General features: G+C 37.8%; 60 protein-coding genes (1 of these 60 running past the window's edge). 41 read left to right on the forward strand and 19 right to left on the reverse strand.

What is annotated here, in order from left to right; all coding sequences use genetic code 11:
• The first annotated feature begins 22 nt into the window (after positions 1–22).
• From CKJ95_RS21165 to CKJ95_RS21200, 8 genes are all read left to right on the forward strand, one after another.
• Positions 23–370, forward strand: a complete 348-nt coding sequence (locus CKJ95_RS21165; RefSeq protein ID WP_099355526.1) for a lmo0954 family membrane protein — start codon at positions 23–25, stop codon at positions 368–370.
• Between the two features lie 43 nt (positions 371–413).
• A complete protein-coding gene (locus CKJ95_RS21170; RefSeq protein ID WP_099355450.1) occupies positions 414–1,061 on the forward strand; it encodes a PspA/IM30 family protein in 648 nt (215 codons plus the stop codon).
• Positions 1,062–1,169: 108 nt separating this feature from the next.
• The gene (liaF, locus tag CKJ95_RS21175) at positions 1,170–1,904 is read left to right on the forward strand and encodes a cell wall-active antibiotics response protein LiaF (RefSeq protein ID WP_099355451.1); all 735 of its coding nucleotides are present in this window, start codon (positions 1,170–1,172) and stop codon (positions 1,902–1,904) included.
• On the forward strand, positions 1,901–2,941 hold the full coding sequence (locus tag CKJ95_RS21180) for a sensor histidine kinase (RefSeq protein ID WP_099355452.1): 1,041 nt from the start codon (positions 1,901–1,903) through the stop codon (positions 2,939–2,941). Before liaF ends, CKJ95_RS21180 begins: the two co-directional genes overlap by 4 nt.
• Positions 2,934–3,566, forward strand: coding sequence for a response regulator (locus CKJ95_RS21185; protein WP_099355453.1), 633 nt, complete (start codon positions 2,934–2,936; stop codon positions 3,564–3,566). The genes CKJ95_RS21180 and CKJ95_RS21185 overlap by 8 nt, the downstream gene beginning before the upstream one ends.
• 292 nt (positions 3,567–3,858) lie before the next feature.
• Positions 3,859–5,004: an HD-GYP domain-containing protein gene (locus tag CKJ95_RS21190; RefSeq protein ID WP_099355454.1), complete on the forward strand. Its 1,146-nt coding sequence runs from the start codon at positions 3,859–3,861 to the stop codon at positions 5,002–5,004.
• 172 nt (positions 5,005–5,176) lie between these two features.
• Entirely contained in the window at positions 5,177–6,379 is a 1,203-nt protein-coding gene (locus CKJ95_RS21195; protein ID WP_099355455.1) for a hypothetical protein, read from the forward strand.
• A 37-nt stretch (positions 6,380–6,416) separates the two neighbouring features.
• Entirely contained in the window at positions 6,417–7,646 is a 1,230-nt protein-coding gene (locus CKJ95_RS21200; protein WP_099355456.1) for an ATP-binding protein, read from the forward strand.
• Between the two features lie 63 nt (positions 7,647–7,709).
• On the opposite strand, the gene CKJ95_RS21205 is transcribed toward CKJ95_RS21200, so the two are convergent.
• Positions 7,710–9,038 carry a hypothetical protein gene (locus CKJ95_RS21205; protein ID WP_099355457.1) on the reverse strand — a complete coding sequence of 443 codons (1,329 nt, stop codon included), beginning with the start codon at positions 9,036–9,038 and terminating at the stop codon, positions 7,710–7,712.
• Between the two features lie 169 nt (positions 9,039–9,207).
• Between CKJ95_RS21205 and CKJ95_RS21210 the strand changes: the two genes are divergently transcribed.
• The 3 genes from CKJ95_RS21210 (at position 9,208) to CKJ95_RS21220 (ending at position 13,608) form a co-directional block, all read left to right on the forward strand.
• The gene (locus CKJ95_RS21210) at positions 9,208–10,749 is read left to right on the forward strand and encodes an AbgT family transporter (RefSeq protein ID WP_099355458.1); all 1,542 of its coding nucleotides are present in this window, start codon (positions 9,208–9,210) and stop codon (positions 10,747–10,749) included.
• Positions 10,750–10,844: 95 nt separating this feature from the next.
• Positions 10,845–12,158 (forward strand): amidohydrolase, encoded by a 1,314-nt coding sequence (locus CKJ95_RS21215; RefSeq protein ID WP_099355459.1) that lies wholly within the window; start codon positions 10,845–10,847, stop codon positions 12,156–12,158.
• Positions 12,159–12,165: 7 nt separating this feature from the next.
• Positions 12,166–13,608, forward strand: coding sequence for a M20 family metallopeptidase (locus CKJ95_RS21220; protein ID WP_099355460.1), 1,443 nt, complete (start codon positions 12,166–12,168; stop codon positions 13,606–13,608).
• A 59-nt stretch (positions 13,609–13,667) separates the two neighbouring features.
• Here CKJ95_RS21220 and CKJ95_RS21225 read toward each other — a convergent pair whose 3' ends face one another.
• Positions 13,668–13,892, reverse strand: a complete 225-nt coding sequence (locus CKJ95_RS21225; RefSeq protein WP_099355461.1) for a hypothetical protein — start codon at positions 13,890–13,892, stop codon at positions 13,668–13,670.
• A 345-nt stretch (positions 13,893–14,237) separates the two neighbouring features.
• Between CKJ95_RS21225 and helD the strand changes: the two genes are divergently transcribed.
• Positions 14,238–16,523 (forward strand): RNA polymerase recycling motor HelD, encoded by a 2,286-nt coding sequence (helD, locus tag CKJ95_RS21230; protein ID WP_306475374.1) that lies wholly within the window; start codon positions 14,238–14,240, stop codon positions 16,521–16,523.
• A 164-nt stretch (positions 16,524–16,687) separates the two neighbouring features.
• Here helD and CKJ95_RS23965 read toward each other — a convergent pair whose 3' ends face one another.
• From CKJ95_RS23965 to CKJ95_RS21245, 4 genes are all read right to left on the reverse strand, one after another.
• Positions 16,688–16,819: a hypothetical protein gene (locus CKJ95_RS23965; RefSeq protein ID WP_257215884.1), complete on the reverse strand. Its 132-nt coding sequence runs from the start codon at positions 16,817–16,819 to the stop codon at positions 16,688–16,690.
• A gap of 56 nt (positions 16,820–16,875) precedes the next feature.
• Positions 16,876–17,742: a permease gene (locus CKJ95_RS21235; protein WP_099355528.1), complete on the reverse strand. Its 867-nt coding sequence runs from the start codon at positions 17,740–17,742 to the stop codon at positions 16,876–16,878.
• Positions 17,743–17,798: 56 nt separating this feature from the next.
• Positions 17,799–18,254 carry a MarR family winged helix-turn-helix transcriptional regulator gene (locus CKJ95_RS21240; protein WP_099355462.1) on the reverse strand — a complete coding sequence of 152 codons (456 nt, stop codon included), beginning with the start codon at positions 18,252–18,254 and terminating at the stop codon, positions 17,799–17,801.
• A 226-nt stretch (positions 18,255–18,480) separates the two neighbouring features.
• Entirely contained in the window at positions 18,481–20,037 is a 1,557-nt protein-coding gene (locus tag CKJ95_RS21245; protein WP_099355463.1) for an ABC-F family ATP-binding cassette domain-containing protein, read from the reverse strand.
• Between the two features lie 262 nt (positions 20,038–20,299).
• Between CKJ95_RS21245 and CKJ95_RS21250 the strand changes: the two genes are divergently transcribed.
• The 4 genes from CKJ95_RS21250 (at position 20,300) to CKJ95_RS21265 (ending at position 24,703) form a co-directional block, all read left to right on the forward strand.
• The gene (locus tag CKJ95_RS21250) at positions 20,300–21,628 is read left to right on the forward strand and encodes a polysaccharide biosynthesis protein (RefSeq protein ID WP_099355464.1); all 1,329 of its coding nucleotides are present in this window, start codon (positions 20,300–20,302) and stop codon (positions 21,626–21,628) included.
• A gap of 235 nt (positions 21,629–21,863) precedes the next feature.
• Positions 21,864–22,553 (forward strand): Na-translocating system protein MpsC family protein, encoded by a 690-nt coding sequence (locus CKJ95_RS21255; protein ID WP_099355465.1) that lies wholly within the window; start codon positions 21,864–21,866, stop codon positions 22,551–22,553.
• A 141-nt stretch (positions 22,554–22,694) separates the two neighbouring features.
• Positions 22,695–23,375 (forward strand): Na-translocating system protein MpsC family protein, encoded by a 681-nt coding sequence (locus CKJ95_RS21260; protein ID WP_099355466.1) that lies wholly within the window; start codon positions 22,695–22,697, stop codon positions 23,373–23,375.
• Positions 23,376–23,494: 119 nt separating this feature from the next.
• Positions 23,495–24,703, forward strand: coding sequence for an ATP-binding protein (locus CKJ95_RS21265; RefSeq protein ID WP_099355467.1), 1,209 nt, complete (start codon positions 23,495–23,497; stop codon positions 24,701–24,703).
• A 482-nt stretch (positions 24,704–25,185) separates the two neighbouring features.
• On the opposite strand, the gene CKJ95_RS21270 is transcribed toward CKJ95_RS21265, so the two are convergent.
• Together CKJ95_RS21270 and CKJ95_RS21275 are read right to left on the reverse strand one after the other, a co-directional pair.
• Entirely contained in the window at positions 25,186–25,557 is a 372-nt protein-coding gene (locus CKJ95_RS21270) for an ArsR/SmtB family transcription factor (RefSeq protein ID WP_099355468.1), read from the reverse strand.
• Positions 25,557–25,973, reverse strand: coding sequence for an SRPBCC family protein (locus CKJ95_RS21275; RefSeq protein ID WP_099355469.1), 417 nt, complete (start codon positions 25,971–25,973; stop codon positions 25,557–25,559). Before CKJ95_RS21275 ends, CKJ95_RS21270 begins: the two co-directional genes overlap by 1 nt.
• A gap of 248 nt (positions 25,974–26,221) precedes the next feature.
• On the opposite strand from CKJ95_RS21275, the gene CKJ95_RS21280 reads away from it, so the two are divergent.
• Positions 26,222–26,938 (forward strand): TerC family protein, encoded by a 717-nt coding sequence (locus CKJ95_RS21280; RefSeq protein ID WP_099355470.1) that lies wholly within the window; start codon positions 26,222–26,224, stop codon positions 26,936–26,938.
• Between the two features lie 124 nt (positions 26,939–27,062).
• Here CKJ95_RS21280 and mreBH read toward each other — a convergent pair whose 3' ends face one another.
• Positions 27,063–28,070, reverse strand: coding sequence for a rod-share determining protein MreBH (gene mreBH / locus CKJ95_RS21285; protein ID WP_099355471.1), 1,008 nt, complete (start codon positions 28,068–28,070; stop codon positions 27,063–27,065).
• 271 nt (positions 28,071–28,341) lie between these two features.
• Here mreBH and CKJ95_RS21290 point away from each other — a divergent pair, with 271 nt between their 5' ends.
• The 3 genes from CKJ95_RS21290 to treC all read left to right on the forward strand — a co-directional run bounded on the left by CKJ95_RS21290 (position 28,342) and on the right by treC (position 31,119).
• Positions 28,342–28,713, forward strand: a complete 372-nt coding sequence (locus CKJ95_RS21290) for a DnaJ family domain-containing protein (RefSeq protein ID WP_099355472.1) — start codon at positions 28,342–28,344, stop codon at positions 28,711–28,713.
• Positions 28,714–28,766: 53 nt separating this feature from the next.
• Positions 28,767–29,141: a DUF488 domain-containing protein gene (locus CKJ95_RS21295; RefSeq protein ID WP_099355473.1), complete on the forward strand. Its 375-nt coding sequence runs from the start codon at positions 28,767–28,769 to the stop codon at positions 29,139–29,141.
• 292 nt (positions 29,142–29,433) lie between these two features.
• Positions 29,434–31,119, forward strand: a complete 1,686-nt coding sequence (gene treC, locus CKJ95_RS21300; RefSeq protein WP_099355474.1) for an alpha,alpha-phosphotrehalase — start codon at positions 29,434–29,436, stop codon at positions 31,117–31,119.
• Positions 31,120–31,161: 42 nt separating this feature from the next.
• On the opposite strand, the gene CKJ95_RS23610 is transcribed toward treC, so the two are convergent.
• Together CKJ95_RS23610 and CKJ95_RS21305 are read right to left on the reverse strand one after the other, a co-directional pair.
• A complete protein-coding gene (locus CKJ95_RS23610; protein WP_180271635.1) occupies positions 31,162–31,302 on the reverse strand; it encodes a hypothetical protein in 141 nt (46 codons plus the stop codon).
• A 161-nt stretch (positions 31,303–31,463) separates the two neighbouring features.
• A complete protein-coding gene (locus CKJ95_RS21305; RefSeq protein WP_099355475.1) occupies positions 31,464–31,691 on the reverse strand; it encodes a DUF1128 domain-containing protein in 228 nt (75 codons plus the stop codon).
• Between the two features lie 106 nt (positions 31,692–31,797).
• Between CKJ95_RS21305 and CKJ95_RS21310 the strand changes: the two genes are divergently transcribed.
• From CKJ95_RS21310 to CKJ95_RS21320, 3 genes are read left to right on the forward strand one after another with little or no spacing between them, the layout of a single operon-like run.
• Positions 31,798–32,277, forward strand: a complete 480-nt coding sequence (locus tag CKJ95_RS21310; RefSeq protein WP_099355476.1) for a low molecular weight protein-tyrosine-phosphatase — start codon at positions 31,798–31,800, stop codon at positions 32,275–32,277.
• Positions 32,278–32,282: 5 nt separating this feature from the next.
• Entirely contained in the window at positions 32,283–32,636 is a 354-nt protein-coding gene (locus CKJ95_RS21315) for a YtxH domain-containing protein (protein WP_099355477.1), read from the forward strand.
• 4 nt (positions 32,637–32,640) lie between these two features.
• On the forward strand, positions 32,641–33,480 hold the full coding sequence (locus CKJ95_RS21320) for a YihY/virulence factor BrkB family protein (RefSeq protein WP_099355478.1): 840 nt from the start codon (positions 32,641–32,643) through the stop codon (positions 33,478–33,480).
• Positions 33,481–33,752: 272 nt separating this feature from the next.
• Here CKJ95_RS21320 and CKJ95_RS21325 read toward each other — a convergent pair whose 3' ends face one another.
• The 3 genes from CKJ95_RS21325 to CKJ95_RS21335 all read right to left on the reverse strand — a co-directional run bounded on the left by CKJ95_RS21325 (position 33,753) and on the right by CKJ95_RS21335 (position 37,582).
• Positions 33,753–35,687, reverse strand: coding sequence for a heavy metal translocating P-type ATPase (locus CKJ95_RS21325; protein ID WP_099355479.1), 1,935 nt, complete (start codon positions 35,685–35,687; stop codon positions 33,753–33,755).
• Between the two features lie 300 nt (positions 35,688–35,987).
• Entirely contained in the window at positions 35,988–36,134 is a 147-nt protein-coding gene (locus CKJ95_RS21330) for a BH0509 family protein (protein WP_099355480.1), read from the reverse strand.
• A 284-nt stretch (positions 36,135–36,418) separates the two neighbouring features.
• Positions 36,419–37,582 carry an MFS transporter gene (locus tag CKJ95_RS21335; RefSeq protein ID WP_099355481.1) on the reverse strand — a complete coding sequence of 388 codons (1,164 nt, stop codon included), beginning with the start codon at positions 37,580–37,582 and terminating at the stop codon, positions 36,419–36,421.
• A 148-nt stretch (positions 37,583–37,730) separates the two neighbouring features.
• On the opposite strand from CKJ95_RS21335, the gene CKJ95_RS21340 reads away from it, so the two are divergent.
• From CKJ95_RS21340 to CKJ95_RS21355, 4 genes are all read left to right on the forward strand, one after another.
• Positions 37,731–38,117 carry an OsmC family protein gene (locus tag CKJ95_RS21340; RefSeq protein ID WP_099355482.1) on the forward strand — a complete coding sequence of 129 codons (387 nt, stop codon included), beginning with the start codon at positions 37,731–37,733 and terminating at the stop codon, positions 38,115–38,117.
• A 108-nt stretch (positions 38,118–38,225) separates the two neighbouring features.
• Positions 38,226–39,290: a calcium/proton exchanger gene (gene cax, locus CKJ95_RS21345; protein ID WP_099355483.1), complete on the forward strand. Its 1,065-nt coding sequence runs from the start codon at positions 38,226–38,228 to the stop codon at positions 39,288–39,290.
• 332 nt (positions 39,291–39,622) lie between these two features.
• Positions 39,623–40,252 (forward strand): YczE/YyaS/YitT family protein, encoded by a 630-nt coding sequence (locus CKJ95_RS21350; RefSeq protein WP_099355484.1) that lies wholly within the window; start codon positions 39,623–39,625, stop codon positions 40,250–40,252.
• Between the two features lie 325 nt (positions 40,253–40,577).
• Positions 40,578–41,396, forward strand: coding sequence for a YfkD famly protein (locus tag CKJ95_RS21355; RefSeq protein ID WP_099355485.1), 819 nt, complete (start codon positions 40,578–40,580; stop codon positions 41,394–41,396).
• Positions 41,397–41,448: 52 nt separating this feature from the next.
• Here the strand turns inward: CKJ95_RS21355 and yfkAB are convergent, their stop codons facing one another.
• A complete protein-coding gene (gene yfkAB, locus CKJ95_RS21360) occupies positions 41,449–42,570 on the reverse strand; it encodes a radical SAM/CxCxxxxC motif protein YfkAB (RefSeq protein ID WP_099355486.1) in 1,122 nt (373 codons plus the stop codon).
• 133 nt (positions 42,571–42,703) lie between these two features.
• Between yfkAB and CKJ95_RS21365 the strand changes: the two genes are divergently transcribed.
• The gene (locus tag CKJ95_RS21365) at positions 42,704–42,892 is read left to right on the forward strand and encodes an SE1561 family protein (RefSeq protein WP_099355487.1); all 189 of its coding nucleotides are present in this window, start codon (positions 42,704–42,706) and stop codon (positions 42,890–42,892) included.
• A 128-nt stretch (positions 42,893–43,020) separates the two neighbouring features.
• Here the strand turns inward: CKJ95_RS21365 and CKJ95_RS21370 are convergent, their stop codons facing one another.
• Positions 43,021–44,229: a DUF4317 domain-containing protein gene (locus tag CKJ95_RS21370; protein WP_099355488.1), complete on the reverse strand. Its 1,209-nt coding sequence runs from the start codon at positions 44,227–44,229 to the stop codon at positions 43,021–43,023.
• A 136-nt stretch (positions 44,230–44,365) separates the two neighbouring features.
• Here CKJ95_RS21370 and CKJ95_RS21375 point away from each other — a divergent pair, with 136 nt between their 5' ends.
• From CKJ95_RS21375 to pdaA, 3 genes are all read left to right on the forward strand, one after another.
• Positions 44,366–45,595, forward strand: coding sequence for an MFS transporter (locus tag CKJ95_RS21375; protein ID WP_099355489.1), 1,230 nt, complete (start codon positions 44,366–44,368; stop codon positions 45,593–45,595).
• A gap of 242 nt (positions 45,596–45,837) precedes the next feature.
• The gene (locus CKJ95_RS21380; RefSeq protein WP_142353968.1) at positions 45,838–47,373 is read left to right on the forward strand and encodes a fumarate hydratase; all 1,536 of its coding nucleotides are present in this window, start codon (positions 45,838–45,840) and stop codon (positions 47,371–47,373) included.
• Positions 47,374–48,140: 767 nt separating this feature from the next.
• Complete coding sequence (pdaA, locus tag CKJ95_RS21390; protein WP_373604866.1) at positions 48,141–48,902, forward strand: delta-lactam-biosynthetic de-N-acetylase; 762 nt, start codon at positions 48,141–48,143, stop codon at positions 48,900–48,902.
• 38 nt (positions 48,903–48,940) lie between these two features.
• On the opposite strand, the gene CKJ95_RS21395 is transcribed toward pdaA, so the two are convergent.
• Positions 48,941–49,534 carry a lysozyme inhibitor LprI family protein gene (locus CKJ95_RS21395; RefSeq protein WP_099355492.1) on the reverse strand — a complete coding sequence of 198 codons (594 nt, stop codon included), beginning with the start codon at positions 49,532–49,534 and terminating at the stop codon, positions 48,941–48,943.
• Between the two features lie 101 nt (positions 49,535–49,635).
• Complete coding sequence (locus CKJ95_RS21400; protein ID WP_099355493.1) at positions 49,636–50,148, reverse strand: DUF2269 domain-containing protein; 513 nt, start codon at positions 50,146–50,148, stop codon at positions 49,636–49,638.
• Positions 50,149–50,319: 171 nt separating this feature from the next.
• Between CKJ95_RS21400 and CKJ95_RS21405 the strand changes: the two genes are divergently transcribed.
• The 5 genes from CKJ95_RS21405 to rlmD all read left to right on the forward strand — a co-directional run bounded on the left by CKJ95_RS21405 (position 50,320) and on the right by rlmD (position 53,726).
• A complete protein-coding gene (locus tag CKJ95_RS21405; protein WP_099355494.1) occupies positions 50,320–50,643 on the forward strand; it encodes a DMT family transporter in 324 nt (107 codons plus the stop codon).
• On the forward strand, positions 50,644–50,997 hold the full coding sequence (locus CKJ95_RS21410) for a DMT family transporter (protein WP_099355495.1): 354 nt from the start codon (positions 50,644–50,646) through the stop codon (positions 50,995–50,997). It abuts the gene before it with no gap.
• Positions 50,998–51,054: 57 nt separating this feature from the next.
• Entirely contained in the window at positions 51,055–51,366 is a 312-nt protein-coding gene (locus CKJ95_RS21415; protein ID WP_099355496.1) for a cupin domain-containing protein, read from the forward strand.
• 88 nt (positions 51,367–51,454) lie between these two features.
• On the forward strand, positions 51,455–52,321 hold the full coding sequence (locus tag CKJ95_RS21420) for a DNA-3-methyladenine glycosylase family protein (protein WP_099355497.1): 867 nt from the start codon (positions 51,455–51,457) through the stop codon (positions 52,319–52,321).
• 13 nt (positions 52,322–52,334) lie between these two features.
• Positions 52,335–53,726, forward strand: a complete 1,392-nt coding sequence (gene rlmD / locus CKJ95_RS21425) for a 23S rRNA (uracil(1939)-C(5))-methyltransferase RlmD (protein ID WP_099355498.1) — start codon at positions 52,335–52,337, stop codon at positions 53,724–53,726.
• A 76-nt stretch (positions 53,727–53,802) separates the two neighbouring features.
• Here rlmD and CKJ95_RS21430 read toward each other — a convergent pair whose 3' ends face one another.
• Entirely contained in the window at positions 53,803–54,408 is a 606-nt protein-coding gene (locus CKJ95_RS21430; protein ID WP_099355499.1) for a restriction endonuclease, read from the reverse strand.
• A 297-nt stretch (positions 54,409–54,705) separates the two neighbouring features.
• Between CKJ95_RS21430 and CKJ95_RS23615 the strand changes: the two genes are divergently transcribed.
• The 5 genes from CKJ95_RS23615 to CKJ95_RS21450 all read left to right on the forward strand — a co-directional run.
• Entirely contained in the window at positions 54,706–54,861 is a 156-nt protein-coding gene (locus CKJ95_RS23615) for a hypothetical protein (protein WP_180271637.1), read from the forward strand.
• 5 nt (positions 54,862–54,866) lie between these two features.
• Complete coding sequence (locus CKJ95_RS21435; RefSeq protein WP_099355500.1) at positions 54,867–55,214, forward strand: hypothetical protein; 348 nt, start codon at positions 54,867–54,869, stop codon at positions 55,212–55,214.
• Between the two features lie 326 nt (positions 55,215–55,540).
• Entirely contained in the window at positions 55,541–56,350 is an 810-nt protein-coding gene (locus CKJ95_RS21440; RefSeq protein ID WP_099355501.1) for a hypothetical protein, read from the forward strand.
• A 21-nt stretch (positions 56,351–56,371) separates the two neighbouring features.
• Entirely contained in the window at positions 56,372–57,358 is a 987-nt protein-coding gene (locus CKJ95_RS21445) for a toll/interleukin-1 receptor domain-containing protein (RefSeq protein WP_099355502.1), read from the forward strand.
• 81 nt (positions 57,359–57,439) lie between these two features.
• Positions 57,440–57,671 carry the 5' portion of a DUF3908 family protein gene (locus CKJ95_RS21450; RefSeq protein WP_099355503.1) on the forward strand. Its footprint extends 188 nt past the window's final position, so 232 of the gene's 420 nt are visible here — the first part of the coding sequence; it begins with the start codon at positions 57,440–57,442; its stop codon lies beyond the right edge, outside the window.

Here is a 57,671-nt window from a genome sequence, read left to right on the forward strand (position 1 = left end):
AGCGAAAGGAATGAATATAAACATGAAAAAATTCGGATTGTTTATTCTTGGAGGTATTGCAGCAATTGTGCTTTTATCGCAGGTTGGACCACTGATTGGTTTAGCGATTAGCTTGGCCATTCTGTATTTTGCATTTAAACAGTTTATGAAGACTGACTCAACATTTGGTAAGGTACTATGGGCAGTTGTTGGGGTTATCGCTCTTATTGCGTCAGCTTCAAATGCACCTGCAATTCTAGGCGTCGTTGCAGCATACATTCTTTATGTTGTTATTAGAAACTGGAAAAAAGAAAAAAAAGAAGTCGTATCTGAATCAACTGACCCATTCACTAACTTTGAAAGACAATGGGCTGAATTGAACAAACGTTAATTTTTCGAAATAAGATTATTCATTAAAAAGGAGAATGATACAAATGGCAAACCTATTAACTCGTATAAAGGACACAATTTTAGCAGATTTTCATGGCGTGTTAGATGAAAAAGAAAAGAAAAACCCAATCGCGTTGCTTAACCAGTATCTACGTCAATGTGAGGCAGAGGTTGAGAAGGTCCGCAAGCTTGTTGAGCGTCAACACTCTCTAAAGGATCAATTTGCAAGAGAACATCGCGAAGCAGAGGATCTTGCTGAAAAGCGTAAACACCAAGCGGGTGTAGCGCACAAAGCTGGAGAAACAGAATTATATGAGTTTGCAGTTCAAGAACAAGTGTCATATGAAGAACGTGCGGCTAAGTTACAGGAAGCGTTAAAAAATACGGCTACAGAACTTATCGGACTTGAGAAAAAGTATGAGGAAATGAAGCATAAGCTTAAAGATATGCATATTAAGCGTATGGAATTAATGGGCCGTGAGAACATTGCACGTGCTAATCATCGCATGAACCAAGTGCTAGATACAAATGCATATACAAATAAAGCTTCAAGAACGTTTGAAGAAATGGAATCATATCTTGATCGTCTCGAACATCAAGTAAATTCCTCATACCATCGCAACACAATTGATGCGAGAATTGCACTGCTTGAAAAAGAAGTGAAAAATGAAGAAACACATTCAATTTCATAGTGAAAACATGGTATTCTAAGAAGGCGTAGACAATCTACGTCTTCTTAGCCCCTATACCTTACGGGCGATAATCAATGCATTCAATGAAAATGAAGGGAGGATCCGGACATGTTAAATAAAATCAAATCAGACAATCTTAATGCATTTTTTCTTCTTGGAATCATTTTATTAATCATTGAAGTTACGTTTTTTAATGGCGGAGTCCTTTTCTCTTTTGTGATATCGTTTGGATGTATTTATATTGGCCGTAAAAAGTTGCCGCGAACATTTGGCAAAATCCTGTTTTGGTTTGGATGGATTAGTTTAGCTTTTACCATTTTAAATATGATGACAGTAAAGTTTTTGATTCTTGCCGTTCTTATTTATTTACTAATTCAATTTTTACAATCTAAGAAAAAACCACATTATATTAAACCTGAGATAAAAGAATCGGAAAAAACATCAAAACAAGAACCAATTCTTAGACGTCAGCCATTGTTTCAAAACATCGTGTTGGGTCAACAAAAAACACCAGAGTATGTATATGAATGGAACGATGTGAACATTCAGTCAGGAATTGGCGATACGATTATTGATTTAAGCTATACGGTTTTACCTAAAGGTGAATCAGTTATTTTTATTCGAAATATGATTGGGAATGTTCAAATCTTTGTCCCGTATGAGGTTGAAGTGAAGGTACATCATTCCGTCCTTTATGGAGCGACAACGATCTTTGAAAATCAGGACGCTAAAACGGTGAACCAAACACTTCATTATCAGACTGAACAATATGATCACACCGAACCCAAGCTTAAGATAGTCACTTCAATTGGAGTGGGAGACCTTGAGGTGAAGCGAGCATGAGTACCGTAAAAAAACAAATCATTGTTGGTATTTGTGTCTCGGTGTTTCTATTTGTATTGGCTCATGTCATTGCATTCATGGCCTTTCCTTTAGCCAATTGGGCCGCACTTTGGCAAACAAAGCTAATGGATTTACCGTATATTATTTTAACCTTAAGTCTGAGCTTAATTGCTGGGCTTGTTTTTGGGATATTGTCAGGGTATTTATGGAGAAAACAGCTACTTTCTGTCTCTAACGCGATTTATCAAATGGAACAGGGAAGGTTCATTTCTGACATCCCAGTTAACCAAACAGCTGAATTCAACACTATTTGGGAGCGGATTAAAAAGCTACAAACTCATATCGCTGAGCAAACGAAACTTTCCCAAAAACTTGCAAATGAAAAGGCTGAGGATCAGGAAAAACGAATTCAACAAATTGTTTCCGATGAGCGTAATCGGTTAGCGAGAGAACTCCATGATTCCGTTAGCCAGCAGCTCTTTGCTGCGTCGATGATGATGTCCGCTATTAATGAGTCTAAGCCGCGAACAGATGAACGTGAGGCAAAACAGTTTAAGCTTGTTGAGGAAATGATTCATCAATCACAACTAGAAATGCGCGCACTCTTACTCCATTTACGTCCAGTTGCATTAAAAGGAAAGACACTCCAAGAAGGAATTCAGGAGCTCTTAGTTGAATTATCACAAAAGGTACCCGTAACAATTGAAACAAAGATTGAGGACTTTCAAATTGATAAAGGGGTCGAGGACCACTTATTTCGCATTCTTCAAGAGTCAGTTTCAAACACCCTCCGCCACGCAAAAGCAAATCAGTTAGAAGTCCTGCTAATTAAAAGGGATGAGTTTGTCATTCTACGAATCGTTGATGATGGAATTGGATTTGACGTGGAACAAGCGAAGACTGGTTCCTATGGGCTTCAGAATATGTATGAACGTGCAGTGGAAATAGGCGGTACAATGCGGACCGTTAGTCTTAAAGACAAAGGAACACGGATTGAAGTAAAAGTACCAGTGTTAGAGGGTGGAGAAAATGATTAAAGTATTATTTGTCGATGATCATGAAATGGTAAGAATAGGAGTTTCCTCCTATCTATCTGCACAGCCAGATATTGAAGTCGTTGGTGAAGCAGATGACGGAAAAATAGCGGTTGATTTAGCACTAGAGCTTCGACCTGACATTATATTAATGGACCTCGTAATGAAGGAAATGGATGGTATTGAGGCAACAAGAAGAATCATTGAGATCTGGCCTGAAGCAAAAATCATCATCGTCACAAGCTTTATTGATGATGAAAAGGTATATCCTGCTTTAGAAGCGGGTGCAACGAGCTACATGTTAAAAACATCGAAGGCGAGTGAAATCGCTGAAGCCGTCCGTAAAACCTATCATGGGCAGTCAGTTTTAGAGCCAGAAGTTACGGGGAAAATGATGGTTCGAATGAGACAAAAGGAAAAACAGCTTCCACATGAAGAATTGACAAATCGTGAAATGGAAATACTGCTTCTAATAGCGGATGGTAAAACGAATCAAGAGATCGCAGACGAACTTTTTATTGCGCTAAAAACGGTAAAAGTACATGTTAGTAATATATTAAGTAAGTTAGAGGTACAAGATCGAACACAAGCGGTCATATACGCATTCAAACATTCTCTTGTAAAATAAATATTCTTTCGACAAAAAACGCAGATTCCTTTCTGTGTTTTTATTTTTGTATTAAAATAAAAGAACGATTTTTATCCAACGGGCACAAGGACCTACACGGCAATTACCATATTTTATGTGATATAGGAAGATTTTTATACCTAATTTACTATTTAGTTTGTAGGACAGATGGTTTATAATTGAAAAGTCGATATTTGACGAATTTCGTCTGTGACTTTTGTACCTTTTTTGTAATATAAAAAGGATTATTGCATATATATCTAGAAATATAAGAGAAAATGGAGAAAAAGTGATGCAGAAAATGAATAAAAGATCGGTATTATTATATGAGGAAAAAAGAACTGCTGTTTGGTTTAGCCTTTTATTCCTAATAATAATGGCAGGGTATGATTTGTTTTATTATTTTATATATCCTAGTTATGTATCAAATGTACCATTCGGATTTCCTAATAAGTTTGGTTATGTTTTATACTTTATTATTGCACTTTTAATACCATTAATTTTTTATAATAATAATAAAGATAAACAGTATTTAACAAAATACTATTTCTTTTTTACGTATGCGTTGTTAAGTTTTATAAATGATTTAGTAACTTATTGGGATGAACCTGATTTATTCTCTAATGGAAATGCAGTTGAGCTTTTCCTAGTTTTATTTTCTCCTATTTTTGTAAATAAAAAATATTTCTGGGTAGTTTCTATAGGATTAACCGTTAAATATCTTTTGATTGGTGCAATACTTGGAACAACATTAGTGGCTCTTCCGATTGTTTTAACTATAGTACTGGCGATGGTGGCATATATACTACTTACTAGATTTTACGGATATGTAAATGCGCTAAGTACTGCCTATGACCAACAAATGGAAGGTATCGTAAAAGGTGTAATTGCTGCCTTAGAATTAAAAGACCCTTATACAAGAGGTCATAGTGAGCGAGTTGCTAAATACGCAATGGTGCTAGCTAAAGAGGTAGGGACATATACACAGGATGAATTAAAGTCTTTTAACTATGCTTGTTTGCTGCACGATATCGGTAAGGTCAATATTCCTGATTCTATACTAATGAAGCCCGCGAAATTAACAAATGAAGAGTATGAAATAATAAAAACACATCCAGTCGTTGGAGAAGAAGCAGTAAAAAACGTGGAAGGTCTTGGTTCAAGTTTAAATATTATTAGATCACATCACGAAAGATGGGATGGAAAAGGATATCCTGACCAGCTTAAAGGAAACGATATCCCGTTAAATGCCCGAATTACAGCAATTGCGGATGCATTTGACGCTATGACATCATCACGCTCATATAGAGGTGCACTACCTGTTGAAGAGGCTTATAATCGAATTCTTCAAGGTGAAGGCACTCAATTTGATCCAAATCTAGTAGCTATCTTTAAAAAGGTTTATCCACTATGGATTGAGATACAGAAAGAGTCATAATCTATCAAAGTAGGAGGTGACGAAATGTTAATTAAAAAACTAAAAAGGATAAAAGCGACATGCTGGTGGTGTGCTTGGTTACCAGGTGGCCGTCCATAATATATATTTTCGAAAGGGTGCTTATAAATAAACTAAAGCATCCTTTTATTATGAAGAAAAGTAGGTGTGAAGATTGCAATTAACTGCTGAATCTATTTTATGTTTACACGAGTTAATGATACGTAAAGATAATAAGAATTATATTATCGAAGATTTAGTAACTCATGAATTTTATGAAATGCCAGTAGTATGTATTGATGCAATAGAGTTGATTAACAACGGTTTATCGCTTGGTGAAATAGAACACCTACTCATCGAAAAATATCCAGATGAAGAGATTGATTTGCTTGATTTTGGCCAACAATTGCTGGATTTAGATTTAGTAGAAATGGTAGATGGAGCAAAAGTAAGTGTAGAAAAGACACGTAATCATGAAGACTTAGGACTTAAATGGATATCACCGAAACTTGGGAAGATTTTCTTTAATCGGTTTACTCGTTTTTTCTATCCATTATTTTTGTTAGTGAATCTCTTTCTATTTGTGAAAGATCCCGATCTTTTTCCTCGTTATCAGGATTTATTTGTCTTTGATACAATGATGTTTAATATACTTTTGTATGCCGGAGTTTCAATGGTGTTAATCTTTATACATGAATGTGGACATATTTTGGCTATCCGCTCGTTTAATCTCCCAACACGATTACAAATTGGCAATCGATTGTTTTTCATCGTATTCGAAACGGACCTAACCCAAGGCTGGAAGCTTTCTTCAAAGGATCGAAACCTATTATTTTTAGCAGGAATATATTTTGATAGTTTCATACTATTAGTTACACTACTCCTAAAAGTAACTAACGTATTTTCAAATGAGATTATGAATGGAATTATTGGTTTGATTGCTTTCGATATTGTGATTCGAATCATCTATCAATGCTGTATTTATATGAAAACAGATCTTTATTATGTTTTTGAAAATAGCACGGGGAATTATAATCTGATGGAAAGTGGAATGGAATTTATAAAAGGACTATTTAATAGTAAACAAAAAACATCAGATAACAGAATTATTGTCTTCTATTCCTTTTTCTTTTTGATAGGAATTTTGTTGACCTTCTCTATGTTTGGTTTTTACTATTTACCTCAATTAGTATATATTATGATAAATGTGCTCCCTGGGTTTACTGAGTCAGTATCATCATTAAAATTTTGGGATGCTTTCGTTTTCAGTGCGCAGATGTTGATTTTCCTTTTATTTCTTTCTTACTCATTATTTAAAAAATTTGAAAATAAGAGAGAGTATAGGACTATATACTCAGGTGAAGAAAATAATATATAATGAAAAAGCATAATCATTTAACTAAGTGAGGATAGATATGTCTTATCTAAAACATAACTCTCTTCTTTTGCATGAAGAGAAGAAGGCGCTACGTTTATATTTAATATTGTTTTATAGCATTTTCGTGCTATATGATTTCTTCTATTATTTTATATACCCTATATTTATTCAAGCAAAGATTGGCCTTCCTACCGATTTTGCATATGCAGCCTATATATTAGTAATTGTCCTTATTCCAGTCTCATTTTATTTAAAGAAAATAGGTAAGCTGCATTTGATTAAATACTTTTATGTGTTGTCTTATCTTTTAGTCACTGGAATTGATGATGTAATCACTTATTGGGGAAGTAATGCAGAGTTTAAGAGTGGAAATGCAGCTGAAATAGCCTTTTTGCTATTCTCTCCTATCTTCATAAATAAGAGATTCTTCCTGACAGTTTCCATTGCGATTACAATGAAATATGGATTGATTGGTCTATTATTAGGAAATGGTATTGTAATGGCAATAATTTTACTGATTGGTATGTTTGCACTTATTGCCTATATCCTCCTAACCCGTTTCTACTCGTATATTGAAGCACTGTCGGAAACGCATGAGGAGCTTCGCAAGAAGGAGAAGCTTGCGTTTGTAGGGCAGATGGCGACGACGGTTGGACATGAGATTCGTAATCCGTTGGCGTCCTTAAAAGGGTTTACCCAACTTCAGCGGGAAAAACATAAAGAAGATGAAGTGCAATATATGATCATGGAGCAGGAAATTGATCGAATTAATTCAATCCTTAATGATTTACTGGTTATCGGCAAACCAAGGCAAATTAATGTTACGAAATGTAATCTAAAGGAACTTCTTGAATATGTCCTTTCGATTATTGAGCAATCTGAGAACGCGAGGAATGTTGCCATTGATCTGAGAATGGATGAGATTGTTCTGGATATCGATTGTGATGAGAAACAAATGAAACAGGTTTTCTTAAATCTCATTAAAAATGGTTTTGAGTCCATGCCAGAGGGCGGTAAGCTAACGATTAATGGCAGCCAAACCGCCAATAATATGGTGTCAATTCTCATTAGTGATGAGGGCTGTGGAATTCCTGAGGATGTACAAGAAAAGCTGTTCGAACCATTTTTTACAACAAAGGATTATGGAACGGGTTTAGGCTTAATGGTGTCTAAAAAAATCATCGAAGACCATCATGGGAAAATTAGTATCAATAGTAAACCTGCAAAAGGAACAAAGGTAGAGATTATATTACCAATTACGCAATAAAAAAGTCGACCCTGGGAGTCGGCTTTTGTTTTTACCTATAAAAATTTATCCATTTTTCAAAGATTAAGATAATTTTGCTAAGAAATCGATTTGATAAACTTTCTTTGGCCTACCACGTAATTTTTTTTGCTTTTTATAAGAAACTTCAGCTACTCCCTTTTCCTCAAGCTTTTGTAAGATACGGTTTGCAGCTCTTTGAGAGATTCCAAAATGAATGGCAAGGTCATCTGAAACAATTTCATTTGTTTGAAGTTTCTCCATAACGGCCATTATTTTTTGTATATTTAATGCAGACATGCCTATTTGACTACTAAATTTCTCAATCTGAATGTTCATTTGATTTGGAATCTGTAAACATGTCTCATCACCAAGAGGTCCAATTAATTGTTCATCTTCAGTCATTATATAGGACGTCCCGCGATCGATTCTTCTTTCTTTGTTTGCATGATCAGCATTGAGACGAGCCTCTTGCAACGAATTGCCAATTCCCCAACCAATATCTATTTCGAAAGGTAATGTTTGTTTAAGATAGGACAATAGTGAACATTGTGTAAACTCATTTGTAATGTCTCTCAATGCCTTATAGTTTGTAATGACCTCAAAATTAAGGAAGTTTCTCTGGATAATAAAGCCGAGTTGATTTTTACTATTGTAATCTAACAGTGCTTGATTCAACAATAACATTTTCCGTTCTAGGTCATGATTCATATCAGGGCTTATTGTTATTTGTGAAATGGCAATATTACCGATAGCTACTTGATTTTCAGTTAAACGCAACATTTTAATTTGATTAAGAAAATCATTCACTTTTTTAATCATTGATTCTAAGGAAGGATAAACAATCACATGTTTGATGCCGTTTTCAGTTAATTTTTTTGAAATACTACTAACCCTCGTAAAAGAAAGATCGATTTTGCCAGCTTCAAATAAGCTTACATGCTGTTGAAATACGTCATCATATACGGTCTCTGTGTCAAATGACTCAATATCCTTATTATGAAAATAGGGAAACTCTTCTTCTTCCAACCATTCTTTTAATCCTAGAAAATTATTTTGCTCAAAAATAAAATCAATCAATGTTCTTGAAATATCAAAATTCTTTTCTTTTAAAATCGTTTTACATAATGTTTTATAAAAATCACTTTCGTTTAAATCAAAGTAAATGGTAGGTTTTTCAAAGTACATTAATTCCTTTTTTATATAAAAATAGGGGACTTGACCACTAAAGATGATGCCATCCATAAATAGGGCGTTTTTTTCATACATTTCTTTAATTTCATTAAAGTTTTCGTATGGAAGAAACGTAAATTGACATTGATTTTCAAAAAAGTTTTCTAACTCTAGAATCCACGTTAATGAATTTTTTGCAGTGATGATTCCTATTTGAAACATCTATTAACTCCTTGTTTTTTCTTTTATTATACTATAGCAAAAATAGACATTATAGAAAATAGTCAGAATCTTACATTGTAATTATTTATTTTTTTTATTATGATAGAAACTATATTAGGAAGTGGACAAAAGGTGTCCGAAAATAAACCAAAATAAAAGAGGTGATGTGATGGCTCAACCAACAGTTGAAACTCAGAACAATCAAAATCAAAAAGGATATATGCGAATATTGAATTTTATTGAAGTGTTAGGTAACAAATTGCCGCATCCATTCATGTTATTCGTATATTTAGCGGGATTTATGATTCTGTTTTCCTGGGTCGTAAGTCTATTTGATGTAACTGTTATCCATCCGGGATCTGGAGAAGAACTGGAAATTAAAAGCTTAATATCTGGTGAAGGTTTACAGTTTATGTTAACCACAATGTTGGATAACTTTACTGGCTTCAAACCATTAGGACTTGTTTTAACAATGATGCTAGGGATAGGGTTAGCTCAGAAGGTTGGATTACTTGAGAGTGCGATTAAACAATCTATCATGAAAGCGCATAAATCCATTATTACCTATGCAGTGTTTTTTGTAGCGATTATGGGTAATATTGCATCTGATGCTGCATTTGTTATCATTCCTCCACTTGCAGCTGTAATTTTCCATACAATGGGTAGACACCCGATTGCTGGTTTAGCTGCTGGATTTGCGGGTGCTGGGATTGGTTTTACGGCAAACATTCTAATTGCTGGAACTGACGCACTCCTTTCTGGAATTTCCACAGAGGTAGCAAAAACAATAGATCCAAATGTAGTAGTTACTCCTGTTGATAACTGGTTTTTCATGAGTGCTTCTGTATTTGTTCTTACCGTAGTTGGGGTATTCGTCAACGATAAAATAGTTGAACCAAGGCTTGGAAAATATGAAGGGGGCGCGGTTAGCGAGAAATCAAAAGAAGTTGATCCGCTAGAAAAGAAGGCACTTAGAAATACATTGATTGCTGCACTTATTTATATTGGGGCTATTGTAACTCTGATCTATATGCCTAATTCCCCGTTAACAAATGAAGAGGGAGGATTAATTCCTTCTCCATTCCTAAGTGGGATCATTCCGATTATTTTCCTTTTCTTTGTTGTCGTCGGTATAACTTTTGGGGTAACAATGAAGAAAATCAAAAGCACGTCTGATGTACCAAAGTATATGACTGAGGCCATTACAGAAATGGCTCCTTATATCGTACTCGTATTTGCGATTGGACAATTTATTGCGTATTTTAACTGGAGTAATCTTGCAACATGGATTGCTGTTAATAGTGCAGAATTCTTAAGTGCTGCAAATATTTCGGGCTTAGCTGTCATTATTGGTTTTGTCATCTTAACAGCATTACTTAGTCTATTTGTAACGAGTGGCTCAGCATTATGGGCACTCGAAGCGCCAATTTTCGTTCCAATGATGATGCTAATGAACTATCATCCAGCTTTTGTTCAGGTTGCTTATCGTATTGGTGAATCATCAACTAATATGCTAACACCACTTAACCCATATATTGCGATTATCCTCGCTTTTATGAATGAATATGATAAAAAAGCTGGAATTGGTACATTGATGGCACTGATGATTCCTTACTCAATTGCATTTTTAGCAATCTGGATTGTCATGCTACTCGTATTTGGCCTATTTGGTATTCCAATTGGACCAGGAATTCAAATGTACATGAATTAATTTATTTTTATAAAAGTTGTAGATTACTTGTTCTAGGAGGAGGGATTAAAGCCCTTCTCCTATAAACATTTCAACGTCTAAAAGGGGTGACCGCGATGTCAAGAAATTTTTCACAAATGGTAGAAGAGATTTATCCATCAATGGTTGAATGGAGACGAGATTTTCATAAATACGCTGAATCTGGCTGGGTCGAATTTCGAACTGCTTCAATCGTTGCTTCAAAATTATCAGAATGGGGTTATGAGGTTAAGGTTGGTAAAGAAGTAGTCGATCATAATTCTCGAATGGGTGTACCACCGCAATCAGTACTTGAAATGCATGAAAAAAGAGCATTAGAGCAAGGAGCAAAAGAAGAGTGGATCCCATATTTATCTGGTGGATATACAGGTGTAGTGGGTGTTTTAGACACAGGAAAACCAGGACCAACTGTTGGACTACGATTTGATATGGACGCACTAGATATTCAGGAATCTAATGCAGAAGATCATTTCCCTGTTAGCCAAGAATTCCAATCTATTAATTCTGGGATGATGCATTCTTGTGGACATGATGCGCATACTTCAATTGGTCTAGGAATTGCCAAGCTTTTAACAGGAATGAAAGAGGAGTTAACTGGAAAAATTAAACTCATTTTTCAACCGGCTGAAGAAGGTGTACGTGGTGCGAAATCCATGGTAGAAGCAGGAGTCGTCGATGATGTTGATCTATTTATTGCAGCACATGTTGGTACAGGAGTTCCATTAGGTGAGGTTATTTGTGGTTCTAATGGATTTTTATCAACGACGAAATTAAATGTTGAGTTTTCTGGAAAAGCTGCACATGCTGGGGCAAAACCAGAAGAAGGAAAAAATGCTCTACTTGCTGCTGCTTCTGCGGTTCTTGGCTTACAAAGTATCCCTCGTCATAGTGGTGGCGCATCGAGAGTAAATGTAGGGGTACTTCAAGCTGGTAGTGGAAGAAATATTATCCCTCAACATGCTCATTTGAAGGTTGAAACTCGTGGAATCAATACAGAAGTTAATGAGTTTATGTTAGAAAGCGCAAAAAATGTACTGAATGGCGCTGCTTCCATGTACGGAGTGGATGTTGAATATGACATCGTTGGCGAAGCCCGTACAAGTGATTCAAGTGAAGAATTAATCGAATTTATGCATGATAGCATCGGGAATGTGACAGGCGTACATTCGATCGTAAAGGAGTCTTCTTTTGCTGCAGGTTCAGAAGATGCTACCTATATGATGGCTAGAGTGAAAGAAAACGGTGGATTTGCAACCTATAGCATTCTAGGAACTACTTTAGCAGCTGGCCATCATAATGAAAAGTTCGATATCGATGAAACAGTCATGAAAATTGGAGTAGAATCATTTCTACACATCTTAACATCAGTTAAAAATCGACAATGGGGGTAAGTGAAAATTGAACTTTGTTGAAAAAATAAACGACTATATAGAGGCAAAAAGAGACACATATATCAAAATTAGCGATCAAATTTGGGACTTGGCTGAAACTAGATTTGAAGAGCATCAGTCTGCAGACGTTTTATGTCAGGCGCTTGAGAATGAAGGTTTTAAGGTTGAACGTGGAGTAGGTGGAGTTAAGACAGCATTTACTGGTACTTTTGGAAGTGGAAAGCCGGTTATTGGGATTTTAGGAGAATATGATGCACTTTCAGGTATGAGTCAAAAAGCAGGTTCTACCACATATGAACCTCTCGAAGAAAAAGGGAACGGTCACGGTTGTGGACATAATTTGCTAGGAACTGCTCCATTAGCAGCGGTTATTGCCGTGAAGCAATATATGGAGGAAAACAATTTATCTGGTACCATTAAATATTATGGATGCCCTGGTGAAGAAGGTGGTTCAGGAAAAACATTCATGGCAAGAGAAGGTGCGTTCGATGATATTGATTGTGCCCTTACATGGCATCCACATTCAACGAGCGGAGTATTTACGCTATCAACTCTAGCAAACTATCAAGTTTATTTTACATTCAAAGGAGTAGCTTCTCATGCTGCAAACTCTCCACATCTAGGTAGAAGTGCATTAGATGCGGTTGAACTAATGAATGTAGGTGTCAATTATTTACGTGAACACATTATACCAGAGGCACGGGTTCATTATTCCATTACCAATACAGGAGGATTTTCTCCGAATGTAGTCCAAAGTGAAGCACAAGTTCTCTATTTAATTCGAGCACCTCATATGAAGGATGTAAGAAGTATATATGAACGTGTTGTAAATATTGCGAAAGGTGCAGCCTTGATGACGGAAACAAAAGTCGAGGTCACTTTCGATAAAGCGTGCTCAAACTATATTCCAAATAATGCACTAGGGCAAGTGTTACATAATCATTTGGAGAATGTAGGTCTTGCGGAATATAATGAAGAAGAAATGAGTTATGCGGAAGAAATTAGAAAGCAAATTTCAGATGATGATGTTAGCAATGCCCTTAATGAAATGAAAAAAGTTGCGGGATCAAAGGCCAATTTAATTACAAGAGACTTTGCAACAAAAACTTTCAACGACCTTGTTGTCCCTTATGAAGAATCGAATGGTATCTTGTTTGGTTCATCAGATGTTGGGGATGTAAGTTGGATTGTGCCAACAGCACAATTCTTTGGGGAATGCTTTGTAATGGGAACACCACTCCATTCATGGCAGTTAGTTTCCCAAGGCAGAACATCTATTGCTCATAAAGGAATGCTTCAAGCAGGTAAGGTGTTAGCTAATACAGCATTAGATTTATTCCTTCGTCCTGAGGTAATTGAAGATGCAAAAGTTGAATTGGAAGAAAAATTAGATGGAAATCCATATGAATGCCCTATTCCAAAAGGGGTGGAGCCATCACCATTAGCATAATAAGGAAGACACAAAAGTAGGCGCATGATTCATTCATGCGCCTACACTGTTTTGATCGCTTATTTTACTTGTGCTTCAGATTCCTTAATGTCTTTATTTTGATGCCACATTTTAATATGAGTTAGTATCGTAAATGCAAAGAAGAAATTCATTGCTAGCACGCTAACGAGTAGATGTAAATCTCCAAAATAAATGCCAGTATACCCTTTTAATTTAATTACAATAAAGCCTTCAAAAAGTAATAAAAAGAAACTTAAAAAAGCGGCAATCCCTGTCCGAATCATCATTAGCTCCCCCTTATGTATTCTAAAATCTATTTTTATTTTTCAGTAATTGTGGATAATTTGTGAACTTACTTAAAATTATACACTACTCTGTACTAATACGTAAGATGAAAGCGCTAAAAATTATATAGCAAACATTTATTCTCAGGTAAGGTGTTGCGAGCAAAGTTAATAATGTATATTCCATAAAAGGAAAATATAGGTTGCCCTCATTAACGGTGTATACTATAATCAAGAATACGTCTTTTATATATTGAATCAGAAAACTTTGTTCTTTTGAGATTACTTACCATGGATTATCGGCTGATTCATGGTTTTTTCTTTTTGATAAGTGGAGGTGGTTTGATGATGGAGGAGAAACATCCAGACTTCGATGAGGAAACAGAACGGTTGGATTTTACGAAAAAGTACATGGATATTGTCATTCAGGCATCAGAGTCAACTGAGGAGAACTTTCGTGAAAATTTAAAGGGAGCCCTGGATGGTGTTGATTTCAAAGACAGTAGCTTGAGTTATCTTAATATGTTAACGAATTCAACCTTACTAAGAAGAACGCATGAAGAGGTGCGAAATCTGAAGAGAAACCGCAACAAGCCATACTTCGCGAGAATTAATTTTAATCGGGAAGAAACGGGAAAAGAGGAGGTTCTCTACTTCGGGAAGGTCTCTCTCTTTGATAAGGAAACCCAACAGCCAATTATTGTGGATTGGCGCTCACCTGTAGCTAACCTCTATTATGACGGCCGCCTAGGGGATGTCTCATATGAGGCAGAGGGGGAGGAGTTTAAAGGGTACTTAGCTTTAAAGCGACAGTTCATCATTGAGGATGGGGCGCTCGCGGAAATTCGGGATGTTGATTTAACAACTACCGATGAGCTTCTGCAAAAGTCGTTGTCTGAAAGTGCAAGTAACCGCTTAACTGATATTGTCTCAACTATTCAGGAGGAGCAGAACAGTATCATTCGTGCGGATCTGAACAAACCAATCATTGTCCAAGGAGCTGCAGGAAGTGGAAAAACAACTATTGCCCTACACCGCATCTCTTATTTTATTTACACCTATGCAGAGTATTTTTCTCCTGACCAGTTGATGATTCTGGCACCGAATCGCCTTTTTATTGATTATATTTCTGAGGTGCTTCCAGAATTAGGTGTTGATCACATCCAGCAGACAACGTTTGTAGATTTTGTGAAAAAATGCCTTGGAAAACCGATTAAGCTCACGAAAGCAGATGAGAAGCTACTCGGATTCATCCATGATGAATATAACAATCCCGAAATGATTAAATGGATCTCAGCATTTAAAGGTTCCCTTGAGTACCGGGATATGCTGGAGCATTATGTGGAGGATATTTTAAGCTCCTTGCTACCGAAAGAGGACTTCTTTGTATCAAAGTTTCGGCTATATAAGGCGAGAGATATTCATCATTTAATGACCTATGAATATCGCTATCTTCCATATTATAAGCGGATTGAAAAAGTGAAAAAGGTGCTTCAAAACACGGTCCGGTTGGAAAAGAAAAAAATGCTTCATAAAGTGACAAAGTTTTATGATGATAAGCTTGATAACGTGTTATTCAAAACGCAAATTGACCCGGAAAAGCGCCGTCGTTATGTGACAAAAGCGCTGGATAAAAAAGCGGAGCTTATTGAAGAAATCACAAAGCAATCCCGCACGGCAGTTAATACCTATATTAAAAAGCTTCCACATCACGATGTATTCTACTATTTTCAGAGGTTTGTGACTGAATTATTTCCAACCTATGCGTCAGGGATTCTGACCGATGAGCAAATACAATTCTTTATGGACTATCAAAAACAACTAAAAAAATCATATGAGCTTGAGGATTTAGCTGGACTATTGTATTTGAAGGCAAAGCTTTATGGGGTGAAAAAGGAGCTGAAGGCCCGCAATGTTGTCATTGATGAGGCGCAAGATTATAGCTATTTTCAGCTAGCTGCCTTAAAAACAGCACTTGAAACCGACATGTTTACAATTGTAGGGGATATAGCCCAAGGAATTCACTCTTACCGAGGCATTAACAACTGGGCAACAGTTAGGGATAACATCTTTCCAAGGGCAACCTATAAGACCCTACAAAAAAGCTATCGGACCACCATTGAAATTATGAATGCAGCAAACCAATTACTTGATCTACTGCATCTAAATCTACCTATGGTTGAGCCAGTTGTCCGCCGTGGTGATAAGCCTGTTTTTCATCAAATTAGTGGGTTTGAGAAGGAAACCGTTCTCTCCATAACTGAGGTAATTAACACTCTTTATGATGATAATATGAAAACAGTCGCGATCATCGGCAAGACCAATAAAGAGTGCCAAAAACTAGCGAAAGCCTTCAAAAAATATAGTGATCTTCCCGTGCAGCTTTTAAAAGAAAATGAGGAAATTAATAAGCAAGAGGTCGTCATTGTTAGTTCGAATCTGTCAAAAGGCTTGGAATTTGACGCGGTGCTGGTCTATTCGAACGAGGAAGTATTCGATAATAATGAAATAGACATCAAGCTTCTTTACGTATCCATGACCCGTCCATTGCACCGGCTTCACTTTTTCGGAACGGATCTTACGAATTTTTTGCTGGATAAAGTGGATGAGGAGTTATATCAAATAGAATAAAGAACCAGGGGGACGGTTCCCCTGGTTCCCGTGGATGTAGTTTAATAATAGTGTCCATTGAGGACCAATAGAACCGTCCCTATGGTTCATTGTCGAAGATAAAAAGGAGCTTGGCAACTAGGCTCCAAGCCAATGCCCCCCTTCATTAGAAGAGGGGCATTACATTAGCTACAACAAGATTGCTGATTATCACAGCATTCGGCTGCATCTTTTTCATCCTTAACTTCTTCGATGGTAATGGAGCAGCAGTCTTCCTTGGAAAAACTTCTAAATTTGCTCATAAAACCTTTAAACATAATAATCTCCTCCTAATGGATTAATATTTATATCAATCTTTTATAAGATTAATACCTTAAATAAAATAGAACAAAGTACCAGACAAAGTAGACATTGTAAAAACCGAGAGTAAAAAGGCGACAACTAATCGTTTATGAAAAATGGAATTTAATAAAGCAACTTCTGGTAAACTTGCACCTGTTGAACTGATCATAATTGCCATCACAGGACCTATAGCCATTCCTTTTGCAACCATAATTTGAGCGATTGGAATCATAGTGGATAACCTTATATAGAGGGGAATCCCAATGATCGCTGCCACGGGAATTAACCACCAATCATTTCCACCAAAATACGTAGTAATAAGACCAGTCGGAACTGCACCGTGAATCAAAGAACCAATTAAAGCGCCGACAATGAGATAGGGGTAGACAGTTTTCATAAGGGATAAAGTCTCTGCCCAAGCCTTTTTCATATTGAACTTTGTGGCTCCTTCGTTTAAGCCTTTGATGATAACGTTTTTAACAGCACTTTCAAATCCGAGTGCTTCAAGTGTAAATCCAATAATAATTGAAAAAACAGTTGTAAGAACTGTGTATAAAACAGCCACTTTCCAACCTAAAAGTGCACCCATTAAAGTAAGTATGGTTGGATCAAGAACAGGCGATGCGAAAAGGAACACCATTACAAAACTGAATCTCATCTTTTTCTGAATCATTCCAACCACAATAGGGATGGTCGAACAGGAACAAAATGGTGTAATGAATGCTAATAAGATAGCGACAGTCGCTCCGACCACTTTATTAGAATGAACTAAATACTTCTCAAGATTCTCGTATGGAATTAATCCTTGAAGCATGCTTATGACTAAAGAGATAAGAAAAAATAGCACGGTTAATTCAAGAGCAATTAATAAAAAGTCAATAAATACGTCTTTCCACATTGTATTCACTCCTTTAATATTTGCGAAATGCAAGTATTGTTTCAAATAGTGTCCTCCTATTTAGGAGGACAACAATAGCTTTCTGATTTCTTCATTGCATCGTTTAATAATCTTACAGATCTAATTACTGACTCTCGTTCATATTCGCTTAGGTGAGATAGGATTTGACTTAGATAATGATTCATTTCTTGATCGATATTAATCTCCATTGTTTCACCTTTTTCTGTAAGGGAAAGAATGTTGACTCTGTTATCATTTGGATGAGGCGTTTTCTTAACGATTTCTCTGTCTACTAGTGTTTTTATTTGTCGGCTAAAAGTTGTTATATCAATACCTAAAGCTCCAGCAACTTCTTGCATGGAAGGATCATTCTGTCTTTTTATTTCGTATAAAATATGACTTTGTAAAAGGCTAATTTCTTCTCCACAGCAGTTTTCACAGCACTGTTCATTTAGGAAACCAAATCGTCTTACAACCATTTGAAATAAGCTTCTCAAGTTATTATTTTCCATTATTTTCACCTCTGTTTTATTTATACAATAAATATTTGCGTTTTGCAACTATTTTTATTATCATTTTGCAACTATTTTTGGGGAACCAGGGAGACGGTTCCCCTGGTTCCCGTGGATGTAATTTAATAATAGCTTCTATTGAGGACCAATAGAACCGTCCCTATGGTTCAAATGTTTCATATGAAAAAACGCAAAACACCTGATATGGTGCTTTGCGTTTTTTAAATTAAAATACTTTTGTTGTCCAAGATTCAACATTCCATACGTCTGTCACAACATCGTGATAAAATTCAGGTTCGTGGCAAATAAGGAGCATGCTTCCTTTATATTCTTTAAGGGCACGCTTTAGTTCATCTTTAGCGTCAACATCAAGATGGTTTGTTGGCTCATCAAGAAGAAGGATGTTTGTATCTCTATTAATTAATTTACAGAGACGGACTTTGGCTTTTTCCCCACCACTTAAGACTTCAACCTTGCTCTCGATATGCTTTGTCGTCAATCCACATTTTGCGAGTGCTGCACGAACTTCATACTGGTTGAAGGAAGGGAATTCACTCCAAATTTCTTCAATACAAGTATTATAGTTAGCTTCTTTAATTTCTTGTTCAAAATAGCCGATCTCTTGGTTCTCACCTAGCTCGACGGAACCGGATAGCGGCTTGTTCATACCAAGGATGCTTCGTAATAGAGTTGTTTTTCCGATTCCGTTTGCTCCAACCAAGGCAATCTTTTGACCTCTTTCCATGCGCAGATTAAGCGGTTTTGAAAGTGGATCATCATACCCAATTACAAGGTCTTTCGTTTCAAAGATAAGCTTACTAGACGTTTTACCTGTTCTAAAATTGAATTCTGGCTTCGGCTTTTCCTTCGCAAGCTCAATGACCTCCATTTTATCAAGCTTCTTTTGGCGAGACATTGCCATATTTCGTGTGGAAACACGGGCCTTGTTTCGAGCAACGAAGTCTTTAAGCTCAGAAATCTCTTGCTGCTGCTTTTTATAAGCAGACTCAAGCTGTTGTTTTTTCACTTCATAGACCTTCTGGAAGTTATCATAATCCCCGACATAGCGATTAAGCTCTTGATTTTCCATATGATAAATCAGGTTGATTACGCTATTTAAAAATGGAATATCATGCGAAATCAGGATAAATGCATTTTCATATTCTTGAAGATAACGTCTAAGCCAGATGATATGCTGTTCATCCAGATAGTTGGTAGGCTCATCGAGTAATAGAATATCTGGCTTTTCAAGTAAAAGCTTTGCAAGCAATACCTTTGTACGCTGACCACCACTTAAATCTTGAACTTCACGCTCAAGACCGATATCCTCTAAGCCCAGTCCACGGGCAATTTCGTCTACCTTCGCATCAATAACATAGAAGTCATTGTTTGTAAGGGTATCTTGGATGGTTCCAACGTCCTCAAGCATTTTTTCGAGTTCTTCAGGAGTTGCCTCACCCATTTTTCCGTATATTTCATTCATTTCCGCTTCCATATCAAATAGATATTTAAAGGCATTATTTAATACATCGCGGTTGGTCATTCCTTTTTCAAGCACCGTATGCTGGTCAAGGTAGCCAACGCGAACATTTTTTGACCATTCAATTTTTCCTGCATCAGGCTCAAGCTTTCCAGTGATGATATTCATAAAAGTTGATTTACCTTCACCATTTGCTCCAATCAACCCGATGTGTTCACCTTTTAAAAGACGAAATGAAACATCATTAAAAATTGCACGATCACCAAAACCATGGCTCACATTTGAAACTGTTAATATACTCATCTATTTACACCTTTTTCATAAGTTTAGTAGGACCAGGGGGGCGGTTCTCCTGGTTACTTATTTTCAAAAAAATAAAATTAATAGGGACCAGTAGAACCGTCCCTATGGTTTCCAAACACATTATTATAATTATAAACGAGAAATCAAGAGGTTGGAAAGGGTACTTTATTAGTAGAACAGTAAAAATTTTCTTTTCGTTAAATAATCTGTGGACTTGTCTCATATCTATTTAGTACTGATAAAAAAGGTAAGGGGCTACAGGATGAATACATTCTTTAAAGGAACATTGTTACTGATTATCGCAGCATTTATTGGTGAGTGTGTGGAGTTCTTAATCAATCTCGTTCTGGCAAAAGAGCTCGGTGGACATGGAATGGGATTATATATGACCATTTTGCCTTCAATCTTTTTAGTTGTCATATTGGCAAGTCTGGAGCTGCCTATTTCCATTTCCAAATTTATTGCCGAAAAAGAGGACAGGTATCACAAGAGTATGCTAAAGCATGCCACTGTTTTAACAACTGTATTTACAGCGATTATTATTTCGCTCGCATTTGTGATTCTACCAGTTATCCCCGTTTTCGATGATTACCATCCATTTGTTAGATGGCTCGTCATCTTGTTTATTCCCATCGTCTCGTTTCTATCAATTGCCAGGGGATATTTTATGGGCATTCAATCGATGGGGCGAATTGCATTTGCGAATTTCCTTCGTAAAGCAGTCCAGTTAATCTTGTTAGTGTTTATTTATCAATTACTTGAATTTGAAATTCATACTTCAATCCTAATCGCTTTATGTACACTTGTAGCGAGCGATTTAATCGTATTTGGTTATTTAGGATATGAATATCTTATTCACTATCGCAGATTAGGCCATCGGCCGACATCATCATTAAGTGGAAAAGCTGTACGCAAAAACCTACTGGCTGTTTCCTTACCGACAACCGGAATGCGTATTTTTCATGCGATTTCACATGCGGTTCAACCATTTTTAATTAAAGCAGCTCTTCTAAAAGCAGGCATGCCCGCAGCGGTCGCAACGGAGCATTTTGGATTGATGACAGGGGTCGCATTAACAATAGGCTTTTTCCCGGCTTTTATCGCCCATTCATTGCTGATCGTGTTAATTCCAACTGTGTCTGAAGCCTACTCAAAGAGAGATATGCCAATGCTGCAAAACCTACTCAAACAGGTAATGAGAATGACCTTCCTATACGGGGTTCCAGCCTGTGTGATTTTTTACTATTTTGCAGAACCGCTTACACATATATTCTTTGAATCATCTTCAGCCACTGTGTATTTGCAAATGTTGTGGCCATATTTCTTATTCCATTTCTTCTTAATCCCGATGCAAGCCTATTTAATCGGGTTAGGGTTGGTAAAGGATGCATTTATCCATAATGTTTGGTCAACTATCGTATCATTTGGGATTATGTTTGCCTTAGGATCCCTTCAAACACTGCAAATGGAGGGAATTATTATTGGTATGAATATGGGCGCTGTTTTACTTGCCCTTCTGCATTACGTAACAATCTGTAGGAAAATTGGTGTCTCCATATTCTCGATCAAGTTTCTACACACGGCTTCATAGTTTGTTTTGTTTGTCTTTATAGTAACTTCGTGATACAATGAGCAAGATTAATGTCTAGCAGTCATTAGTCTCAATATTTGAAACTAATAATGTAGTATCTTTTAAAATATTAAAATTCATCTTTCGAAAAGATTGGTAAATGGTAGAATACGAATAAGTCTAACCATGGCCTAACTTCTATTTTGTGTAGAAGTTAGGCCATTTTTTATTGTGTTTTAGGAGGATAATAGATCGCATGTCAAGGAGTTACATTACAAAACAGGAAGAATTAACACAAATCAGCAGCTATGTGAGCAAACAAATAAAATCAAAATTTGGAAAAGGTCCAGAAACTTGCTTTACGTCGATTTCGGAACAATACATTGTGGTTCACATAAAAAAATTTATGACAAAAATCGAATATGAACTCGTTGAAAAAGGGGATATTGAAACCGCCGAGAGGATCCGAAAAAATATAATGGTAGATCTTTATGAACCTATTCAGGAAACGTTAGAGGAGATTTTGAATATCAAGATCAACGAGATGTATCAAGACTGGAACTTCCAAAGAAACACGGGTGTGATTCTGGCGGAGGTGGATCAGGAAGAGAGGACACCAACGGAAAATTCGCTAGAATTTATGTTGCTACGAAACGAGATTAGCAGACAAAGTGAATTCTATCAATATCAGCCAAAAGAGCTTGATTTGACGAAAATTGGTTCAACGATTTATATCATTAGATGTGCAGGCTATTTACTGCCAATTGAAAGACTGCTAATCGAAAAAGGTATGCACATTCTCTCAGAAAGAGAAAATAGAGTTCGAAAAAATTACAATGCGAATATAAAGAGATTCAACAAAATTACAAACAAAGAAATAGATGATATCTTTATGATTTGGAATTACGACAAAGATGTAAGCTATAAGGTTTTTTATTGTAAGTGATAAATTCCTAATAATTCCCACCAAAATTGACAAACTAAGTGGTGTACATGGAAATGAAAGGGAAACAATGCTACAATAATAAAGGCCGATGAATAGAAGGTCATTGGTTATTGTAGTGAATTCCCTAAAGGTGGGAATCACATGGATTTACAGGAAAAATTAAAATACATAAGTAGTTACACAAGCAAGCTTCTCCGTAATAAATTTGGACGGGGACCTGAGTCCTGTTTTGCGGTTACAGCTGATCACTTTTTAGTTTTGCAAATTCGTGGTTTTATTTCTCCGATGGAAGAGGTTCTTTTACAGGAGAATAAGGATATTGAAGTGGATTATGCAAGGAATGTTGTGATTCAAAGTATATTAGCTGAATTAAAAGGAGCTCTTCAGGTCACGCTTGAGACAGAGGTAAAAAACTTTTACGACGATTGGAACTTTCCAAATAACACGGGTGTTATTATCGCAGAATTAGAAAGTCCGTTAAATAAAATGGAAAATGATAAAGCGATTGATTTTGCACTTCTTGAATCCGAAATCGATAGGATTAGTAAACTAGTCCAGAAGATTCCTGAGAAAACATCCAGTTTTCAAATTTCTCCAAGGATTCTTATTGTGAAACGAGATGGAATCTTGGTACCCATTGAAAAGGCGTTATTAAAAAGAGGCTTTGAGAAGGAACTTCTTTTTACAAAGGACAATCTTGAAAAAAGCTATCTGCATCGATATGGAAAGTATGAACAAATATTTTCGCAGCCAGTCGCTGATATATTTGTTGATTGGGATTTTAAAGAAGATAACAGTTTAATCTGTTTTATATTGAAATAAAAAATGGTAAATGCGAGGATGTCTTATTTGGACAAGCCTACGTCATGGCCTAACTTCTATTATGAGGTTAGGCCATTTTTCTTTTTTTTAGAAAAAAATAGAGAAAAGGTTGGGGAGAAATGGGAAAGAGAAGATGGAAGGCGTTGAATTTTTCGATATTTCTGTGTAGTTTGATTTTAATATTGGGTCAAATCTTTTATGTAGGAATCATGAATCGTTGGGAAGTGTATCTTTTATTAATTGTGATAACAGCATCATTATTTTCCGTTTATGAATCCCGAAAAAATCGAGAGTTTCGCTTTTTAGTAGAAAATGCACCATATGCGATTATCCTAATGCGCCAAGAGGAAATTTTCTATATAAATGATACGGGTAAATTTCTTATAGGAGCTTCAGATGATAAATCAGTCGTTGGGCATTCGTTGACCGATTTTATCAAATATGACTCCAAAAAGACAACAAGAAAAATAGAAAAAGGAAATAAGTTTAAAAAGATAACGGAAGGGATAATTGACCATCCGACATTAGGCGAAATCTCTGTTGAACTAAAAGTCATGCCGATTACCTACCAAGGAGATTTTTTCCAATATATTGTCGTACGGGATATTACGGAAGTGAAAAAGAGCCAAGAGCTTATTCAACAAACTGATAAACTTTCAATGATTGGTGAAATGGCAGCGGGGATTGCACACGAAATTCGAAATCCTCTTACAAGCTTAAAAGGGTTTGCGCAACTTTTGCAGGATGAAAAAACGACAAAAATGATTAACAGTTACTCCGAAATCATGGTATCCGAAATAGACCGGATTAACACGATTGTTGATGAAATGCTATTACTCGCAAAGCCGAAAAAACTTGAGCTTAAGCAACGAAAGCTCACAACAATCTTGAATGAAGTGGTGTTTTTATTAGATACACAGGCAATTCTTCATAATATCCGAATCAAAACCGCCTATGATGATGAAATAAAAAATGCGTTCATCAATTGTGAGGAAAATAAACTGAAGCAAGTCTTTATTAATATTTTGAAAAATAGTATCGAGGCAATCGATGATGGAGGAATTATCGATATTACGTTATATCCGAAAGGGAATAACGCGATACTTCGCTTTGCTGACAATGGATGTGGAATCCCAAAGGACAAGCTCGAGAAAATCGGCAAGGCGTTTTTCACAACAAAAGAAAAAGGCACCGGCCTTGGCTTAATGATCTGCCAAACGATTATCCAAGAACACGGAGGCCAACTAACAATCGATAGCGAGGAAACCAAAGGCACAACCATTGAAATTTCATTGCCGCTAATAGCTGAAGGTCTTCATCTGGGGTGAAGACCTTTTTGCTTGGCGGTTGTTGAGAGTATAGGGGATGAAGTCCCACCCGCAAGCTGAGCCTGCGCGTAAAGTCCTTCACGGTGTCGATGAAGTCCCGCGCACCAGCTGAGTCCGTGCGTAAAGTCCTTCATGGCAGTGATGAAGTCCCGCGCACCAGCTGAGCCTGCGCGTAAAGTCCTTCACGGTGTCGATGAAGTCCCACGCACCATCTGAGCCCACGCGTAAAGTCCTTCATGGCGTCGATGAAGTCCCGCACTCCGCTGTAGCTCGCGCGTAAAGTCCTTCATAGCGTTGATGAAGTCCCGCGCACCACTTGAGTCCGCGCGTAGAGTTCTTCATGACCCCGATGAAGTACCGCGCACCAGCTGAGCCTGCGCGTAAAGTCCTTATCGCAACGATAAGCTCGTTAAGTTTGCTCTTTATAAAAGTTAAGGTCTTCATCACCCGATGAAGACCTTAACACAAGACACATAATGAACTTAGTCTTCCGAATCAGATGGCTTCACAACTTTTAATCCACTACCACCATCTGGACCGTTCTCGGCGATATACTTTAACACCGATAGCTTATTATTCCAGAACTGATCGAAGTAGGAAAGCCACTCGTGCAGCTCTGATAACGATTCAGGCTGAAGTCGATACCGCTTTTCTCTACCAACTTTTTTGCCGCTCACTAAATTGGCTTCAGCAAGAATGTGAAGATGCTTTGCCACGGCTGTCCGACTCATCGCAAAGTGACTTGTGATTTCTGAAATAGGGAGCTCCTTATGTGAAAGTAAACGGAGTACCTCTCTACGTGTTGGGTCAGCAATCGCTTGAAATACATCATATTTCCCGGCAGACTCTGCCACTAATTAGTAGCCACCTGACGAAGTTTTTGCACAATACCTGCCCAACCGCCATTCATTGTTTCGCGGATCTCAGAAGCTTTGCGATTTGCTTTACCAATGATTTCTTCAGAATCTTTCCAACCGCCATGTATGAGGGTGAACTCTGTATTTCCATCGATTTCTTTCAAAAGAAACTCCACAACCCAGCCATCCGTGTCCCAGGCAAAAGTAAGACGATGTGGTGCCTCTACTTTTAAAACTTTACATGGAGAGGGTCCAAATGGAGATTGGATATGAAACTCATGTCCTTCTTCCGCTACTAAATCATTTGGCATGAACCAAGTTCCGATTCCTTCCCCGTTTGATACAAGGTCCCATACTTTTTCAATAGGTGCTTCAATTAAAACAGTTTGTTTTATATCAGGTGTTTTTGCCATAATAAATTCTCCTTTGCGATTATATATAAAACCATTTGGTTCTGTATTCCGATTATATGAAACCAAAAGGTGTTATGTCAATAAAATTTCATATGTAGTATGAACATCAATGATGTGGATAATTCTGGTGGTTTTGCATACAAGAATTTAGGTGGATATATTGAATATGACAAAAAATAGGAGTATGCTAGTTTATGGGATAAATTTTTTATTATTTTAATATACTTATACTAAGGGGGAATTACCCTATGGATATGCTAACGATTCTTGGACTAGCTATATCTTCTGGAGCGACACTCGCTTTATTAAAAATCATTGCAATTGATATTATTCTATCTGGGGATAATGCAGTCGTAATTGCAATGGCTACTAGAAACCTTCCAAAAGATCAACAAAACAAAGCAATCTTTTGGGGAACTGCAGGGGCTGTTATTTTACGTATATTATTTGCAGCCATCATTGTTTACCTATTAAAAATTCCATTTGTTAATTTAATCGGTGGAGTTTTACTCTTATTTATTGCCTATAAGGTATTAGTTCAAGGAGAAGAAGAAGCTCATGTGAAATCTACATCTGGTTTTATATCAGCAATTGGGACCATTATTATGGCAGACGCTGTTATGAGTCTTGATAATGTTGTTGCTGTTGCCGGTGCAGCGGATGGACACATTGGTATGGTAGCACTAGGGGTTGCAATTAGTATTCCAATTATGATTTTTGGTTCTAAGTTCATCGTAAAAGCAATGGACAAATATGCTTGGATTTCATACGTCGGTGCTGGTATCCTTGCATGGACAGCGGGGGAAATGGTAATGAAGGACAAGGGATTTACTAACTTCCTTCACATCGAACATGGTCCAGTTTCATACCTAATCGCAGCAGTATTAACAGTTCTGGTATTAGGATCTGGATATTTGAAAAACAAAAGAATTGCAGCCAAAAAAGAGCTTAGAAAAACAGCATAAAACGAAGAGGCCGAATCATATAGGATTCGGCCTCTTTCTTATTACAGGGAACCGTAGGGACGGTTCTAGTGGTTCCTTATGATTATGGAACCTGGTCACCAGGAGAACCGTCCCCCTGGTTCCGTTATTTTGCGATTTTAAGAAGCTTCGTGATGATGCTTAAAGAACGTCCTGTTCCGATTGCAACTGATTCGAGTGGATTTGGAGCAAGGTGTACCGGGACGACAATTTCTTGGCTGAGCCAATCTTGCATGCCATTTAATAACGCTCCGCCTCCTGTTAAAATAACTCCACGATCGACAATATCACCACTTAACTCTGGTGGGCAATCCTCTAGGGTTGCGCGGATGGCTTCTAAAATATGAAGTAACGATTCTTTTAGCGTTTCTTGAATTTCGGTTGAACGCAATGAGATGGTTTTCGGTAGACCGGTGACAAGGTCACGTCCGCGAATATCCATTGTTTTTGTTTCATGATCAACAAGTGCATAGCCGATTTCAAATTTAACTTGTTCAGCAGTATGTTCGCCAATAAGAACATTGTATCTTTTTCGTACGTATTGAATAATATCTTCATCAAACTGGTCTCCACCAATTCGAACTGAGTTACATGTGACAACACCACCAAAGGAAATAATCGCAACCTCGGTATTGCCTCCACCGATATCAACGATTACGTTCGCAACCGGCTCATCAACCGGTAAATCAGAGCCAACTGCAGCTGCAACTGGTTCTTCAATTAAATAAACCTGCTTGGCTCCGCATAGTCTAACTGCGTCCTGGATCGCACGTCGCTCGACAGATGTAGACCCAGATGGTGTACAAACGACCACATTTGGTTTGCGAATTGAGTAACCAATTTTTTGACTCACTTTTTTCATAATATGACGAAGCATGTCTGCAGTCATATTGAAGTCAGCAATTACACCTTGACGTAAAGGGCGAATCGCTACGATTTTTTCAGGCGTCTTACCAATCATTCTTTTCGCTTCTGCCCCAACAGCAATGACTCTGTTACTTTCAGTGTCAACCGCCACTACGGATGGCTCATTAATGATGATACCTTTATTTTTTGTATATACAAGTATATTTGCAGTTCCTAAATCAATTCCAATTTCCACGTTTGAAAACATTGTTATCTCCATCCTTTATAAAGTTTGGGGGTTATATTTCTAATAGACTAAAAATGGTTTTCCGAAACACTTTTAGCCCTCATTTATTTATAAAAGTAGTCATTTCAACCCACTTACTCTATAGAGTTCACGAAAAAATGTCGATTTTTGGGGGTTGTTGTCATATTGTAAAAATTGAAATATAGGAGAAATATATGAGGAGAATGGCAAAATGTTCAAAAAACACGTAAAATAGTAATAGATGAAACACTCCAAGAAGGAGGGCGTTAATATGGATTTTTCAAGTATTGTATCAGAGGATAAAATTCGTAAGGCCTATAAAGAAGGGGAATTTGATAACTTACCCGGATACGGCAAACCACTAAAGCTTGATGACGATTCTGCGATTCCAGAGGACCTTCGAATGGCTTATCGCGTCATGAAAAATTCAGGGTTCATCAATGAAGAAACAGAAATTAAAAAAGAACTGCTCACGATTGAGAATCTCCTTGATAACTGTGAGGATGAAGTACAGCGGCAAATCTATCAGAAAAAACTAAACGAAAAACAATTTCGTTTAAACCAAATCCTTAAAAATAGAAAGACATCACATTCAGCAGTTTTTAAAAACTACCAAATGAAACTGCATAATAAATTTAAATAGTAGAAGAGGGTAAAACATTGCGTTTTGCCCTTTTTTTAGGAAGGAAGAGAACAATGATTGTTTTGAAACGTATTTATGAGCCTTTTAGCACGGATGATGGAAAAAGAATATTAGTGGACGGAATTTGGCCACGAGGAATTTCAAAGGACAAGGCTCAACTTGACAAATGGATGAAAGAAATCGCCCCAAGTACTGAGCTTCGCAAAGAATTCAACCACAAACCCGAAAGATTTGAAGAATTTAAGGAACATTACATAAAAGAACTGCAAGAGACTGAGGAGAAAAAAGTGGCGTTGAATCAGTTGCTAGAGATGGCGAAGGAAGAAAAAGTTACTCTTCTGTTTGGTGCAAAGGATGAAGTGCATAACCAGGCGGTCGTGCTGAAGGAAGTATTGGCACGTGTAATGGACGAGACCCAAAATAGTTAGTGGCAGTATTTTTGAAATAGCGGGAGTAATCTTGCTTAGTGACAGTATATTCGAGATAGTGACAGTAATTTTGGAACAGTGACAGTATTTCACCGATAGTGACACTATTTTCGAATTAACGCTAGTATTTTCACAGTAATTGACTCCACACATCATGATGCCTCTGCCCAGCAGATCAATGATAGCGATTATTTGACTAACTTGTATATACAAGTTAAACTACAACTACAAATAAGTTTGTTTCCTTTATGAAATACTACAAACATGAATTACTTATATGGTGGTGTAGCAATTGAAACAGCCTTGGTGGAAGAAGTCTGTCGTTTATCAAATTTATCCGAAGAGTTTTAATGATACAACTGGAAACGGTGTCGGTGACCTACAAGGGATCATCGAAAAGCTTGATTACCTGAAGACCCTTGGTGTGGACGTCGTTTGGCTAACGCCAATTTACAAATCTCCACAGCGGGATAACGGGTACGATATTAGCGATTATTTTGCGATTCAAGAAGAATATGGCACAATGGAGGATTTTGACCGCTTGCTAGAGGAAGCTCATTCCCGCGGCATTAAGATCATCATGGACATCGTTGTGAATCATACCTCGACTGAAAACGAATGGTTCAAGCAATCACGACAGTCAAAGGACAACCCGTATCGAGATTTCTATATTTGGAAAGATCCTAAAGACGGTCATGAGCCAACTAATTGGGAATCCAAATTCGGCGGTAATGCTTGGGAGTATGATGAAACAACAGGTCAGTACTACCTTCACCTTTTTGACGTAACCCAAGCGGATCTTAATTGGGAAAATGAAGAGGTTCGTAAAAAAGTCTATGACATGATGACTTTTTGGTTTGAAAAAGGGGTAGATGGTTTCCGTCTAGATGTGATCAATCTCATCTCAAAAGACCAAAGCTTCCCAGATGATGATGGATCTGTCCCTCCAGGTGACGGCCGAAAGTTTTATACAGATGGGCCACGCGTCCATGAGTTCATGCACGAAATGAATCAGAACGTTTTCTCGAAATACGATAGTATGACGGTTGGGGAAATGTCCTCAACGACAATTGAAGATTGTATTAAATATTCAAATCCAGATCGTCAAGAACTGAGTATGACCTTTAATTTTCATCACTTAAAGGTGGACTATCCTAACGGTGATAAGTGGACGGTTGCCGATTTTGATTTCCAAGCATTGAAAAAAATCCTCTCAACCTGGCAGGTTGAAATGCATAAGGGTGGTGGCTGGAATGCACTGTTCTGGTGCAACCATGACCAACCGCGGATTGTTTCAAGATATGGGAATGATGGTGAGTATTTAACGGAATCAGCGAAAATGCTTGCTACAACCATTCATATGATGCAAGGTACACCTTATATTTACCAGGGTGAAGAGTTTGGAATGACCAATCCGAAGTTCAATGATATTTCTGAGTATCGTGATGTTGAGTCCATAAATATCTACAATATTAAAAAAGAACAAGGAATGAGCAACGACGAAATTATCGAGATTCTAAAACATAAATCACGTGATAATTCTCGGACACCTGTGCAGTGGGATGCAAGTGAACATGCTGGTTTCACAAGCGGAACTCCATGGATTAATGTTGCTTCAAATCATAAAACAATTAATGCGCAAAATGCGTTAGAGGATACAAACTCAGTTTTCTATCATTATCAAAAATTGATAAGGCTCCGTAAGGATTACGACATTATTACGTATGGAGATTATGAATTATTGCATGAGGACCATCCTGAAATTTTTGCGTATGTTCGTAATGGTGAGAATGAGAAGCTTCTTGTTGTAAACAATTTCTACGGAAGAGAAACAACGTTTGAGATTCCTGCAAGCTTAAATGTAAGTGAATATACCAGTGACTTACTCATTTCCAACTATGAGAATTCGCAACTTGATCTTTCAAAAGGAATCAAATTACGTCCTTACGAATCTGTTGTCTACCATTTGACAAAATAAACAATGAGCCATACCTAAGGGTGTGGCTCATTTTCATACCTTTTATTCTTTTTCATCAGGTAGTGGGTCAATTCTCTTTGAATCATCGTTATCCATAGAAGTGGCTACAAAGTAAAACCAGAAACCAGCGGAGATAAAATACAACACAGACATGCCAATAAGCGTTAGCCAAAGTCCTAGCAAGTGTATTCCCCCCTTTAGAAAGGTCCATTGTCCCAAAGTTACAATGCCCTTTTTATAGATATATGCAAGGGGGAAAAGTTATTGACACAATCTTGTGATTTATGTAGCGCACAATAAAAAAACCCGCCAGAGGCGAGTTTCAAAAAGGTTGGTTCTATGTATTATTTGTTTTTGCGTAAGCTTCCGAGCTCTTCGACAAGTGCTTGCATTTCGTTCGGGCTAAATGAGTTCTTTTTCATGGTAAGGTCGTAAATATCCTTTAATTCTTCGTACATTTCTTCGTCAAAATGGGAAGGCTTAATGGCACCAAGGTTTAGAACTTTAAGCTTTTCTTTAATTTTTTCTATCATAAATTCTACGTTTTCGACTGACTTTTGTGAGAGATCCATGTTTTCATCCTTTCAATTTTCAGTGTATTCTTATTGTATCACGTTTCTGCTATTATTTAATATGGCGAGGTACGGAAAAATATGACATGAAGGAGAATGGACAAAAATGATAAAGGTATTATTCGTATGCTTAGGGAATATTTGTAGATCACCGATGGCGGAGGCCATTTTTCGTGATTTAGTACAAAAAGAAGGGCTTGCGGATCGAATCCAAGTTGACTCAGCAGGAACGGGAGACTGGCATATCGGACATCCGCCACATAAAGGCACGCAAACCATTTTAACAAAATATAATATCTCATTTGAAGGAATTAAGGCACGTCAAGTGTTACCGGAAGATCTTGGGCAATTTGATTATATTATTGCAATGGACTCAGACAACTTAGGAAACCTTCAAAAAATGATAACTGGCGAAAAAACAGGTCGGATTCAACGGCTCCTTGATTTTGTCGATGAGAGTAAGATTACAGATGTACCTGACCCGTACTACACTGGGAATTTTGATGAGGTGTACGAACTTGTGACCAACGGTTGCAAACGTCTATTAGACGTCATCAAAAATGAAAACCTAGTTGGAAAGGAGTAATACGAATGGCGAAACGTAATAAAATGGTGGAAGGCATGGTCATAGGTGCTGCCATTGGTGCAGCAATTTCTTTACTCGATAAGGAAACAAGAGAGCAATTTTTACATACTAGTAAAAGAGTGAGTAAAAGGTGTGTTGAAGTGATGAAAAATCCACAGCGTTATACAGAGCTTGTAAGGGACCAGTTCAATACTGTTCGTACTACAGTTGAACAGGTCGCAGAGGATGTTCGTATCGTAACCTCAAAGGTAAACGAAATCGTTGAAACCACACCAGAAATTGTCGAAGCTGTCAAAGAAACAAAGGATGCAATTGCTAATAAAACGGAAGGTATGAGGGACGATAATATAGAGAGGTGAAGAAATGACCGAAGTTCGAACCTTAGATTTGCGGTTTATTAAGGAATTGATTTTGCGATATAAGGAAGATGAAGTAGGGAGTATGTCTGCAGAATTAGCCTACTTTTTCTTGCTTTCATTATTCCCGTTTTTAATCTTTCTCGTGACACTCATAGGATACTTGCCAATATCCCAAATAGATGTATTGGCGTTTGTGGGACAGTATGCACCTGAAGGTACTGTTGATTTGATTGAAGAAAACTTGAATTTTATAGTCAATTCAAATAAAGGCGGGCTATTATCAATAGGTATCATTGGTACATTGTGGTCGTCATCCAATGGAATCAACGCGGTCGTTAGGTCGTTCAATAAAGCCTATGATGTAAAAGAAACCCGGAACTTCTTTATCACGCGTGGGATTTCAATACTACTCACATTCGGGATGATTTTTGTCATTATCGTCGCTTTATTATTACCCGTCTTCGGAAAACAAATTGGGATTTTTATGTTTTCGTCATTTGGCTTGTCTGATGAATTTTTAGATGTGTGGAATGGAATTCGTTGGATTGTGAGTGCGGCTATCCTGTTTATTGTATTTACGTTTTTGTACTGGGTGGCTCCAAACCGTCCGTTAAAATTTAAAGAAATTATTTCAGGATCCTTTTTTGCAACTTTCGGATGGATGTTCGTTTCCCTCGCTTTTTCCTATTATGTAAATAGCTTTGGCCATTATTCCACGACCTATGGCAGTCTAGGTGCCATCATTGTACTGATGATTTGGTTCTATTTATCAGCGATGATCATTATCATTGGGGGAGAAATCAACGCCATTTTAAACTGCCATCGGATTAGGGATGGCCGATAATTTTACCGTAAGTTACCTTCATGGAATGTGAGGTAGCGAGAGATAATAAAGGTGTAAGTACAGTAAGTACAGTACAAGGAGGCCTTTATTATGTCTAAAAAAGACGGTGGAACAAAGCAAAAGGGAAAGAAAAATAGCCCAAAACAAAAAACTAGCAGTTCTGCAAACGGCAGCAACGGCTATCACTAGGAACCAGAGGGACGGTTCTATTGGTCCCCAATACTTGGATATTTAACAAAAGAGGACTTGACCGATGGGGTCAAGCCCTTATTTTATGACTTCAACAAGCGAAGTCCATTTAAAATAACAAGAATAGTGCTTCCTTCATGGCCAATGACGCCAAATGGGAGGTCAATGATTTGAAAGAAGTTTGACAAGATTAACAGCATAATCACACTGATAGAAAAAATAATATTTTGTTTGATGATCCGGTTCATGCGTTTTGAAAGCTTAACGGCTTCCGCAATTCGTGGAAGGTCATTTTTCATCAGCACGACATCAGCAGTTTCGAGTGCAACGTCCGTTCCTTGACCCATCGCAATCCCAACATTCGCAGTTGCCAAAGCAGGTGCATCATTGATTCCATCTCCAACCATTGCAACAGTGTCGAATTTTGAAATAAGGCCTTTGATGTGGTTAACCTTTGTTTCTGGCAAACATTCAGCAATATGTTGGTCAACATGACTTTCAGCCGCAATTGCTTCAGCTGTTTTTTCACCGTCTCCAGTTAGCATAACTGTATAAATCCCAAGGTCTTTTAGGTCAGAAATAGCTGAAACTGTATCGTCACGGACAACGTCTTTGAGAGCGACGATCCCAGCAATATCGTCACCTGATTTCACATAAACAATCGTTTTACCTTCAGAAGCCAGTTGTTTCGCAGCACCATTTTTAAAAGTGAATGCAGTTTCTTTTCCGACAAGCTCAGCTTTACCAATTGACCAATGGGTCTCACCGACAGTTGCTTTAACCCCATATCCAGGCATATCCTCAATACCCTCTATAGAAATTAGCTCCTGACCATTTGACTTAGCATGATTCACGATTGATTGTGCTAATGGATGTGTGGACTGATTTTCAATTGAAGCTACAATTTGTAAAAATTCGTTGTAATCAATTGAATCGGAAACAATCACATCGGTTACGACAGGTTTACCTTTTGTCAGTGTCCCTGTTTTATCAAATGCAATAGCTTTTAAATTACCTAACTGCTCAAGGTGCACACCACCTTTAAACAGGATCCCACGTCTTGCTCCATTTGAAATGGCCGATAATGTTGCTGGCATAATGGAGGCAACCAAAGCACAAGGGGACGCAACTACTAATAAAATCATTGCGCGGTAGAAGGTTTCGGTCCATGTCCAACCTAATAAGAAGTGTGGAAGGAACATCATTAAACCTACCGCAATTAAAACAAACTTAACATACGTACCTTCAAATTTTTCAATGAATTGCTGGGAAGGGGACTTTTCACTTTGAGCCGATTGTACAAGCTTAATGATTTTTTGGAACAACGAATCCTCGTTTGGCTTTGTCACTTCAACAGTGATGGACCCACGAAGGTTAACTGTTCCTGCAAAAACATCGTCACCTAGGGATTTGCGCACAGGAATTGATTCACCTGTAATGGCCGCTTGGTCTACGTTTGTTTCCCCTTTTAATAGCTTACCATCAGCCGGAATGCGCTCACCTGGTTTAACTAAAATCGTATCGCCAATTTGAAGAGAAGAAACATGGACAATTCTCTCAATGCCATTTGCAACAAGGGTCGCTTCTTCAGGCTGAAGGCCCATAAGTGAAGAGATTTCCTTATGACTTTTATTCATCGTATAGGTTTCAAGAGCGCCACTTAATGCGAAGATAAAGATTAAAATTGCACCCTCATTCCAGTATCCAATGATCGCAGAGCCAATTGCCGCAAAAATCATTAACATTTCTACATTTAATTCTTTTTCCGCAATCGTATCAGTAATACCTTCCTTTGCTTTAGCAAAACCACCAATCACAAATGCAAGAAGATACATAACGATTGAGGCGGTACTGTGTTCGAAATGCCCTAATGTCCAGGCAATCGCAATTAAAACTCCACTCGTTAACGCTGCTATTAATTCACCGTGAAGCTTTACTTTTTCAAGGAGCGGGGAAGATTCATTATTTGTTTTATATATTTGCTGTCGTCTTGGAGCAGTCTTTACTTCAGTATTCATTTCGTTCGCCTCCATTTTCTAATTGAGAAAAACAATCAATTATCAATATCTAATTGAGAATAAAAATCAACTTGATATTGCTAATTGAGAAAGGGAATCACAATCAATAAGCCATTAAAACAAGAAAACTGCAATCTTTTCGATAGCAGTTACTAATTTAATTGATTTTTACTTTATAATTATTATTAATTATAACACATTACCCGGTTTTTAAAAGCGTTTTTTATAATAATTTTAAATAAGCTTGTAAGAACATAAAAAAAAACAACTCGCCAACGAATGACGAGTTGTTCTTCTTCTTTATTCTGCGATTTCCTCAAAGTGAAAATAGGTGGTGTTATAGATATGCTCGATATCTGCATCGGTCATATACATAAGCTCCATTTTAGTAATGCCTTTAAACTTCTCAATAAACTCCATCATGTTTTTGCGTTCTTGCCTACTCATTACACTCATCCCCTTAAATTTTTTCGTCCTACACATCTGTTTTAATACAGTGTATTAATCTTTAATGTATTATATAACAGTTTTTCGAAAAACGTCAATCAGATTTTGAAAAATAGGCCGAAAATCATAGAAAACAATAAAAGCGGAAGGTGCCTGCTCATCGGTGACAAGCATAAGACAAGCGCTGACAGAAGGTGCTTTTTGCCTTCCGAAGCGATTGGCTTATGACCTCGAGCCGATGGCGCCTGGAGCTAGAAAATAAGAAAGACTCCCTAAAAAGGAAGTCAATTTTCAACTGTCTTGGTTGCCGTTCTGGTGCCAAAGACAGATAGAATGATAAATATTAATAACAGAATTGTCCCTATGACATTGAAAAAGCTGATGCTTTCAAAGTATTGGATAAACAGTCCTCCGAAAAACGGTCCGACAAGGCTTCCGATGCTAAAGAAAACGCCACATAGAAGGTTTCCAGTAGGCAATAAATTCTTTGGCATTAAGTCTGTCATATAAGAGATTCCAAGTGAAAACGTCGAACCAACTGCCATTCCTGCAAACGTAATGCAGAGCCAAAGCCCGACATGAGAGTGCTCAAGGAAGCTTGCGATGGTAAAACTTATAAATCCTAAAAACAGTACAATCATTAAAATATTTCTTCGACCAAATTTATCACTTAAAATCCCCAATGGAAGCTGGGTAATGATGCTACCGAGCGCAAATGAAGTTAATAGAATTGAAACAAATCCTACATTTAAATCAATTCGTAATCCATAAACTGGGAAGCTTCCGTTAAGGGAGGACTCAAGAAAGCCATAGGCCAGCGGCGGTAGAAAGGCAACCCATGCATACTTCCAGGCTTTTGAAAAACGGTTGAATGTTTCTCTAAAGGAGTTCACCCCTAAATCTTGTTCCGGAAATTCATTTTTTAATAGGAATAAAAAGAACCAACCAATTAAACAAAGGACAGAAGATAGAATAAATGGCAGGGTTTCATTAATGTTAACCAAAGGTGTCATTAACGGCCCTGTTGCAAAGCCAAGCCCAAAGAATAATCCGTATAAGGAGATGTTTCTTCCGCGCTTATTCTCAGGAGAAAATGATGTAATCCATGTTTGTGTTCCAAAGTGCAAGGAGTGATCGCCAATTCCAATCAAGAGTCTTAGAACAAACCAAAACCAAAATGATTTCCATAATGGGAACAAGGCAAGTGACACGACAACGAGCAATCCCCCAAATAGAATGACAGGTTTGTATCCATATTTCCTTAGCGGGTACTCCATAAATGGCGAAACAAGTAATATCCCGATATATAGTGCAGTTGCATGTAATCCATTTAAGGTAGATGACATTCCGTTATTTTCAAAAATAACCGCAATCAAAGGAAGCAACATACCCTGGCTAAACCCAGAAACTGCAACAATACTAACTAATATCCAAAACCGTAATCTCATGTTGTTTTTCCCCCAGTTTCATTTCACAATCTAATGATACAAAATTAATGAGGGGTTTGAAATGAAAAAGAATGATTCTCTTTTCTTTTCATTCTATGGAGAATTTGAGTAAAATTAAGATATTAGACAAAGACAGGGGGCATATTTCATGATTTTTAAGATGCAAGAAGTTGGCTTTTACACAGATGTAGAGTTTGGGAAGTTGCAGGTTGCAGGGGACGAAGCATATGGGTTTAGACCATATCAACTTTTAGTTTCATCGATCGCAGTTTGTAGTGGGGGTACACTTCGAAAGGTCCTTGAAAAAAAGAGAATGCAGGTAGAGGATATTACTATTGAAACTGAAGTGGAGCGAAATGAGGCACATGCGAACCGGGTCGAAAAAGTTTACATTCACTATGTGATAAAAGGAACAGATTTAGCTGAGGAAAAAATCCAACGTTCGATCGAAGTCGCTCATCGGAATTGTCCGATCGCCCAATCAGTAAAGGGAAGCATCGATATTATTAAAACTTTTGAGATTGTGGATGCATAAAAATATTCTAATAGAACATAATTTTTAAAGATAAAAACTACGCTAATGATGGGCGTAGTTTTTTTAGATTTCGTCCATTCGTAAAGGTCAATGAAAGGGAGTGTTCCTATGAATCGAATCTTCTTGATTATGGTGATAATCGGCTTACCTCTTTCTATCATTGGAAGTCTGCTTCACTGGCCAGCTGTTATCATGTTTATTGTGTACTGTTTAACCATTATCGCTTTGGCTGGATTTATGGGAAGAGCGACGGAAAGCCTTGCCATAATTGCTGGTCCGAGAATTGGTGGTCTGTTAAACGCGACCTTTGGAAATGCAGTTGAACTTATTATTTCTATCTTTGCTTTAAAAGCAGGACTTGTCACGGTTGTGCTTGCATCACTAACGGGTTCTGTCCTTGGTAACCTTTTACTAGTAGGGGGGCTTTCTTTTTTAGTGGGAGGTATTAAGTTTAAAAGGCAGAAATTTAGTGTACATGATGCGCGACACAATTCGGGTCTATTAATTTTTTCTGTCATTCTTGCCTTTGTTATTCCAGAAGTTTTTTCAATGGATATGAATGATACAGATACATTTACATTAAGCGTTGGAATCTCAATCATTTTAATTATGTTATATTTAGCTGGGCTTTTCTTTAAGCTAGTTTCACATCGAGGCATTTATCAGGAAGATTCGGAACAGGTTGAAAAAGAAAGTGAAGAGCATGAAGAACCTGAATGGGGGAAATGGAAGGCGTTTATTATCTTGGCTTTGTCTACGGTTGCGGTAGGGTATGTGTCTGAAAATCTTGTTCATACCTTTGAAGTCGTGGCGGAAGCGTTTGGCTGGAGTGAAATTTTTATCGGAATTATTATTGTGGCGATTGTCGGAAATGCTGCTGAGCATGCATCAGCCGTTATGATGGCTTATAAAAATAAAATGAATGTGGCCATTGAGATAGCAATTGGTTCAACGTTACAGGTAGCGATGTTTGTTGCGCCGTTATTGGTTTTGATATCATTATTCCTAGACACACAAATGTCTCTAGTTTTCTCTATGCCAGAACTTATTTCTATGATAACAGCGGTATTTTTAACCATTGCACTAACAAATGATGGAGAAACGAACTGGTTTGAAGGTGGCACTCTTCTAGCTGCATACGCCATCATGGGAATTGGCTTTTATTTATTATAAGAAAAAAACGACTCTGTGTAGACAACATCCACACAGAGTCGTTTGGTGTTTTAATCTTCTAAGTACTTTTTAAGGGATAACTTAACTTTTTTTCATTGATGTTCTCTTCGTCCGGCAACTCGATAGCATACCCCCTCCATTAAGGTATGGTCTCCTTATCCCTCCTTTAAGTAAGGTATACTTAATAATATTTACACAACATTAAAAATATTCAATTTAATTTTAAAAAAATGAAAAAATATCGATTAATCTTTCCAAGTTGATTATAATAAATCCAATGTTTAAACTAATTGTTACTTTTTAAAAAATTTTAATCTTTAGGGAGCACTTCTATGATCACACGTCGAATCGTATTCTTTTGCGTTGGATTGTTTGTTTTAGCACTGGGTATCAGTTTAATGATTATTGCAGATATCGGGGCTGGGGCATGGGACGCACTCAATGTTGGACTCTCAGAGTCAATCGGTCTTACTGTAGGGAATTGGGTTATTATTGTGGGTATTTGTGTCATGCTTTTAAATGCATTTTTACTTAAGGAACGGCCAGCATACTTATCAATTGGAACCATCATTTTAATTGGCTTTTTTATAGATTTTTGGTTATTAATTGCACTAGATGAATTGAATTTAGAAGGATTCGTCGTAAAGGCCCTTGTTTTACTTGGGGGATTAGTCATCGCATCACTTGGAATTGCCATCTACTTGCAAGCAAAGTTTCCACTCTCACCGCTCGATAATCTGATGCTCGCAATCAGCAAGCGATTCAAGTTGAGATTTGGGATTTCGAAAACAATTGGTGAGGCGACAGGCTTGGTGTTGGCTCTTTTGTTTGGAGGACCCATTGGCATTGGAACCTTGGTTGTTACATTCGGAATCGGACCAATAATTCAATTCTTCTATCCTCATTGTGAAAGGTTGATGGAAAAGGGCTTCGGCTCCAGGGCAAAACCGAAAATTAGTTAGTCGGCCTTCCGGGATCGGAAGGCTTTTATGATGGGGTAAAACCTAGATTGTCCGATATATTACGGTTTATGTCCGATATATTTAGATTTATGTCCGATAAAATACACGCAATGTCCGATATCCGCCCAATTTTGTCCGATATATTCAAATATATGTCCGATATCCAGATCGAGAGAAAAGATTAGTTAGTCGGCCTTCCGGGTGAACCGGAAGGCTTTTTATATGCTTGTTTCGTGACACTCATTTAATTTCTAATAAAAGGATGGATAATCCGCAAAAACTTCGAAAACACTAAGCACAAAGCCAAGGAAAGGAGTACCGACCTATGAAACGATATTTTCATTTTATAGTTGCCGCCATGTTAATGTTTAGTTTTGTTACAGGAACAGCGATGGCGGAAGGTACCGAAAAAGCAAAGGGTAATAAAGCAGATAAATTCAAGATTCCTAGTTCTGTTTTAGACATATCTCAAGATAATACGTACCCGAACCCGACGCAGGATTTGCCATATCTACAACCAAGTAAGCTCACAAAAGAGCTTATTAAAAGTGCCGATGTAGAAATAGAAAATCCAGATCTCATTCGTATTTTAAATGAGTCGGCAATTCAAACGACTCCTCTAGCGCTCGGGTATCGCGCAACCATTTATTTAGGGCAATGGCCGCTGAACTATGAATCGTCTGAAACAAGCACGAATTGGGAATATGAAAAAATCAATACAAATTATTATGACAATCGTGGTGGAAAGTCTCCATATAAAATTCACTACAAACAAGAAGTGCAGAAGATTGTCAAAGGCGGATTAACAGCGGAAATTCAAGATGCTGAAGATGTAAGAAAAATGATGCTGATTGAAGCTGCGAAAAAATCAAAGCTTCCACTTTCCTTCAAAACGATTATTGGTGGAGGAACGAAAAAAGACCAGATCTATAATGTACCACCGAAAAAGCTAGGCTACTTATATGCCTATGCGCCAGCAGTTAACGAAAAGGGTAAGGTTACATATGGTGAGGTTTATCTTGTTCTAAAAGGAAGCAAAAAATCAATCGTTGTTAAAAATGTAACCCACCAAGGGATTGGCGCATGGATTCCAGTCCAAGACCACGTTTCATACGGTTTCCTCGTATCAGACACCCCAAGATAAACCCGTTAATACGGGATAAAAAAATTCGGGCGACACTCCGCGCCCGAATTTTTTATAGGTTTGCACTCCGTTTTGTAAAGTCATCCTCTTTGTAATACGCATTTTTTACAAGAATATTGGGCCCAAGGCATTTCACTGCCGGACAGTGGCAGCTAATTTCTTTTGCGGTTTTTGTTTGTGACCAGTTGTCGTACGCATCTTGAAGCGAGGTTGTCTGGATATTACCTAGTGGCGGAGTATCTCCGAAATCAGTCACGATAATATCCCCGTTAAAAATATTCACATTCAATCGTGAGCGACCATCTGGGTCATTACGCACTGTTACATTTTTACTTGAATACAGTCTCTTTAGTAAAGTAAGATCATCCTCATTGTGACTGCACGGATAAAATGGCAAGGTGCCAAATAACATCCATACATCCTCATTGCGAATATCAAGGAGATGATGGATGGCGCTCCTAATTTCTTCAAGCGACAACACCTCTAGATTGCTAGCAAAATCGCTCGGGTACATAGGGTGAACCTCATGTCGGCCGCACTCCATTTCCTCTACAATTTGTTTATGAATTGTTTCTAAATGTGGAAGAGTGCGTTTATTTAACATGGTTTCTGCAGCAACCATCACTCCAGCTCTCGATAAAGCCTTACTATTTTCAATCATTCGCTGAAAATAACGTTCGCGCTGTTCAAATGATGGCTTTTTCTCCATCATCGCAAAACCACCTTCAACAAAATCATCGACCGTTCCCCAGTTATGTGAAATATGAAGCACATCTAAATAAGGAACAATTTTTTCGTACCGCGCGAGATCTAATGTGAGATTCGAATTGATTTGAGTACGAACCCCTCTTTCATGGGCATACTTAAGAAGAGGAACCACATAATTCGCAACAGATTTCGTTGACAGCATTGGCTCGCCACCTGTGATACTTAAGGACCGAAGCTTTGGAATTTCATCTAAGCGTTTTAATAAGAGGTCAATTGGTAAAGCATTTGGATCCTTTGGTTGTAAAGTGTAGCCAACCGCACAATGCTCGCATCTCATGTTACAGAGATAGGTCGTTGTAAATTCAATATTGGTAAGTTGCATTGAGCCGTATTGCTCAACATCTAAATAAGCCTCCCACGGGTCATGTGCGGGAGAAATACCTATAGAAGATTGTAATTTTGACATATATAACTCCTTTTTACGGATTTGTTAAAACACAAATCGCCTTAGGCATTGTATTGAAAAGAATAATAGTTGTCAATGCAAACATCTTTTACTAAGATAAAAAGATATCGAAAAATGAAAGGAACGTTGTCACTTGGGAAACGCAATTCGGGATAAGGACTTACAAATAACCTATTTAAAAAATCGACTAAATATGTTCGTAGAGGTGATTGATTCATTAGACCCTGAATCAACTGACCTAGAGGACATCGATCGTCTGATCGGGATGCTCGATGACTTGGAAGGAAAATACGAACGATTTAAAAAGGATTGGAAAGAATAAAAGCTTGGAGGACGCTCAGCATTTGTGCTGGGCGTTTGATTGTTTACATAGGATCTTAGTTCATTGGCTGTATTTGCCACGCAAAATAAAAAAACAGTGGATCCAGAACAAAATCCACTGTTTTTCGTTTAGAAGGAACCAGTAGAACCGTCCCCCTGGTCCTCGGTGTTCCCTTGGTTCTTCGTCTCCAAAGTCAATCCTTCGACAACAACGTCCTCATCGATTTCCAATAACAAGCAGCGCTTGCCTTGGTACATGATGTATTTGACGTATTTGAGCTCTTTTGGATCCAGCGTGAGTTTGGCAACCTTGGTGTTGATTTTGATTGATTTTGGAATGAGGTTGTTAGCTTTAAATTCATGTCGTTCGTCATCAATTACACTTTTAAAGGCATGCTCTACTTTTGCGGTATCCACATTTTCTACGCCGCTCACCTTCAAGATGCGCTCTACGTCCTGATAGTTGATCATCGGTGGTTCGCTATCTTCCTCTTCCTCTTCTTCTTTTTCTTGAACAAAGCGGTCGATTTCCTCATACACGTTCGAAATAACCTCAGATTCTACCTTGTCCCCGATGACATTTTTCAAGATCATTTCAAAGCCAATCCTGTCATCTTCCGCTGTCATGATATCTTCGCAATTCAACACATCGGAAATGAAACTATAGCTAGGTTCATTCGCTTTTCCGGAAGCATAAAGAATATGATTTACGTCTGCTGCATTGTCGTTAAAGGCTGGAAAAAGAAAACCGGTTAACGGAGCAGTTATATTTATAATCGGGTCCAGCTCAGTATTTGGTTTGAATGTTCTTTCAATATAGTCAAAAACCAATGTCTTTTTCGGTTGGTCAATTTTATTCAATGTGCAAAGAATGAGTGGACTGAAATAAACCTCATCAGATCCGCCTAATTCAGATTCAGGGTCGCGTTTTCGAGTTGGTTTTCGGTATTCGGCACGGATGAATGTCACCACTGTGTCAAACTCGTAAACCTTAGAAGCATACATTTTCTCTACAATTTGCAGCATTTGCTCCAACCATTCTTCGGTGTCTTCCAGCTGTAGTCCATCATATAGAAGGTCGCGTGTGCTATTCTCCACATCATGCATAAACTTCAATTCAAATAGCTTCGTATCAAGTTGCCCAGATAATGTTTTTTTAAAGTTATCTAAAAATAATTCCTGCGCTTCTTGTTCTAGTAGCTCGAATGGCTGACAAATGTGGTGATAAATCTCACCGGATTCTTTTTTGACATACACATTAAAAATTTCGTTTATTTTTAAGTATTGGTTTTCTAGTTTAAATTGTTTTCGGATGTTTGCGATGTCTTTTTTATTCACTAATCTCAACTCCCATTTTTTGATTATACATGTTGGCATCAAAAATTGTAATGATTGATTTTTTCGTGTATGTATGCGCACTACCGGTATAAAAACCCATATATATAAGGTAAAAAGCAAACAGGGGAAGATATCATTGGGCATGCAATCAAGTAAATTTAGATGGGTTATTTTTGCTTCTGTTTTGTTTACGTATGTGGTCATGTCAAGTCAACGAACTGCACCAGGATTGATTACAGACCAATTAATGGCGGATTTTCAAGTAACAGCAACAACCATTGGACTCCTCACAAGTATCCAATTTTTTGTGTACACAGGTCTGCAAATGCCGATGGGAATCTTGGCGGATCGATATGGACCCAATTTTTTCCTGATACTAGGTGCCATCCTTACAGGAGTTGGAACCATCATTTATAGCTTGGGAACACATGAAGTGATCCTCTTTTTTGCAAGAATCCTAACAGGAATAGGGGATGCAACCATTTGGGTGAACCTGGTGCTGATTTTAAGCAGATGGTTTAACGAAAGAGAATTTACCCGGCTAATTGGTGTCGCAGGCATGACCGGTAGCCTTGGATTCCTGATGGCAACTGTCCCTTTTTCAGCATTAATTGTTTTACTAGGTTGGCGAGGCGCATTTCTTTCAGGGGGAATTCTACTCTGTTTGTGTGGTGTTTTTTTATACATTGTACTTGTCAAAAAGCCAGGCCACCCGATGATTGAGAAAAAAGAAGTTCAACGTGAAAAAACATCGGTGTTACTCCGTCGGATTTTTACCAATCGGCAGGCATGGGCGTTGTTCTTATGTCACTTTGGACTTGTTGGAGGGTATATAGGTTTTATAGGTTCGTGGGCAGTACCTTATGGAATGGATATGTACGGCTTGACCCGTTTGGAAGCAAGTCAGCTTATTATGTTTAGTCTGATTGGTGCGCTAATGGGTGCACCGTTAATCGGCTGGATTTCAAGTCGATTAGGGTTAATCAAACAACCTTATATCATTTTTCATATTGTCACGGTGCTATGTTGGTCTACTTTTCTTGTTTTCAGAGAGGGACCCCCATTATTCTTGCTCATTTCACTTTTCTTTATAATCGGATTTTCGTTCGGTTCAAATTCTCTAACCTTTGCCGTTGTCCGCCAAACGTTCCCAACAAGTGAATCCGGAATGGTTTCTGGATTTGCGAACACAGGTGGATTTTTAAGTGCTGTATTGCTTCCTGCCATTTTCGGGGGTGTATTAGACCATGTTACCGCTGGATATTATTATGGCTTTATCATTCCCTTGATTTTTTCAGTCTTCGGTTTGATAGGAGTGAACCTCATAAAAGAAAAACCTCAAGTTGCGGCGATTCCCGTAAGATAAAATCTGGAATCGTTTGCAAATCTCTTTCCGAAAAAAATAGATAGGAGTATAATGAAAATTGTGATTATAAATAATATGTTAACTTATTCAGTAGAAGTCCCTAACTTCTACTAAATAAGTCATGCCTCCGGCGGATGCCACGATTTTTAAAAGGAAAATTTTCGAGCAAGCTCGAAAAAAATCGGGCGCAAATACGCCAAGGCGCATTTGATTAAGGGGATATAAGGGAAAGGGGAATACAGATGGATAAGCTACAACAAAGTATGTACAAGTTAATTGTAGAGACATCAACAAGACTTCCAAAGGATGTACGTAGAGCGGTTGCTCGCGCAAAAGCGAGTGAAAGTGCAGGTACTCGTGCTGCTATGTCTCTTTCAACCATCACCAATAATATTTCAATGGCGGACGTGAACGTATCACCAATCTGCCAAGATACAGGTCTACCAACTTTCAAAGTGAAAACTCCTGTTGGAGTGAACCAATTAAAAATCAAAGCTGCGATTCGTGCAGCAATTGTGGAAGCAACGAAAGACGGAAAGCTTCGTCCAAACTCAGTTGATTCATTAACTGGTAAAAACAGCGGGGACAACCTCGGTGAAGGTGTTCCGGTTATTAAGTTTGAACAATGGGAAAAAGATTACATCGATGTTCGCCTTATTTTAAAAGGTGGCGGCTGTGAAAATAAGAACATCCAATACAGCTTACCTTGTGAATTAGAGGGACTTGGTCGTGCGGGCCGTGACTTAGACGGTATTCGTAAGTGTATCATGCACTCTGTGTACCAAGCACAAGGACAAGGCTGTAGTGCTGGATTCATTGGCGTTGGAATCGGTGGAGACCGTACTTCAGGCTATGAGTTAGCAAAAGAACAACTTTTCCGCTCTGTTGAAGATGTAAATCCAAATGAAGATCTTCGCCAACTTGAAGAATACGTTATGGAAAATGCAAATAAGCTTGGCATCGGAACAATGGGCTTCGGCGGCGAAACCACTCTACTTGGTTGTAAAGTTGGCGTTATGCACCGTATCCCAGCAAGCTTCTTCGTATCTGTTGCGTACAACTGTTGGGCATATCGCCGTCTAGGTATCACTCTTGATGCTGAAACTGGTGATATCAAAGATTGGTTATACAATGAGGGAGAGGAAATTGACTTCTCTAAAGAACAAGAAGAAGTACAAGAAGTAAAATCAGAAACTCGCGAAGTTGTGCTACAAGCTCCAATCACTGAAGAGCAAATTCGCGAACTAAAAGTGGGTGACGTGGTTAAAATCAACGGCCGTATGTTTACAGGTCGTGACGCTATCCACAAACATCTATCTGAAAACGATGCACCAGTTGATCTAGACGGACAAGTCATTTACCACTGTGGTCCGGTAATGCTTAAGGATGAAGATGGAAACTGGCACGTAAAAGCTGCTGGCCCAACAACAAGTATTCGTGAGGAACCTTACCAAGGCGACATCATGAAAAAATTCGGCATCCGTGCTGTAATTGGTAAAGGTGGAATGGGACCAAAAACGCTTGCTGCACTTAAGGAGCATGGGGGAGTTTACCTAAACGCAATCGGTGGAGCTGCACAATATTATGCAGACTGCATCAAGTCAGTCGATGGCGTTGACTTAATGGAATTCGGTATTCCAGAAGCAATGTGGCATCTATCTGTTGAAGGCTTCACCGCCGTTGTAACTATGGATTCACACGGCAACAGTCTACACGAGGACGTTGACAAATCATCATTAGAAAAACTAGAACAATTCAAAGAGCGTGTATTTGCTTAATTTTAAGGAGCCCGTTACGTATTGTGCGTAGCGGGTTTTTTGTTGCTGTTTGAGGTTAGGGAACAATTAATTAGAGTTAGGTTACAAATGTTAAAAGTTAGGGCACAATTATTCGAGAATAGGGAACAAATAACATGTAGGTATCAACCTGAGTTCACAACAGCACATTTTTTGAAAAACAATCTTCAAAAATTAAAAATGACTATCATAAATGGTTTTGTGGAGCATGCTCACTTCAAATAAGGAAGAGCATGTTAGTTAAGATCATTTTAAAAGTACAAGCTAAGAGCGATTTCCCCTAAGCATGTATGGCAAGATGAGGCTCGCGGTACACGCACACGGGCAAAAAAACAACAGCATGTAGGTCAAGACTCGTTTTGTGGTACACGCTCAAGCCAAAAATGCTCTAGCATGTACCGCAAGATCAGTTTAGCGGTACACGCTCGAAGTCAAAAGTCCCCAGCATGTACCACAAGACTAGTTTCGCGGTACACGCTCAAACCGAAAATGCTCTAGCATGTACCACAAGACCACTCGGTACAAGCACAAACCAAAAATGCCCCACCATGTCCCGCAAACCCAATCAACAACACAACCCACCCCCCACAAATTTTATTCATCCACTCAATAAAATCTTTTTGGTAATGGATTCGTGCATGAACTCCCTAAATGTGGTAAAAACTAACTCTACTACTAACGGAGTTTGGGAGGTTTTACTTTTGAAAAGGCTTTTGGGCTTACTTCTTCTTTTAACTGTTACCTTTTCATTGGTTGGTGCCCAACAGGCAGCAGCAGCTTATTCAAACGCCCCCATCCATTGGGGCTTCAAAAAAAGCAAAAACCATGAACCGGCATCAGCGGGTGAGGAGTATGATAAACTACTCGCAAAATATGGCGCATTTTATATTGGAGACACAACCAAGAAAGACATCTATCTCACCTTTGACAATGGTTATGAAAATGGCTACACCGAACAAGTTCTCGATGTGTTAAAAGAGAAAAAGGTTCCGGCAACATTCTTTGTAACCGGACATTATTTAAAAGACCAGTCCGACCTCGTCAAACGAATGGCAAAGGAAGGTCATATTGTTGGCAATCATTCATGGTATCATCCGGATTTAACAAGAGTGAGTGACGAGCGTCTTCGAAAAGAATTAGATTCGGTAAGGGAGGAAACGAAAAGGCTGACTGGGCAGGATGTCACCTATCTTCGACCACCGCGAGGCATTTTCAGTGAACGCACTTTAGCATTATCAAGGGATTTGGGCTATCAAAATGTGTTCTGGTCACTCGCATTTGTTGATTGGCATATCAATAACCAAAGAGGTTGGGAGTATGCCTACAACAACATCATGAGACAAATTCATCCAGGTGCCATTCTGTTGCTGCACACAGTATCAAGGGATAATGCGGAAGCGCTCGGTAAAGCCATCGATGATTTACGGGAAGAAGGGTATACCTTCCGAAGCTTAGATCACCTAATGGCGGAAAAATCCATTAAAGAAGAGCTACTATTCAACATGAACTAAATAGAAAAAGGACTTAGCATGCCTAAGTCCTTTTAAACTTACATATATTTTTCAACTAATTCATAGCATCTTTCTTTGGTGACCTGGGCTAGAGTACTTGTTTTTACTAAAGGTTCCATTGTGCCACCTTTGTATTGTTCTGCTTCTTCACTTGCCGCCTTATATTTATCTTTAATCCATCGGCGTTGTTCTTCCCGTAACTCATCCATCTCTTCAGTCGGAAGTTGTTTCTCAAGTTCTTTCCAGATTTTATTTAGCGCATCGTCCCATACTTTATAGTTTGCTGCCGCAATTTCATTCATCTCTAGTTGTGTTTCACCCTTAGGGTTGCTTTCGATTTCCTTTTCAATTGCTTCAAGTTCACTTAGATATTGAATCTTAAGAGGACTGTCTTCTGTCTCCCCTTCGACGTTAGTGTCTGTAGACTCTGCATCGACATTTTCATCTGTAGAATCTTCTTCTTGAGTGGTTTCAGAAGCTTCAACAGTCTCATTTGAATCTGCTTTTTCTGAGTCTGAAGTATTTTCCTCGATTTTAGTTGGTTCTTCTGGTGTCAAACTGGTCTCCTTATCTGTATTTGAACAGGCAGCCAACAAACCTAATATGACAGTTAACAGTAAAAACTTCTTCATTTTAAAAACTCCTTGTATAATTTGTTCTATGTAACCTACTTTAACAAAAATGCATGTATCGTCAAATTATATCGTAAAAACGATAAAAGAGCTGTAAGTTTTCAGCTCTTTTTCTGTGGTACTTTTTTCTTCCGCCAAGGTTTAATGTATGAAATAATAAAAATAAAAATGGTAACTGCCACTTGAAAATAGACCGCATATTGTCTCATTAAGTGGTTTTGAATGAACTCGGGGTTGGTCAAGGCTAATTCCCGTTGAGTTTCAAGGAGCTCCATATTGGTGATCATTAGCTTGTCTATAATAAAAATCCCAACAATCGTTTGAATTAAATACAGTACGAATTTCACGCCAACCCAAAGATGCTTGAAAAAGCCCCAGTTTGTAAAGAACCCATAGGTGAGCCCCACTAATAGTGTGCCAATTGCACCCCATCGAACAATGTTATCACTAATGATTACGATATTTTTATATCCCAAATAGGACTCATCAAATTTAGTAAAATCAAGATGAATATTAAGTGCAAGGGAACTTAATATTCCTCCGAAAAATACTACGACTAGAAAGACGTGAATGATTTTTAACCATTTCAACCCATTAGGTCCGATTTTTTTCATCTTCCAATACCTCCCGTGTTTTCTGAACAACATCATCCATTTTACGCGGAGGAGGGACGTTTAAAAATATGCCCCAGACGTAACTTTCGCTACAACTGAGGTCCTATATTTTCTAAACTTGACCGAGGAGGTAAAATGGAGAAAGAGACTTTTTAGGTAGGAGGTATCACAATGAATGCATACATCCTTTTGATTTTTGCGATTATTAGTGAAGTGTTCGGCAGTTCGATGCTTAAAGCAACAGACGGGTTCAAAAAGTTCCTGCCTTCTTTAGGAGTCATGATTGGATACGGTCTAGCATTCTATGCTTTATCACTATCATTAACAACATTGCCGCTCGGTATGGCTTACGCGATTTGGGCCGGCGTTGGGACAGCACTAACCGCATTTGTCGGAATTATCATCTATAAAGAACATGTTGATCGGAAAAAAATCCTTGGATTCTTCTTAATCATCGGTGGAGTCATTTTACTAAATGTCGGAGGGGGTCATTAAATGAAAGGATATCTAGCATTATCGATTTCAATTATTTGTGAGATTTTTGCAACGGCGATGCTTAAAATGTCCGAGGGCTTTACTGTTCTTTTTCCATCGGTCGGTGTCATCATAGGTTATGGACTCGCATTTTATTGCTTATCCTTATGTTTAAAAACCCTTCCGCTAAGTTTGGCGTATGCGATTTGGTCTGGTGTTGGAACAGCATTAACGGCAGTTATTGGTGCGCTGGTATGGGGAGAGGTTTTTAGCACTCTTAAACTAGCAGGCATCATTTTGATTATCGGTGGAGTGATACTATTAAATTCTTCGAAAAACGAAGAAATTGAGAATCCAACAGCTAAAGCACTTTAATAAAAAAGCATATCCTCTTATAATTGAAAGGGAATCCACAATAAGGGGGACAAGGAAATGGTTGGAGAATGGGAAAACGCAGAACCAGGGGTAAAACGTAAAATTTTCCCTCCAGGTGAATCAGTAATGATGATGGAGGTGCACTTTGAAAAAGGTGCAGAAGGCTACCAACATAGTCATCCTCATGAACAGTTCACATACGTCATGAAGGGAAGCTTCCAGTTCACAATCGAAGGTGAACAAACAACGGTTTCCCAAGGAGAAACGATTTTTATTCCAGGGAACCATAAACATGGAGTCGTTGCACTAGAAGAAGGTATTTTACTAGATACATTTACACCACTTCGTGAAGACCTACTAAATAGGTAAATCAGGGAATCCTCTTGCTTGCAGGGGGATTTTTTTTATGCTGAAATGGTATAATGTGTACTAACACTTAAGAATTGAGGTTGGTTCCATGTGGGAGAAAACAGTGCATGTACAGCCGCCATATAATTTCGATCGCGTCCTAGACCGGCTATCAATAAATCCACTTATTAATCTAAATAAAGATGAACGCTACGTGAAGGTACCATTTTATATAAAAAATGAACCTGTGGTTGTTACGGTAAAAGCAACTGGAACAACAGAGAAGCCAACTTTCATAGTCACGGGTACTCAAACTGATTTATCGGAACAGGCTTTGCAGCAAGTTTCTCACATTCTTCAATGGGATGTACCATTAGATAAAATCCAGGACCATTTTTTACAAACGGACCTCAGAGATATTTTCATAGAACATCGCGGGACACCGTTAGTCTTAGATTTCGATCCGTATTTTTGCTTGATGAAGTGTATCATCCATCAGCAACTTAATATGACGTTTGCCTATACACTGACATCAAGGTTTGTCACGACATTTGGCGAACAAGTTGACGGAACGTGGGTCCATCCTCGACCTGAAAAAATAGCCAAGTTAACGGTTGAAGATTTGAGAGAGTTGCAGTTCAGTGGGCGAAAGGCTGAATATGTAATAGATACTTCCAAACTGATTGCAGCAGGAGAGCTAACACTCAGTGACCTCCAATCGAAAATGGATAATGAAGTCATAGAGACTCTTGTAAAAGTCCGCGGAATTGGAAAATGGACTGCAGAAAATTTTCTTTTATTCGGGTTGGGACGGCCCAATCTATTCCCGATGGCAGATATCGGAATCCAAAATGCCATCAAAAAATTATACAATCTTGAGAAAAAGCCATCCTATGAACAGATGGAAGAATACAGCAAGCCATGGGAACCATACTTAAGCTATGCTTCCTTGTACTTATGGCGGAGCATCGAATAGAAAGTTGTGTGTAATGATGAAACAACAAAAAGAAAACCAAGCAAAATTACAGGTGGGACAAACATTCCCCCTTACAATAAAAAGACTCGGAATCAACGGAGAAGGTGTCGGTTATTTTAAAAGGCAGGTCGTCTTTGTTCCGGGAGCACTTCCAGGTGAAGAGGTAGTCGTGGAAGCAACAAAGGTCCACCCGAAATTCTCTGAAGGAAAGATTAAGAAAATCCGTGAAAAATCAGAGCATCGGGTGAAGCCGCCTTGTCCAATCTACGAACTATGTGGCGGATGCCAGCTTCAGCACTTAGACTATCGTCAGCAATTGAATGAGAAGCGGGACATTGTCGTTCAAGCTTTTGAACGCTATGGCAAAACGCCGATTGAAAAGCTGAATATTAAAGACACAATTGGCATGGACAATCCGTGGAACTATCGAAACAAAAGTCAGTTCCAGGTTGGACTTGATAAAACGAAGGTGATCGCGGGACTCTATGGCCTTAATTCACATAAACTAATCGACATTGCCGACTGTATGATCCAACATCCTGCAACAAGCAAGGTCACCCAAACAGTCAAAATGATTCTACAAGATTTAAAAATCTCAATCTATAATGAACGAAATCGAAAAGGACTTGTCCGAACAATCGTCACAAGAGTAGGCGTCCAATCGGGAGAAGTTCAGGTTGTCTTAATTACAGCCCAAAAAGAAATCCCACGTAAACAATTATTAATAGATGAAATCACAAAACGTTTACCAGAAGTGAAATCAATCATCCAAAATATCAACGGACAAAAGACTTCACTCATTTTTGGTGACGAATCGATTCATTTACACGGAAACGAGGTCATTCAAGAAACCCTGGGAGACCTATCATTTGAACTGTCAGCACGTGCATTCTTCCAACTGAACCCGGAGCAAACCGTTAAATTATATGATGAAGTAAAAAAGGCAGCTCAATTAACCGGTAAAGAAAGAATCGTCGATGCCTACTGTGGAGTCGGAACAATTGGACTATGGCTAGCAGATGGAGCGGCTGAAATCCGCGGCATCGAAATCATCCCAGAAGCCATCGAAGACGCAAGAAAAAATGCCAAAAAACATGGCTTTGAGAATGCCACCTATGCCGTAGGAAAAGCAGAAAAACTCCTACCAAAATGGGTAAACGAAGGCTGGCGCCCAGACGTCATCGTAGTCGACCCACCACGCACAGGTTGCGACGATCAATTCCTACAAACCGTCTTAAAAGTTAAACCGAAGAAGATGGTGTACGTATCTTGTAATCCGTCTACTTTGGCGAAGGATATTCAAGTATTGTCGAAGCTTTATAAGGTGGAGTATGTGCAGCCGGTGGATATGTTTCCGCATACGGCGCATGTAGAAGCTGTTGCGGTGTTGGCTCTAAAATTGTGAGCTTATTAGAAAGAGATAAGTATAAAAGTAGCGAGGAAGTAGAAAACCCTAACCAATCTTCGGTTAGGGTTAATTTTTATATTGGAGTATCTAATTTATTTGATTGATTAGTAATAGGTTTAATTGTTGTTAACGTTTCAGAAACAGGGTTATTGTAGTTCAACCACAATTCTACTAAATCAGTTCCGGTTATTAAATCAATATCTAATCCTTCTGCATAAGAACGAGCTTGTGAGGTAAAGTTAGATGTAGTAACTACATATCCTCTGGAGGCGTTTTGTTTTATCATGTTGGAGTGAATTAATGCGATGGGTTCATATCCCACATCATCCTTGTAACATTTCACTTGGCCAAGAACTTTTCCATCACCTACGCCATGTTCTATATCAACACCAAAATCCCCGGAACTTTTTGTTACATAGCTACTTTCACCATATTTGTGTTTTAGAATATCAGCAATAAAATGTTCAAATTCTATTGGATTATTTTTCAAAAAGCTTGAAGAATAAGATTTATCTTCATTCTCCTTGCAAAACCGTTGGTAAATTCCAAATGCTAATGTCTTTTTAAATTCCTCAGTTGATAAATATTTTTTATAGGCTGCGGATTCCTCAGTAACTTTATATCTTTTCCACTGGAAATAGATAACTACTAACAAAACTATTAATATAAAATATTCCATATTATCACCTCAAATACCAGTATTATCAACTTTCTGAATTGTATTCAAAGTGTTAATTAATATTTCTTAACAGATTAATTAAGAAGACTAATAATAAAAGTCATACAAGAGGACATTCTTTGTTATCCGTTGACAAATTTGCATTGTCCAGTTATGTATGCTCTTGTATGAGGTCTAAGCATATGTACCTCCAAATAGGAATTTATAGCCTATATTTAACCCTTAAGGTTAGACTTGACACTTATTTGATAATATAGGAAATTATTACTAAAGGAAAAAATGTTAGGAGGAAATAATATGGCGAGAAAGGTAAGAAGCGATTGCACTGTAGGAACTTTCGAGAAGAAAAATGGTCTTCCCCCCGGAACGATTAGAAATCCGGATGGCAGAGACACTAGAAGTGATAAAAAGATTGGAACAATCCGGAAAGAGTCTGAAAAACGAGGAAAATAACTGTTATGGAGGAAATAAATACACTAAGTTATGGGGCTAATGCTACTAAGTTCGATGCAGGGATTTTTGGAGACTACATTATGATTATTATGGGACCAACTAAAAGGACTTCGATGAAATTCAAAGTTAGCGATATTGATAGGATTATAGCCCACTTCAAAGATCGAGATTGGTTCCGTTTTGACGGCTCGATGGAAAAAACCACTCCTGGTGGGCTCCGCTATTTCTTTGAGACGGAACTTAAGCGCCCTCCTAAACTAGCAAGTCATGTTGCAGCTTGGATGGTCCACAAGGGATTGCTTGAACATAGATACACTGGCAACAGAAATGTGGTTGAAATGCGGATAAAATAATCAACTTTTATAGTCAACGAATAATGATTTCTCATTAGCAGCAGAAACCCTTAGTGAGTCTGCAATTCTATAATAAATTAAAGGGCCTGCCTCCCGTGTACCAAAGTGTTAGTGCACTGGGGGTCAGGCCCTGTTTTTCTTTGAGCAGGCAAGAATTTTAAGAAGTATGGGAATAATCTTTAGTCCAAATTATATCAATTTAAGGCATCGTTGAATTTATATTTCATCGGTGTCTTTTTATTTAAATAATTTAGAGGATTTTATGGGAATATGTTGAAATATGTCTAAATAAGGATTATAACGGCTTTCTTAATGGAGGTATTGTTTTGAATGAAATAATAGAAACAGCATCGTTCTTAGAACAAAAGATAAAGTCTTTAATGAAACATGGAGAGAAGCAATCATCATTGGAGTTGTCGTATGAAATTACAGAGTTGCTAATAACTACATTAACCTCATTACAACAAGAAAAGCAAAAAGAAAATGAAACGAAGTTGCAATCTTTTATAGAAGAAAGAATAACTAATATTAAAAATGGCATAACCCCTATTGAACTTAAAAACAAAACTTTAACGGTGATTCACCTTATACCATTAAGCATTTTCGATTCCAAACAAAACAAGTTAGATATGGCGTACTTTGTAAATAGAGGTTATTCATTACCTTTGCTATCAGGGGCTGGAAGAGATTCCAGATATAATTACGATGGATTTCTTTCCTATAATTCTTATAATGGCTCATACCTTCAAGTATTCCGGAATGGTTGTATAGAAATAGTTGACAATGGGTTTTTTCAAGAAGAAAACAAATGGCTTTTCCCAGTTAGGTATGAGAATGCACTAATTGAAAACCTTCCAAAATATTTACAAGTTCTGAATCAATGGAATGATTGTAAGCAATATCTAGTTTGTGGAAGTTTCCATGGTGTTAAGGACTATTCTCTATATCTTCAAAATCAATTTTTCTATGAAAAGTTATTGATAGATAGGGACGAATTATATTTGCCACAAATATTGATTGATAGTGAAGTGGAAATCCCAAAAGTATTGAAGCCAGCTTTTGATGTTTTATGGAACTCAGGTGGTTTAAATGGTTCACAAAGTTATAAAGAAGGTAATTGGAACCCAAGACATTAACTATTGAAAAGGTGATTTAAAATGGAACGTAAAACTGCTTTTGTTACTTATAGTTGGGATTCAACAGAACACCAACAATGGGTCCTGAATCTAACTAATGATCTAAGAAAAAATGGTGTTGATGCTACAATGGACTTATTTCAAACACAGTCCGGTACCGTTAATTTAAATCAAATGATGATAACTAATATAAGAGATAGAGACTATGTAATTATAGTTTTAACAGAAGGATATGCTGAACGGTCTGACAATTTTAAAGGTGGCGTTGGCTTTGAAACTCTCTTGTCTTTACCAATCCTATTGGAAAATCCCGATAAAATCATTCTTGTGATGAAGCATAAGGTCAATTTTAACGATGCATTTCCATTCCATTTAAAAGGCTACTATGCAATTAATTTTTCAAACGAATTAAATTATGCGAAATCATTAAAAGAATTGATACATAAGATTTTTGGTGCTCCATTATATGAAATGGAACCTCTTGGTGAAGTGCCAGATTTAAAACCGTTAGGTAGCAAAAGTCCAATTTCGAATTCCACACCAACAATTGATTTTTCGGATATAGAAATCCCTAATCTAAAAAGAATCACAGATAGGGACAAAGAAGTTTTTATTGTAGATAGTTATAATCATATTAATCGTGTCTTCGAAGAATTATTTAATAGTATTAAATTAACAAATCCGAACTTCGAATACACTAATGAAAGAATAACCAATACCCAAAACCATTTCACTTTGTATATTGATGGAAATAGAGTAACTGGTGTTAAAATGTGGATTAGCGATAGTTGGGGGCAAAAAAGTATCAACCTGAGTTACGGAAGTATTGGCTGGGGATTTGAAAACGATAATTCCTATAATGAATCAATTGTTTCTGAGGTAGGCCAAGATAAAACACTAAATCTAAAGATGACAATGAATGTCTATGGAAATAATAGAGATGCGTCAACTCCAGATGAGATAGTAAAAGAAATATGGAAGAATAATTTATCGCATCATATTAGATAGAAATGAGAATGAAGAATATTGAGAATACACCTACGAGAATGTTGACCCATAGTGAATATCCAAGACAAAGGGGAATTGGAAATGAGCGAGCAATTATATACAGTGAATGATTTTTACAATGATTTAAGTCAAAGACAAATACCTTTGTACCGAAAATGGGTAAAAGGATTATCTCCATTGTTACAAAATATTGTTTCTACCGAAGAAGTAAACTATTTCTACGGTAGAAACATTTATAGAGAAGGAGAAAAAAATTTATATTTCTTTTATGTAGATAAAATAGTTGTTGTAACTATAATAGAAAACGTAATAA

This window comes from Fredinandcohnia onubensis, assembly GCF_002734285.1.
Classification (GTDB): Bacteria; Bacillota; Bacilli; order Bacillales; family Bacillaceae_L; genus Ferdinandcohnia; species Ferdinandcohnia onubensis_A.

Bases quoted from the DNA above. Each gene is read 5' to 3' on its own strand.
- CKJ95_RS21165 (WP_099355526.1), top strand. From the start codon at position 23: ATGAAAAAATTCGGATTGTTTATTCTTGGAGGTATTGCAGCAATTGTG.
- CKJ95_RS21170 (WP_099355450.1), top strand. From the start codon at position 414: ATGGCAAACCTATTAACTCGTATAAAGGACACAATTTTAGCAGATTTT.
- liaF (WP_099355451.1), top strand. From the start codon at position 1,170: ATGTTAAATAAAATCAAATCAGACAATCTTAATGCATTTTTTCTTCTT.
- CKJ95_RS21180 (WP_099355452.1), top strand. From the start codon at position 1,901: ATGAGTACCGTAAAAAAACAAATCATTGTTGGTATTTGTGTCTCGGTG.
- CKJ95_RS21185 (WP_099355453.1), top strand. From the start codon at position 2,934: ATGATTAAAGTATTATTTGTCGATGATCATGAAATGGTAAGAATAGGA.
- CKJ95_RS21190 (WP_099355454.1), top strand. From the start codon at position 3,859: ATGCAGAAAATGAATAAAAGATCGGTATTATTATATGAGGAAAAAAGA.
- CKJ95_RS21200 (WP_099355456.1), top strand. From the start codon at position 6,417: ATGTCTTATCTAAAACATAACTCTCTTCTTTTGCATGAAGAGAAGAAG.
- CKJ95_RS21205 (WP_099355457.1), bottom strand. From the start codon at position 9,038: ATGTTTCAAATAGGAATCATCACTGCAAAAAATTCATTAACGTGGATT.
- CKJ95_RS21210 (WP_099355458.1), top strand. From the start codon at position 9,208: ATGGCTCAACCAACAGTTGAAACTCAGAACAATCAAAATCAAAAAGGA.
- CKJ95_RS21215 (WP_099355459.1), top strand. From the start codon at position 10,845: ATGTCAAGAAATTTTTCACAAATGGTAGAAGAGATTTATCCATCAATG.
- CKJ95_RS21225 (WP_099355461.1), bottom strand. From the start codon at position 13,892: ATGATTCGGACAGGGATTGCCGCTTTTTTAAGTTTCTTTTTATTACTT.
- helD (WP_306475374.1), top strand. From the start codon at position 14,238: ATGATGGAGGAGAAACATCCAGACTTCGATGAGGAAACAGAACGGTTG.
- CKJ95_RS23965 (WP_257215884.1), bottom strand. From the start codon at position 16,819: ATGTTTAAAGGTTTTATGAGCAAATTTAGAAGTTTTTCCAAGGAAGAC.
- CKJ95_RS21235 (WP_099355528.1), bottom strand. From the start codon at position 17,742: ATGTGGAAAGACGTATTTATTGACTTTTTATTAATTGCTCTTGAATTA.
- CKJ95_RS21240 (WP_099355462.1), bottom strand. From the start codon at position 18,254: ATGGAAAATAATAACTTGAGAAGCTTATTTCAAATGGTTGTAAGACGA.
- CKJ95_RS21245 (WP_099355463.1), bottom strand. From the start codon at position 20,037: ATGAGTATATTAACAGTTTCAAATGTGAGCCATGGTTTTGGTGATCGT.
- CKJ95_RS21250 (WP_099355464.1), top strand. From the start codon at position 20,300: ATGAATACATTCTTTAAAGGAACATTGTTACTGATTATCGCAGCATTT.
- CKJ95_RS21255 (WP_099355465.1), top strand. From the start codon at position 21,864: ATGTCAAGGAGTTACATTACAAAACAGGAAGAATTAACACAAATCAGC.
- CKJ95_RS21260 (WP_099355466.1), top strand. From the start codon at position 22,695: ATGGATTTACAGGAAAAATTAAAATACATAAGTAGTTACACAAGCAAG.
- CKJ95_RS21265 (WP_099355467.1), top strand. From the start codon at position 23,495: ATGGGAAAGAGAAGATGGAAGGCGTTGAATTTTTCGATATTTCTGTGT.
- CKJ95_RS21275 (WP_099355469.1), bottom strand. From the start codon at position 25,973: ATGGCAAAAACACCTGATATAAAACAAACTGTTTTAATTGAAGCACCT.
- CKJ95_RS21280 (WP_099355470.1), top strand. From the start codon at position 26,222: ATGGATATGCTAACGATTCTTGGACTAGCTATATCTTCTGGAGCGACA.
- mreBH (WP_099355471.1), bottom strand. From the start codon at position 28,070: ATGTTTTCAAACGTGGAAATTGGAATTGATTTAGGAACTGCAAATATA.
- CKJ95_RS21290 (WP_099355472.1), top strand. From the start codon at position 28,342: ATGGATTTTTCAAGTATTGTATCAGAGGATAAAATTCGTAAGGCCTAT.
- CKJ95_RS21295 (WP_099355473.1), top strand. From the start codon at position 28,767: ATGATTGTTTTGAAACGTATTTATGAGCCTTTTAGCACGGATGATGGA.
- CKJ95_RS21305 (WP_099355475.1), bottom strand. From the start codon at position 31,691: ATGGATCTCTCACAAAAGTCAGTCGAAAACGTAGAATTTATGATAGAA.
- CKJ95_RS21310 (WP_099355476.1), top strand. From the start codon at position 31,798: ATGATAAAGGTATTATTCGTATGCTTAGGGAATATTTGTAGATCACCG.
- CKJ95_RS21315 (WP_099355477.1), top strand. From the start codon at position 32,283: ATGGCGAAACGTAATAAAATGGTGGAAGGCATGGTCATAGGTGCTGCC.
- CKJ95_RS21320 (WP_099355478.1), top strand. From the start codon at position 32,641: ATGACCGAAGTTCGAACCTTAGATTTGCGGTTTATTAAGGAATTGATT.
- CKJ95_RS21325 (WP_099355479.1), bottom strand. From the start codon at position 35,687: ATGAATACTGAAGTAAAGACTGCTCCAAGACGACAGCAAATATATAAA.
- CKJ95_RS21330 (WP_099355480.1), bottom strand. From the start codon at position 36,134: ATGAGTAGGCAAGAACGCAAAAACATGATGGAGTTTATTGAGAAGTTT.
- CKJ95_RS21335 (WP_099355481.1), bottom strand. From the start codon at position 37,582: ATGAGATTACGGTTTTGGATATTAGTTAGTATTGTTGCAGTTTCTGGG.
- CKJ95_RS21340 (WP_099355482.1), top strand. From the start codon at position 37,731: ATGATTTTTAAGATGCAAGAAGTTGGCTTTTACACAGATGTAGAGTTT.
- cax (WP_099355483.1), top strand. From the start codon at position 38,226: ATGAATCGAATCTTCTTGATTATGGTGATAATCGGCTTACCTCTTTCT.
- CKJ95_RS21350 (WP_099355484.1), top strand. From the start codon at position 39,623: ATGATCACACGTCGAATCGTATTCTTTTGCGTTGGATTGTTTGTTTTA.
- CKJ95_RS21355 (WP_099355485.1), top strand. From the start codon at position 40,578: ATGAAACGATATTTTCATTTTATAGTTGCCGCCATGTTAATGTTTAGT.
- yfkAB (WP_099355486.1), bottom strand. From the start codon at position 42,570: ATGTCAAAATTACAATCTTCTATAGGTATTTCTCCCGCACATGACCCG.
- CKJ95_RS21380 (WP_142353968.1), top strand. From the start codon at position 45,838: ATGGATAAGCTACAACAAAGTATGTACAAGTTAATTGTAGAGACATCA.
- CKJ95_RS21395 (WP_099355492.1), bottom strand. From the start codon at position 49,534: ATGAAGAAGTTTTTACTGTTAACTGTCATATTAGGTTTGTTGGCTGCC.
- CKJ95_RS21400 (WP_099355493.1), bottom strand. From the start codon at position 50,148: ATGAAAAAAATCGGACCTAATGGGTTGAAATGGTTAAAAATCATTCAC.
- CKJ95_RS21405 (WP_099355494.1), top strand. From the start codon at position 50,320: ATGAATGCATACATCCTTTTGATTTTTGCGATTATTAGTGAAGTGTTC.
- CKJ95_RS21410 (WP_099355495.1), top strand. From the start codon at position 50,644: ATGAAAGGATATCTAGCATTATCGATTTCAATTATTTGTGAGATTTTT.
- CKJ95_RS21415 (WP_099355496.1), top strand. From the start codon at position 51,055: ATGGTTGGAGAATGGGAAAACGCAGAACCAGGGGTAAAACGTAAAATT.
- CKJ95_RS21420 (WP_099355497.1), top strand. From the start codon at position 51,455: ATGTGGGAGAAAACAGTGCATGTACAGCCGCCATATAATTTCGATCGC.
- rlmD (WP_099355498.1), top strand. From the start codon at position 52,335: ATGATGAAACAACAAAAAGAAAACCAAGCAAAATTACAGGTGGGACAA.
- CKJ95_RS21430 (WP_099355499.1), bottom strand. From the start codon at position 54,408: ATGGAATATTTTATATTAATAGTTTTGTTAGTAGTTATCTATTTCCAG.
- CKJ95_RS23615 (WP_180271637.1), top strand. From the start codon at position 54,706: ATGGCGAGAAAGGTAAGAAGCGATTGCACTGTAGGAACTTTCGAGAAG.
- CKJ95_RS21435 (WP_099355500.1), top strand. From the start codon at position 54,867: ATGGAGGAAATAAATACACTAAGTTATGGGGCTAATGCTACTAAGTTC.
- CKJ95_RS21445 (WP_099355502.1), top strand. From the start codon at position 56,372: ATGGAACGTAAAACTGCTTTTGTTACTTATAGTTGGGATTCAACAGAA.